Below are 54,999 nucleotides of genomic sequence, written 5' to 3'. Positions count from 1 at the left end.
GATGGCGGCATTCCGTGGTCCGAAGGTTCCGAAGGTGTGGCTGTGGCGATGGCGGCGCAATCCGCTGCGGCGTCGCAGCGACACCCTGGAGGCCTGCATCGTGCTCGGTGCCTGGGTGCTCACCGTCCTCGGCGGGGTGCTCGCCGGTCTGCTGGCGACGCAGTCCGTGGAGGACGGCCTGGCACGGGAGCGGGCCGAGTGGCACTCCGTCCTCGCGTTGCTCACCGAGGACGTGTCGGGGGCGACCGAGCCGGCGACCGGCGCCGACATGGTGTGGGCGAAGGTTCACTGGACCGCGGCGGACGGCACACCGCACGCGGGTCAGGCGCGGGTGCCCGTCGGAAGCTCCGCGGGCACCTCGGTCAGTGTGTGGACGGACCTCGACGGTCGGCTCGTCACCAAGCCCGCCACCCCGTCCCAGGCCCGGATGAGGGCCTTACTGGTGGGAACCCTGATGGGCGTGAGTGTCGCGGCCGTGCCCTTCGTCGGCGGGCGGCTCGTGCGCGGACGTCTGGAACGGCGGCGCATGGACCGATGGGACGAGGAGTGGCAGCGGATCGGGCCCCTGTGGGGGCGGAAAACGGGCTGAGCGGAGGAGGAGGCCCCGGCAGTGCCGGGGCCGCGCGTCCGTGGCCGCGAACGCGCAGGTGCGTCTGCGCCCGCTGGTCACTCAGCTCGGCGGACGCGCGAGGCGGATCGGTCCGCCGGGGTGGTCGCTGTCGCCGGTCAGGCCGGGGCGTGGCTCCTTTCCGGAGTCACCACCGGTGCGGTGGTCCGGGCAGCCGCTGCTCCATGCGGACCGCCGTGTCCTGGATCTCCCGCTTGCCGCGCCCGCTGAGATTGCCGTACCCGACCGTCTCCATCGCCGCCGGCGGCGAACGCACCTGTGGGCTGAACCCCTTCCCGGCACGGGTGAGTTCGCCCTCACTGTCGGCCTTGTCCCACAGCTGGAGGATCAGATCCCCGTCCTCCCCGCCGGTCGCCGTGCGCGAACCGTGCCGGGACACGTTCTGTGTGAACACCGGGACGAATCCCTTGGCCGAGACGGGACTTGTCGGTCGACCTCGATCGGTCGGTCGACGCGGTTGACGAGGCGCGCATGCCCCGCCGGACCCCCCGAAACTTAATGCATATGATATGCAGGTGCATAGCTACAGCATCAGATCGGCCACCCCTGACGACCTGGACGGCGCGCGTGCCGTGATGCTCGACACCGTCTACCGCGACTTCGGTACGGGATACGTCCCGCGCTGGCACGGCGACATCATCGACCCGTGCGCCGCCTACCTCGACCCCGCGCGGCATACGCTGCTCGTCGCGGTCGACGGACGCGACGGCGCGATCGTGGCGACGGCCGCGCTGGACTCGCGTGGCCCGGCGCATCCGCCCAACCCGCGCCACCTGGCCGCACGTTACCCATCGGGGGAGACCGCGCAACTGCGCCGCGTGTACGTCCGCCCCGAGCATCGGCGACGCGGCCTGGCCCGGCGGCTGGTCCATGAACTGCTCGGCTTCGCGGCCGCGGACGGCGGCTATCACGCGGTGTATCTGCATACGGATCCGACGGTGGCGGGCGCCGAGGGGTTCTGGCGGTCGCTGGGCAAGGTCGTGTGCGATGAGCGGGAGGGGTCGGGTGGCGGCCAGGCGATCGTCCATTTCGAGGTCTCGCTCCCTTCGTGAAAATGATTGTCATGTAGTCTTCTGTTGTCCCCCGCCTGTGACATCACCCGAAGAACGAGGCCCATGCGCCCTGTCCACCGCCGACGACTCGCCGCCGGTCTGCTGCTCGCCCCGCTTCTCTCCGGCTGCTTCGCCTCCAACGGCGACGAGTCGTCATCTCCCTCCGCGGACGGCGCCCGGCTGCGGGTGGCGCTGGCCTTCCCGCCGGCCGAGAACTTCTCCCCGTACGGCAGCGATGCCACCCTCCTCAGCCGCCTCGGCGTGACCGAAGGGCTCACCGGTCTTGACGCGAACGGCGCCGCGGCGCCCGCGCTCGCGGAGTCCTGGACCCGCGAGAGCAGCCGCAGTTGGCTGTTCATCCTGCGCGAGGCGACCTTCCAGGACGGCACCGACGTCACGCCGTCCGCCGTCGCGGCCGCCCTCACCCATGCCGCCGGAGCGAAGGTCGCGCCCGCCGCCCTGTCCGGGGTCGACCTCACGGCGAAGGCCGCGGGCAGCCATCGGGTACGGATCACCACCGCCGACCCCGACCCCGCACTGCCACTGCGCCTGTCCAGCCCCGGCCTCGCCGTGCTCGCGGCGAAGGCGTACGGGAAGGCAGGCGCCGTCGACCCGGTCGGCACCGCCACCGGTCCCTTCGCGCTCACCCGGACCACCGGCACCACCGCGGCCACGCTCGACCGCTTCGACGACTACTGGGGCGGTCGCGCCCAAGCCTCCGGCATCGACGCCAAGTTCATAGCCGACGGCACGGCCCGCACCAACGCCCTGCGGACCGGCGAGGTGGACATCGTGGAAGCCGTTCCGGTCTCCCAGGCCGCCTCCCTCGCCAAGGGCACGGCGCGCGAGACCGCCACCACGCGCACCACAGGCCTGTACCTCAACACCGAGTCGGGCCCCTTCGAGGACGCGGGGCTGCGGGCGGCGGTGCGGGCGGCCGTCGACACCTCGGCGCTGGCCAAGGGGGTGTACGAGGGACACGCCGACCCCGGCGTCGGAGTCTTCGGACCCGCTGTGACCTGGGCTCAGAGCAAGCGCGTGCAGCCGGACGGCCGCGCCCGGGCCGCAGATCCCGATGGCACCTCGGTCACCCTCGCCACGTACGACAACCGGCCCGAACTGCCCGAGGCGGCCCAGGTCCTCAAGCAGCAACTGGAACAGGCCGGTTTCAAGGTGAAGCTGGTGGTGCGTGAGTATTCACGGATCGAAAGCGACGTCCTGGCCGGGAAGTTCGACGGGTTCGTCTCCGCCCGCAACACCCTGCTCGACACCGGTGACCCCGTCTCCATCCTCGCCAGCGACTTCACCTGCGACGGCGGTTACAACCTCGCGCTGCTGTGCGACAAGTCCGTCGACCGGGCCGTCGACCGGGCCGAGGGCGTGAGCGACGTCGAGCGGCGGCGGGACGCGACGATGACGGCCGAGGCCGCGATCCTCGGCACCGACGCGCTCGTCCCGCTCGTCCACCAGCGGATCGTCACCGGCGTCACCACCTCCGTACGGGGCGTGCTCCTCGACCCGTACGAGCGTGCCCTCGTCGGCACCGGCACCCGGCGTTGAGCGCCGCGACACCATGAAAATAGGCAAGGCCCTCGCCCGGGGCGGCGGCCCCACCCTGCTCTGGCGCGCCGTCCTCACCGCACTCCTCCTCTGCGGGATCGGCCTGCTGCCCTGGCTGTCGCGCACCGACCCCGCACTCACCGTGCTCAAGGCACGGTCGGCGGAACGTGCCCCGAGTCCGGAGGTGTTGGCGGCAGTGCGGGACGAACTCGCATTGGACGCCGGTCCGTTGGGGTTGCTGGGTCAGTGGTTCGGCGGGCTGCTGCACGGTGACGCGGGCCGCTCGTGGATCTCCGGCGCCGAGGTCGCGCCGTCCGTCACCGAGGCCTTGGGCGTCTCGCTGCTGCTGATGGCCGGGGCGTTGACGGTGGCCGTCGCCACGGCCGGTTCGGTGTGCGCACGCACGCTGCGGCGGGGAGCGGGGCGCCGTCTCGCCGGCCGTCGCCGCGGTGGCGACGGCGCCGCGCTGCTGGCCTCGCTGCCCGAGTTCCTGACGGCGTCGGTGCTGGCCACCGTCGTGGGTGTGCAACTCGGCTGGCTGCCCGCGCTCGGCTGGTACGGGCCGCGGTGGACGCTGCTGCCCGCGCTCGCGCTCGGCCTGCCCGCCGGGGCGCTGCTCGGGCGGATGCTCGACGACCTGCTGCCCAGTGCCTTCGCCGAGCCCTGGGCCCTCGCCGCGGCCGCACGTGGTGTGTCCGGCCGGAGCATCGCGCGTCAGTCGGTGCGCCGCTGTGTTCCCGGACTGCTGCCGAATCTGGGGCTGTTCGTGGTCGGTCTGACCGGCGGCGCCGTCGCCGTGGAGCAGATCTTCGACATCCCCGGCCTCGGCCGGACCACCCTCCAGGCAGCCCTCGCCCAGGACCTTCCCGTCCTCCAGGCCGGCACCCTGGCCCTCGTCCTGCTCGCCGCGGTCGCCGGGGGAGTCGTCCGCCTCACCGCCCGACTCCTGATCGGCCCCGCCCTGCGCGACGGTTCCCTCCAGTCCTTGCACCGCCCGGCGCCGACCGCACCCAGGACCGCGCCGCTGCTGTACGGCGCCGCGCTGCTCGGCGTGATGGCGCTCGGTCTGCCGCGCGACCCGCTCGCCCTGGACACGACCCTGCGTCTCCAACCTCCGTCCTGGGCCCACCCGTTCGGCACCGACGCGCTGGGCCGTGACGTACTCGCCCGGATCGCCCACGGCGCCTTGGACACCCTCGCCCTCGCCCTCGCGATCAGCGCCGCCGCCCTGCTGACGGGACTGCTGCTGGGCCTCGTACCCCGCTTCTCGGGACCTCTCGTCGACACCGTCAACGCCCTGCCCCCGGTACTCGCCGCGCTCCTCGTCACGGCGGTCACCGGCAGCGGCCCGGAGACGCCCGCGCTGGCCGTGGCCGCCGTCGCCTGGGCCCCACTGGCCGCGCACACCGCGGCGCTGCTGCGACAGGAGCGCGCCACCACGCACTTGCTCGCCACCCGCGCCCTGGGCGCGGGCCCTTTCCACCTCCTGCGCCACGAACTGCTCCCCGCCGTCGTGCCGCCCGTCACCCGCCACGCCCTGCTCCGGCTGCCCGGCATCGCCCTGGCTCTGGCCGCCCTCGGCTTCCTCGGTCTCGGCGCCCAGCCCCCGTCCCCCGAATGGGGCCTGCTCCTCGCCGAGAACCAGCCCTACGTGGAGCGCGCCCCCTGGGCCGTCCTGGCCCCGGCCGCCGTACTCGCCCTGCTCGGCGCGTTGGCGGTGACCGCGGCGGACGGCGTACGCCGACCGTCGCCCATCGGGCGCCGGTGGGCATCCCGCCGTACGGCACTCCCCTCGGACGGTGGTCGGGAAGCACCATGACCGTGATGGTCACAGCGACGTGGCGGTCGCGCGGAGGGCCGATGACTACCGAATCGTCGTTGCCGGCGCGAGCGCCGGTGTATGCCTCGTGCGGTGGGCACCGTATTACGGCAGATGCCAAACTACGAGAGGTCTCGTACGATGAAGCTCGTAACGACTCGATGGTTGGAGCCGCCGTGACGACCGCAGCCCCCGCAGGCGGCAGCCGTGTTCTTCCGCACCCCCCGCGCGCGGAGATCCGTCTGGAGAGTGTGCTGCACGCGTTGTCCGACCCGGTGCGGCTGCGGATCGTGCGAGAGCTCGCCGCCGACGGCGACGAGCTGACCTGTTCGCGCTTCGACCTGCCGGTCACCAAATCCACCACCACGCACCACTTCCGGGTGCTCCGCGAGAGCGGGGTGATCCGGCAGGTCTACCGGGGCACGGCCAAGATGAACGCCCTGCGCAAGGGCGACCTAGACCACGTCTTCCCGGGGCTTCTCGACAGCGTGCTCGCCGCCGCCGGCCGACAGGCCGACCGCCTCGGCTGAACCCGCCTTCCCCGGCAGGTGGTTGAAGAGCAGGTTCAATACGATCGCCGTCAGGCACCCCGCGCTGATCCCGCTGTTCATCACTGTCTGGAACCAGTCCGGGAACTTCTCGTACACCGTCGGCACCCCGACCGGCAGTATGCCCACGGCCACCGAAACGGCCACGACGGTCAGGTTGTGGTTGTCCTCGAAGTCCACCTGGGCCAGCGTCCGCAGCCCGCTCGCGGCGACCGTTCCGAACATCACCAGGCCCGCGCCGCCCAGCACCGGCGCCGGTATCGCCGCGACCACCGCGCCCAGCTTGGGCAGCAGGCCGAGCAGGACGAGGATGCCGCCCGCGGCGGCGACGACCCAGCGGCTGCGGACGCGGGTCATGCCGACGAGGCCCACGTTCTGCGCGTACGCCGTGTAGGGGAAGGTGTTGAACACCCCGCCGAGGACGGTCGAGAGGCCGTCGGCCCGCAGGCCGTCGGAGAGCGTGCGCGGCTCGATCTTCCGGTCGGTCATCTCGCCGACCGCGATGAGGTCACCCGTGGTCTCGGTCATCGTCACCAGCGCCACGACCAGCATCGAGATGATCGCCGAGGCATGGAAGGTGGGCGCCCCGAAGTGGAACGGCGTGCTGATGCCCACCCAGTCGGAGTCCCCGACCCCGCCGAAGTCCGTGAACCCGAACGGCACCGCGACCGCGAGGCCCACCGCGATGCCGATCAGCACCGCGATCCGGCTCAGGAAGGCCGGGGCGAACCGCTGCACGCCCAGCACCACGGCGAGGACGAAGCCCGCGAGCGCCAGGTTCTTCGGCTCGCCGAAGTCCTCCGCGCCCGCGCCGCCGGCCGCCCAGTTGCCCGCCACCGGCAGCAGCGACACTCCGATGATCAGGATGACGGTGCCCGTGACCAGCGGCGGGAAGAAGCGCAGCAGCCTGCCGAATACCGGCGCCAGCAACACGATCGCGAGGCCCGCGACGATCACCGACCCGTAGATCGCGGGCAGTCCGCCGCCGGTCGTCCCGATGAGCACCATGGGCGAGACCGCGGCGAAGGTGCAGCCCTGCATGATCGGCAGTCGTACACCAAAGCGCCAGAATCCCACGCACTGGATGAGCGTCGCGATACCGCAGACCAGGAGGTCCGCGGTGATCAGATACGCCAGATCGGCGGGCGACAGCTTCATCGCCCCGCCCACGATCAGCGGAACGGCCACCGCGCCCGCGTACATCGCGAGCACGTGCTGCAGCCCGAAGGCGGCCAGTTGGCGTACGGGTGGGACCTCGTCGACGGGATGCACGGGTGCGGCGGTTGCCATGGACGCTCCAGGGGCGGCGGGCGGGGGCGGGGGGTGGTTCAACAGGACGAGACCGTAAGGGGCTTGAACAGTTTGTTGATTTCCGGCCTGTTGCCGATATGTGTCATGCCCATCGACTTATGCCGCACCCGCAGACGCGAACACAACCTCGCGAACACAACCTCGCGAACGCGACGTCGCCCACCCGACGTCGCCCACCCGACGTCGCCCACCCGACGTCGCCCACCGGACGCCGCTAAGAAGTCCTCGCTGTTTGCGCCGCCGCCACCAGCGACGTCCAGTCGGGCAGCTTGACCACACTCCGCCCGAGCGAGGCCCCGAGCTCCGCCTCCGCGCGCTCGATCGCCTGCCATCCGGCCCACTCGACCGGCGCCGACCCGGCGGCCCGAAGCGCCGCGAGCGGATCCTCGGGCACTTCCCGTCGTACGAGCTCGCGGGCGTCCTCGAGCAGCGAGGTCACCGTCTCCTTGGCGCACGGCCGGTTGGTGCCGATGACGCCTGTCGGACCGCGCTTGATCCAGCCCGCCACATACTCCCCCGGCGCGATCGCCCCGTCCCGCAGCACACGGCCCGCGAGATGCGGCACCGTGCCGTGCTCCGGGTCGAACGGCAGCCCCTCGAGCGGCACTCCGCGATAACCGACCGAGCGCAGCACCAACTGCGCCTCGATGTCCTCGTACCGCCCCGTTCCCGTCACCCCGCCGCGCCCGTCCGGAGCCGTACGCTCGAAGCGCACCGCGCCCACGCGCTCACCGCCACCGCCGTCGGCCAGCAGTTCCACGGGGCGCAGGAAGAAACGCAGCCGGATCCGGCGGGCCCGGTCCCGCGGCGTCGGCGTCGCCGCCCACCCCCGCAGCACCTCCACATTGCGGCGCTGCGCGGCGGGCAGGGCCGACGGGTCGACGTACTCCGGATCGAGCGCCAACTCCTCGGGGTCCACCACGACTTCGGTGTCCGGCAGAGCGCCGAGCTCGCGCAGCTCCTTGGTGGTGAAGCGGGCCTGCGACGGACCGCGCCGCCCCACCATGCTGATGTCCGTGACCTTGCTCGAGGCCAGCGCGGTGAGCGCCGCCTGCGGGATGTCGGTGGGGCTCAGCTCGGCCGAGCCGCGGGCCAGCATCCGGGTCACGTCGACGGCGACGTTCCCGACGCCGATGACCACGGCCGAGCGTGCGCCGAGCACGAATCCGTCGGCGGCGGAATCCGGGTGCGCGCTGTACCAGGACACGAACTCGGTCGCCGACCAGCTGCCGCGCAGCTCCTCGCCCGGCACCCCGAGACGGCGGTCGGTGGCGGCGCCCACGCAGTAGACGACCGCGTGGTAGAGCTCCCGCAGTCGCGCCGGGGACAGCCCGCCGGGGCCGACCTGGACGCCGCCCAGGAACCGCACCCGTTCGTCCTCCAGGACCGCCCGCAGATTGTTCTGCAGGGATTTGATCTTCTCGTGGTCGGGCGCCACGCCGTAGCGCACCAGGCCGTACGGGCACGGCAGTCGATCGAGGACGTCCACCCTGATCCCGGGCAGCCCGCTCTGCACGAGGCTCTGGGCGGTGTAGACCCCGCTGGGCCCCGAGCCGACGACGGCGACATGCAGCACGCGGAACTCCTTACCCGAAACCCGAACAGCCCGAGGAGGTCGCTGATGGCTCCAGGATCGCACCACCGGTGCTCCGCTGACAGGGTTCGGCGCGCGGCACATCCGTGCGTGTCCGTACATGTTCGTGCGTGTCCGTACGTGTGGAAAGTGATGATGTGGTTACGGTCCGTCTGTGCTGGAAGCATCCTTTCTTCATCTTTCCGGTCGCTGCCGTCCGGACGGTGCGGTGTCGGTGTGGCCCGCGTGGGTGGTGCGGGAGGGCGGGAGCGCCACGTCGTGGTTCCACGTCCGGCTGGCCTTCACCGACGGCGCTCGGGTCGACCTCCTCGCGGTCGCGTCCGAGGCGGGCGTGTCGATCGAGGACGTCCGGGCCCAGCCGCCGCTCTCCCTCGACGATCTCGCGCTGCTCGCCGACTGGATCCAGGAACCGCTCTTCGAGACGTGCGGCCTGCGGACCACGCCGTGGTGCGAGCCGGCGGAAGGGCCCTCGAGCCGGGCCAGGCCCGCGTGGCCGCGTGGTGTCGAAGGACGCCGACTCGTCGCCGAGAAGTACCTCGCGGCCCGTGACGAGGGCTTCGACCCGGTGCTCGCGGTGATGTGCGCGACCGGGCACAGCCGCCGCAGGTCGCTCAGGCTGATCGCCGGCGCGCGCGACGCAGGCTTCCTGGCACCTCGTCACGCCCGCCGATAGGCCTCGTCATGCCCACCGGACGGGTTCGTCACGCTCAGCGGAACGGTTTGTCACGCTCATCCGAACGGTTCGTCACGCTCATCGGGACGGTCGTCACGCCATCCCGCGCATCCTGTTGATCTCGCTCGTCTGCTGGGCGATCACGTCGTCGGCCATCTCCTCGATCTGGAGGTTGTTGCCCTGGGCCTTCACATCCGTGGCCATTGAGATCGCTCCGTCGTGATGCGTGATCATCAGCTTCAGGAAGAGTTCGTCGAACGCCTTGCCCCGCGCCGCGCGCAACGTCCGCAGCTGAGCCTCGGTCGCCATGCCGGGCATCGTCTTGTGTTGGTGCGTCGTGGGGTGCTTCTCGCCGTCGTGCGTCTTGAGCCAGCCCTCCATCGTGGTGATCTCCGGAGCCTGCGCGGCCGTGATCCGGGCGGCGAGCTGCTTCACCGGGCCCGACTTGGCCTGTTCCGGGGCAAGTTCGGTCATCTTCAGCGCCTGCGTGTGATGCTCGATCATCATCCGCGCGTACGCGAAGTCGGCCGAGTTGGGGGAGTCGTCCTCGGCGCGTTGCCGGACGGCGTCCTCGGCGGAGAGCGTCTCGGCCGCTTCGCCGGGCTTGCCGGGCGCGATCACCGAAGGCCCACTCGCTTTGGCGGACTTGGCCGGGTCGTCCGAGTCGCAGCCCGCGAGCGTGAGTACGGCGACCGCCAGCGATGCCGCGACCAGGGGCGCACGGGACGTACGGCGGGAAAGCACATCGACCTCCTGGGGCACACGAACTGACTGAAATCTCACGGGTGTTCATGACCGCTCCGGCGTGCTCACGAACGTTACTGATCAAAAACTTTCATTACGAGTGCGTTGCCACCTGTTGATCAAAGCATGGGTCGGACGATACTGCGGGGGTCCGTGATCCGTTCAACTGCGAACGGCTACAAGGGAGGACGCAGTGACCCTGTCGAAAGATCCCCGAACGCGGCGCAGACGTATGGGAGTTGCCGCCGCGGCGGCCGGACTCCTGGCCGCGCTGCTCACGGCCGGCCCGGCGGCCGCGACACCCGACCCCGGGGACAGCCCCGCCGCGCAGGAGAAGATCTCCCAGAGCGACGCCGCCGAGACGAAGGCCGCGCTGGCGAGCGGCGAGATACCCGGAGTGGACGAGATCGTCCACTCCGACAACATAGAACACCTCGCCAACATCCCCAAGGACGCCCTGCCCGGCACCAATTCGGACCTCGCCTTCCAGGGCAAGTACGCCTTCGCCGGAAACTACGACGGCTTCCGCATCTTCGACATCAGCAACCCGAAGGCGCCCAAGACCGTCGCGCAGGTGCTCTGCCCGGGCTCGCAGAACGACATCTCCGTCTCCGGCAACCTGCTCTTCCTGTCCACCGACTCCTCGCGCAGCGACAACTCCTGCAACAGCACCACGCAGCCCGCGACCGAGAAGTCCTCGTGGGAGGGTATGAAGGTCTTCGACATCAGCGACAAGGCGAACCCGAAGTACGTCGCCGCCGTCGAGACCGCCTGCGGCTCGCACACCCACACGCTGGTGCCCGAGCGCAAGAACGTCTACGTGTACGTCTCCTCGTACTCGCCGAGCGCCACCTTCCCCGACTGCCAGCCGCCGCACGACGGCATCACGGTCATCAAGGTGCCGCGCAGCGCCCCCGAGAAGGCGGCCGTGGTGAGTTTCCCCGTGCTCTTCCCCGGTGAGGGGCCGGACGGCGGCGGCAACCCGGGCTCGCCCACCAACCCGGGTGTCTCCAAGACCACCGGCTGCCACGACATCACGGTCCTGCCGTCGAAGGACCTGGCCGCCGGTGCCTGCATGGGCGACGGCATCCTGTTCTCCATCAAGGACCCGGAGCAACCGAAGGTCATCGACCAGGTCCAGGACAACGTGAACTTCGCGTTCTGGCACTCCGCGACCTTCAACCAGAAGGCCAACAAGGTCGTGTTCACCGATGAGTTGGGCGGCGGAGGCGCGGCCACCTGCAACGCGGTCATCGGCCCGAACCGCGGTGCCGACGGCATCTACGACATTGTCGGCAAGGGCGACCACCGCAAGCTCGTCTTCAAGAGCTACTACAAGATCCCCCGCTACCAGGCCGACACCGAGAACTGCGTGGCCCACAACGGCTCGGTGATCCCGGTCAAGGGCAAGGACATCATGGTCCAGGCCTGGTACCAGGGTGGCCTCTCCGTCTGGGACTTCACCGACTCCGCCAACCCGAAGGAGATCGCCTACTTCGAGCGCGGCCCGCTCAGCGCCGACACGCTCCGCGGCGGCGGCTCGTGGTCGGCGTACTACTACAACGGCTACATCTACTCGAACGACATGGTGAAGGGCTTCGACGTACTGAAGCTCAGCGACCGGCGCACCGACCCCGCGAAGCGGGTCCACCTGCGCGAGCTCAACGTCCAGACCCAGCCGGACTACTTCGACTGACGGACTGGTTCGACTGACGGACTAGTTCGACTGATCGTCCGGCCGCTGGTCGGTCGCGAAGAAGCGGGACAGATCCGTCTCGCACGTTCCGCCGGGCACCCTGGTGTCCGGCGGAACACCCATGTCCCAGTCCAGCCCGTACCGCTGGAACAACTCGGCCCGCATCGTCGGGATCGCCATCGGCACCCCCGGCACCAGGGCCGCGTACACCGAGCCCATCAGCAGCGCGCGCAGCATCGGATAGTCCGTCGCGGCGTCCGGCGAGCCGTGCCGGGTGACGGTCTCCCGCAGGAGCTGCGCCAGCCGCTGCTGCTCCGGGCACTGCAGGAACCCCTCGACCTGCAGGATTCCGGCCATGTGCTGACGCATCAGCACGGGCCGATCCCGGGCCAGGCCCAGAATCGCGTCGATGGCCCGCGCCATCCGCTCCCGGCCGTCCTCGGTACGCGGCTCGCGCTCCAGCCCCTCCTTCAGAGTGCGGTACATCAGCCGGTGCACGGCGGACTGCACGAGCTGGCGTTTGCCGGGGAAGTAGTAAGACACCAGTCCGCGCGCCGATCCGGCACGATCCGCAATGTCCCCGAGTGTCGTCGCCTCGAAGCCGCGCTCGCTCACCAGCTCCACCGCGGCCTGCAGCAGCCGCTCCCGGGAACGCCGCCGCAACTCTTCATTGACCGACGGGCTGCGCGGGGACATGCTGTAACTCCTGCGTTGACTGGCTATCAGCCAACTATACTCAGCGCGTCGGGGCCGGGCCCTTCACGGGCCCCTCTCCGGCCTGCCGTCTGCCTCGGGTGGCGCGGGGGAACATCCGAGGCAGACGCGGGCCGCCCCGAGCGAGTCGCAGAGCCGCCGGGGCCTCCCTAAAGTGGGTTGGAGGCCGAGGAGGCGGGTGGACATGGATCAGGAGCAGATCCTGGCCAGGATCACGGCAATGGTGGACGACGAGCGGCGCCTGCGCGAGGCCCTCGCGTCCGGGCAGATCGACAAATCCACGGAACAGCAACGGCTCGGACAGCTGGAGCGCGAGCTCGCCCAGTGCTGGGACCTGCTGCGCCAGCAGCGCGCCAAGGCTGAGTACGGGGAGAATCCGGGCGACGCGCGCGTCCGGCCGTCTTCGCAGGTCGAGGGCTATCAGAGCTGACGGAGCCCGCCCCGGACTCGAACCCGAACCGGCTCCGGGCCCGCTCAGGGCTCGCGAGTCAGTCGACGACCAGGTCCAGCACCGGCCGCAGCCCGTCCGGCCGACGCGTCACCGGCAGATGGTCCACGAAGTGCACCGCGCAGCCCAGAGCCGCCGCCCCACCGTCCGCGCGGCGGTCGTCCCCGACCATCAGCGCGTCCTCAGGTGCGACGCCGAGCGCGTCGCAGGCGGTTGCGAACAGCCTCGTATCCGGCTTCTGAACGCCGTGCTCGTACGACAGGACGTACGTGCCCACATACGGATCGAGGCCGTGCTCACGGAAGACGGGCCGCAGGTCCCAGCCGATGTTGCTGACCACACCGACGGCAACCCCACGCTCGCGCAGCGCGCCGAGCACGTCGTCGGCATCGGGATAGGGGTCCCAGGCGTCCGGGACCATATGCCGGTCGTACAGCGCGTCGTGCAGCCGGGGATCGGGCAGTGGCACCTGGCGGGAGATCGCGGTGTAGGCGGCCCGGTGCAACTCGGCACTCCTGTCACGCGTGCGCACCAAGTTCTCCATGCCCTCGGGAATGCGGGGCGCGATGCCCCCGCCGGGCATCGCGCCCACGGCATCCAGGGCGTCCGCCGCCTCGATCAACTCCGCTTCCGGCAGGGCGATGTCGGCCTCGCGGAGCACGGCGCGCAGCCAGGACTCGGTTGCTTCGGCACGGAAGAGGGTTCCTGAGAAGTCGAAGAGAACGGCTTTGATCGTCATGAGAGAGATCCTTCGGGGCGCGGCCCCCGTCGGTCAAGCACGCCCCGAGCCGAACCACCGCTCGTACGAGGCCACCGCCAGCGCCACCATCAGCACACCGAGCAACCAGCCGCCCAGGACGTCGGAGGGCCAGTGGACGCCCAGCCAGACCCGGGTCAGTCCGACACCCACGACGGAGACCGCGGCCAGCAGCAGAGCCGTACGCGGCAGGGCGCGTCCGGCGCCGTACAGATGCAGCAGCCACAGCAACAGCCCGCACACCACCGTCGCCGTCATGGCGTGGCCCGAGGGGAAGGCCGCGTAGTGGGCCGAGTCCACGGGGTCGGGCCAGACGGGCCGCTCGCGGCCGATCGCCGCCTTCAGGCCCTGCTGCACCACGGTGCCCAGCGCACAGGTGGCCGCCAGCCACAGGGCAAGCACCCAGGCCGAGTGCCGCCACACCAGCCAGACCACCGTGACCGCGCACACCGCGCGCATCGTCCAGGGGTCCCACACCCAGTCCGTCAGCACGCGGAACACCTGGGTGAGGCCGGGCTGATCGACCGCCCAGCGGTGGGTGGTGCGTGCGATGTCGCCGTCGAGGGCGAGCAGCGGACGCCAGGAGAACGCGACCAGCAGCAGAAGCAGTACGGAGGGCACGGCGAGGGCGGCCGCGGTGAGAGCCGCGGTCCGTGGGGCCGGTGGGCGGGGCGGCGAGTCGACGGGCGGGGAGTGCATACGGTGATCCTCGCCGACGGACGGGGCCGGAGGCGAACCTGAGCCCACCGGTGCCGGGCGAGGGGGTGCCGTTCGGATCACCTCGGATCAGGCAGCGGCGCATGATGCCGGTGCATCGCAAGGTGGAGCATGACCCGCGTACCGGGCGTACTCGGTTGATGCGACTACACGGCGAAGTGCGTGCCAGACGCCGCGTACCCCGGGGTGATCCAAACGACACTCCTAGCCGAGCGCACTTAAGCCCGGCACCAACGCCACCAGCAGCGGGATCGCCGGCACCAGCGTGGCGGCCGCCGTCAGCCGCAGCCGCCGCGCCGCCGTGAGCCGCTCCGGCGGGGTCAGCAGCCGGTGCACCCGCTCCCGGACCTGGGCCGCCGGTGTCGGGCCGGGCCCGAAGACGCCCCGGTCCTCGTTCAGTTCCACCAGCGCGAGGGCGAAGGTGAGGCGGCCGAAGCGGCGGGACGCCATGTCGTCGGCGGCCAGTTCGACCAGGCGATGCATCTCGTCGCGGAACGCGGCGAACACGGGCACCTGCGGAAAGCCGACGGCCAGCGCGGCCGAACAGTGCAGCAGCCAGTCGTGCCGGGCCCGCGCGTGCCCCTGCTCGTGGGCGAGCACGGCGTCCAGCCGGCGACCCTCGAGCCGACGCAACGCGGCCGTGGTGATGACGAGCCGAGGCGCCGCGCCGGGCAGCCACCAGGCGTCCGGACGCTCCCCCTCCAGCACGACCAGCCGGTCGCTGCCCGGCTCCTCACCGGGCAACAGCGGTGCGCGTACGAGGAGTTCGGCACGGCTGCGGCGATGCCGCGCCCGGGCTCTCAGCACCTCGCGGACCAGCATGGCCGCGGTCCAGGCGGCGCCGCAGGCGAGCGCCACGGCGGTGGTCGCGGCCCAGGGGCTGCCCGTGCTCAGCGCGTAGGCATCCACGACCGAGTGCGGCGCGGGAGCGAACACATGGCCACGCACCGCCACCCAGGCGGCGGCCGCGCTGAGCGTCATCGACAGCGCACAGCACAGCAGAACGGCCGCCACCACGCACTGCCACGCCCACAGGGCGACCACCGGCTCACGGTCCGGCCAGTCCGCCCGGGCGAGCAGTCGTGGAGCGACCACGGCGGCCAGGGCGCCGAGCAGCAACAGTGCCGCGGGGACCATCATGAGTGAACCCTATGAGCGGAGCGTCGCCGGAGGATACGGGACGCAACAGCAAAGTGACGTACGCCACGGTTTCGTACAGTCGGGACGGGGGGCGGGTTTCAGAGCGTGACCAGCATGGCCAGCATCGCGATCGCCATGGACAGTCGGCACGCCCGCGACAGCTCGGGACGATCCCCCCAACCGAGGGTGCGGGTGCCGCCGACCGAGGTCCGGGTGTCACCTGCCGAGGTTCGGGTGCCCCCGGCCATCGCCGCGACCGGGAGCAGCCGGGCCCCGGACCGCAGTACATACCCGGCGAAGTAGAGCAGGAAGATTCCGGTCACCGGCGGGACCCCGGAACCGACGTGCCCGTGCTGCCCCGGAGCGGTCGCCATCACGCTCGCCATGTAGACCATCGCGAAGGCCCCGACCAGGTGGTGCAGATGGTGCGGGCTTCTGCGGGCCGCCCACAGCTCGCGTATCGCGGCCGCGCCGAACACCGCGGCATACGCGATCCAGGCCCAGCGTGGCGGCGTGGCCACCGCCGCGGGCACGGCCATCGCCGCCATGCCGAATCCCATGAGCGCCTCGCCGCCCGCGCTGCGGCGCTGCTCCTCGACGGCGCTGCGCATCCGCAGCAGGCAGTAGGCCCCGGTCGCCGCGCACAGCACGACGAGCAGCCAGCCGGGCGAGACCGGTCCGTGCACCGCGTACCTCCGCTCGACGGAGTCGGACATAGGGCAGCCGGTGATGGCGGACATTCGGTCGAAGCATGCCCGCGTCCCGAGGGGTGCATGCGGGAGGGGGTATGTTTCACGAGTAAAATACCTGCTAACATTAAACGTATGAGTAGTGCGCCCTCCCCGTCCCCCCGTGTACGTCGCCTCCCGCTGGCCGGTGCGCTGCGCCTCGGGCGGCCCTCCGACATCTGGTTCAAGCCCGCGCTGAGCTCGGTCGCCTCGATCGCCCCACCGAATCTCACGCTCCTGGCGCTCGGCCGGCTGGACCTGGCGATGTACACCATGGCCGGGTCGCTCTGCGCGCTCTACGCCCACAACCGTCCGTACGCCGCCCGGGCCCGCGCACTGGCCTGGGTGGTGCTCGGCATGCTCGGCGGCCTCGCCGTCGCGCTGATCGCCGCGTCGCTCACGACGAACGCCGTCGTGCTGGTCACGGTCGGCGCGCTGCTGGCCGCCGTACAGAAGGCGGTGTGCGACGTCACGCGCATCGGGCCGCCCGGCCATGTCGTCCTCGCCTTCATCAGCTCCGCCTCGCTGTTCGCACCACAGACCCTCAGCCAGGTCCCCGGCCATCTCGCGCTGGGCGCCGCCGCGGGCGCCTGGGCCTGGATCGTCGGCATGGCACCCGGGCTCGTCCGTCCGCACGGCCCGGAGCGCCGCGCGACGGCCCACGCCCTGAACGCCGCGGCCGCGTACGCCGAGACGCTGGGCAGCGGTGACGCGGCCGCCCGGACCCGCGCCGCCGCGGCCGCGGCCGTCCACGGTGCCTGGCAGTCGCTGCTGTCGACCGGCGCCCGCTCCGCGCCCCGGCGCGCCCTCGAACGGCTCGTCGTGCGGGCGGAGGTCGCACTCGCCGCGCCCGCCGACACGGACGCCGAGCGGCTGCGTGACTGGGCACGCGCACTGCGCGGCACCGGGCCGGTGCCGTATCCCGACGACCTCGGGGACGCCGCCGATGAACTCCTCGGCGTGGAGGCCGAACTCGCCGTCGGCCAACGGACGTTGCTCGAACGCCTCGGCCCGCTGGGCCCCATCGTCCTGCGCACCGCGCTCGGCTGCGCCCTGGCCGGCTACGTCTCGCTCGCGCTCGGCGTCGGCCGCCCCTACTGGGCGCTCGTCACCGCCGCCTCGCTCTACCAGGCCAACGTCACCCTGACCTGGAGCCGGGGAGTACAGCGCGTCGTCGGCAATCTCGTCGGCGTCCTCGTCTTCGCGGCGATCGCCCCGCTCGCTCACCTGAGCCAGGTGGCCCTCGTCCTGTTCTGTCTCGCCTTCAACTTCGGCGCCGAGGCACTGATCGGCCGCAACTACTGGCTCGGCAGCATCTGCGTGACCCCCATGGCCCTGCTCATCACCGAGTTCGCCCGCTCCCAGCAGCCCGGCGAGCTGATGACCGACCGCGTCGTGGACACCCTCGTGGGCGCGCTGGTCGGTTTCGTCGCGGCGATCGCCGTCACCAACCGGCGGGCCGGTGACCGTATCGAGCACGCCCTGCGGGCGACGGAGCGAGCCCGGGACCACGCCGTCACGATCCTGGCCGAAGAGCGTCCCGAGGCCGGCGACCTGGAGTCCGCCCGCCGCGGGCTGGCCGCCGCCGTCGTCGAACTGCGCGCCACCGCCGACGCCGCGGCCGGCGAATGGTGGCAGCGCGCCCTGCCGGAGGAACGGGTGATGCGGGCCGAGCAGGCCGGACACCGTACGCTCGCGGCGACGGTACGACGGCAGGGACTGCACTCCTTGGAGGGCGCACAGGCATGACGGAAGCGAACGGGCGTGCGGCGAGCGAGGGCGCCGCGGTCGGTCGGGGCAGGACTCCGGCGACATCGGAGTCTCCGGCGACGCCGGAGTCTGCCGCGGTATCGGAGTCTGCGGCGAGATCGGAGTCTGCGGCGGTATCGGAGGCTGCGGCCGTTTCGGCGGCAGCGGCGGATGCCACTGCCGCGCGGGCGGACGGCGCGGCCGGACCGACGCCACCGATGGACACCACGGCCGGACCGATCGCACCCATGGACATGATGGCCGCCGTGGTGCGGCAGTGGCAGGCCGTGCACCCCGACCTCGACACCGGCCCGATGGAGATCATCGGCCGGATCAACCGCTCGGCCGCACTCCTCCAGCAGGCCGAGGACGCCCCGCTGCGCCGGGCCGGGCTCACCCGGCCGGAGTTCGACGTCCTCGGGACCCTGCGGCGCACCGGCCACGAGCTGACCCCCAGCGAGATCGCCCGGGAGACGTTCTCCTCCGGGGCCGCCGTCACCAAGCGCCTCAAGCAACTGGCCGAGCGCGGCCTGGTGGAGCGCCGTGGTGACACCCGCGACCGCCGGGTGGCGCACGTCCGGCTGACCGACGCGGGGCGCGACCTCGTCGACGGCCTCCTGCCCCGGCAGCTCGCGTACGAGGCGATGGCCCTGTCCGGCATCGACCTCGCCCGGCAGCGTGAACTCTCGGCATTGTTGGGTGAGTTGCTCGGTCAGCTGGAAGGTCGTCTCGGGGTGCCCCGCGGCTGAGCCGCCGCCGGGCGCGTCGGGGATTTCGCGGCCACCCGCCCGTTGACAGGAGAAGTGCGCCACTTCTACGTTCGAGCAGCCGGTTCGACGGTCCGGCTGTCGTGCGAAATATCGAACGACTGGGGTTCACCGGGAGGCGCGCGGAGTGGCTGCACACACAGAGACGCTGACCATCGACCTCGGTGCCGACACGGGCGCCTTCCACGGAGGGGCGAGCGGCACGCTCTACGGCCTGTACGGCGATGGAGTGCCCAGCCGCAACGTGGTCGAGGGCATGTACGTCCGCACGGTGTCCACCAAGGCCCAGGACGGGACACAGCACCCGGGTGCCGACGCCCTCGACATCCTGCCGTCCTTCGTGGACTGTGGTGGCGAGGACGTCTACCTCTACATGACCGACATCTACCGGGGCTTCCCCTACCAGTGGCCCGGCGCCACGGGTGAGGAACGGCTCGCTGACTTCAGGGCCAGGGTGGCGAAGCAGGTCGGGCAGGTGCTGACGATGGGCCCGTACAAGTCCCATGTCGTGTACGTGCCGTTCAACGAGCCCGAAGGGAACATGTTCGGCACGGGGGAGTGGAGCTACGACGGAATCTCCTGGCGTACCGACCCGCGGCACTACTTCGCCGCGTGGAAGGACATCCACCGCCTGATCAAGGGCCTGGACCCGGACGCGCGTATCGCGGGCCCCAACACCAGCATCCTGTACGACGAGGTGCGAGGCTTCCTCGAGTTCGCCAAGGCGCACGACGTGCTGCCGGACGTGATCACCTGGCACGAGCTGTCGACGCCCGCCGCGATCCGCACCAACGTCGCCAAGTACCGCCGTATGGAACAGGACTTGGGGATCGACCCGCTTCCCATCAACATCAACGAGTACGCGCACAACTACCACTTGTCGGTGCCCGGGCAGATGATCCAGTGGATCTCCGCCATCGAGGAGTCGAAGATCGACGCCGACATGGCGTACTGGAACATCGACGGCAACCTCAACGACTCGGCGGTCGAGGCGAACAAGGGCAACGGCCAGTGGTGGCTGTTCCACGCCTACGGCCGGATGACGGGCCACACGGTCCGGGTGACCGCGCCCCACCCCAACGTCCAGTACACCCTGCAGGGCATCGCCACGCTCGACCGGGACAAGAGGCAGGCGCGGGTGCTGTTCGGCGGCGGGAGCGGCGACGCGGACCTCGTCTTCGAGGGCGTTGCGGCCGAGATCTTCGGCAGCACGGTGCACGCCCGGTTGCACGAGATCCCCTGGACCGGCCAGGTCGGCTCGTCCGCACAACCGTTGAGACTCCAGGACCTCGAACTGCCGGTCAAGGAAGGCAGGGTGACCCTGTCGCGGACCGGTCTCAACGAGATGTCCGCGTACGAGATCGTCCTTTCGCCGGGCGGCATCGGCGCGGTCCTCGTACCCCCGTCGGTGGGCTGGCGGCGGACGTACGAGGCCGAGAACGCGACGTACACGGGCGCCGGTTACTCCAGGAACGGGCCCGAGGGGTCACCCTCCGACGTCGACAGGTTCGCGACCTCGGGCACCTACCACATCGGCGGTCTGCGCACCGGTTCCGACGGCGTCCTCGCCTTCGCTGTCGAGGTCCCGCAGGACGGGACGTACGACCTGAGTGTCTACGCCAACTCCCACAACCTCCACGACCTGGTGCAGGAACAGGGCCCCACCAATGTCTTTCTGCGCGTCGACGGCGAGGTCCCGCAGGAACTGCGGCTGCCGCTCGGCTACAAGTCGGTGGTCTGGGGGCACACCGACACCCAGGTGCGGCTGACGGCGGGCGCGCACACCATCACGCTGTCGGCGCGGGACCCCGACCTCGGCGTCACCCGGGGCGACGCGATCATCGACAGGATCGACCTCGCGCTACGGGACGAGCACGTCACCGCGCCCGCGCTGTACGAGGCCGAGTACGCGGATCTCGACGCCGGAGCGCACGTCACCTATGAGTACCGCGGAGCCTCCGGTCCGGGCGCCGCCGTGCTGCCCCGTGGCGGCACGGCCACGTTCTGGGTGTACGCGGCCACCGACGGCGAGGCGACCGTCACCGTCGATCAACTGGGCGCTGGAGAAGGCGAGCTGATGGTCAACGGAGAGGATCTGGGCTCCCTTGGCCGCGATCCCGCACCGCTCTTCCTGGCCGGTGGCATCAACAAGGTCACGGTGCTGGCCACTTCGGCCCGCCTCGTCGTCGACCGGCTGCGGGTGGGACCGGGAGGCGGACACCTCATGACCACCGTGTACGCCGCCGAAGAGGGGACCTTGACGGGCGGGGCGAAGGTGACCGGCGCGTACCCGTTCGCCACCGGCGGGAAGGCCGTAGAGGGGATCGGCAAGGGCCGGGAGAACGCCCTCGCGCTGACCGTCACGGCCGCACGGGGCGGGCGCCACGCCCTGACCATCCGCTACTCCAACGGCGAGCAGCCCCCCGCCACCCACTACAACCCCGACCCGGTCTGCCGCCACGCGGACATCGTCGTCAACGCGGGGCCGCCACGCCGGGTGCTCTTCCCCACCACCTTCCACTTCAACAACTTCTGGCAGCTCACCGTCCCCGTCACCCTGAAGGAAGGCACCAACACCCTCACCTTCACTGCCGAGGAACTGCCCGACTTCGACGGCGACACCTCCAACCGGTACCGGCAGCGTTCCGCGTACGCTCCGGTCATCGACCAGGTGGCGGTGACACCGCTGGGCTGACGGCCGGACAGGCCCTAACGCTCATCGCCCGCCAGATAGATCCCGAACAGCGCCCCCTGCGGGTCCCGCAGCACGGCGATCCGGGGCCCCTCCGGCACGGATGTGGGCTCCATGAGCATGCTGCCGCCCGCCCCGACGGTGGCGGCCGCCGTGTCATCCACGTCCTCGACGGCGAAGTAGGGCAGCCAGTGCGCCGGCACCTCGTGCGGGAAGTGTTCGCCCATCGTCACCATGCCGCCGAAGTCGGCTCCGGCGATGCCCCACTGCGGATAGTCCTCCGAGGCGCTCAGGCTCCAGCCGAAGACCGTCGTGTAGAACTCGGTGGCCCGGTCCGGGGCGCGCGTCATCAGCTCCACCCAGCCGAGAGCGCCCGGCGCGTTGAAGAGCGCCGCGCCGGGGAAACTGCGGGCCTGCCACAACTGAAAGGCCGCACCGGTCGGGTCGAACACCACCGCGAACCGGCCGAGGTCGAACACATCCATCGGCCCGAGGACGACCGTGCCGCCCGCGTCCTGCAGGGCGTCCACGGTGGCGTCCGCGTCGGCCACGGCGAAGGACACGTTCCAGGCGACGGGCTGCGACTCCTGATACAGCGGGGAGATCGCCGCGACCGCCGCGTCGCCGAGGTACGCGACCGTGTAGCCGCCCGCCTCCTTGTCAGGGTCCGTCTCCGGGCGCCAGCCGAACAGGTCGGCGTAGAAGCCCTTGGCCGCCTCCAGGTCACTGGTCCCCAGCTCGGTCCAGCAGGGTCCGCCGGGCACCGGCTTGTCGAGCTTCATGACGCTCCTTCCACCGGGAACCCCCTCCAGCACGCTATGCCCGTGCCCCGGCCCCGGCCATCCGAAGCGGGTGCCCGCGATGTCGTCAGATCCCGGGGCGGTAGCGCAGCGGATGATCCGCCGGGATCTCCACGAGCACGATGTCGACACCGTCCGGGTCCGTGATCCACATCTCGATCAGCCCCCACGGCTCCTTCAGCGGAGGACGCTGTACCTCGACCCCGGCGGCCGACAGCTCCTCGAACGCGGCGTTCGCGTCGGCCACCTGGAGCCACAGCTTGAGCGCGGGCGAGGGCGGGGTGTCGGAGCGGCCCGAGACCTCCAGGAAGCCGCCGCCCAGGAAGTAGACGGTGCCGCGCTCGGGGCCCGTGCCGAACTCGCGGTGGACGGCCAGGCCCAGCTGTTCGCCGTAGAAGGCACGGGTGCGCTCCGGGTCGGTGGGGCGCAGGAGGGTTCGGCTGCTCAGTACATGCACCATGCACCCGGAGCCTAGCGGGGGCGTTACGCTCATCGGTGCCCGAGCCGCGCCAGAGATTCGGAGAATCGCTCCATGGACACCGCCGCCACCGGACTCACCTTCCGTGATGCCACCGACGCCGATGTGGACGCCCTCGTGACGCTGATCGAGTCGGCGTACCGCGGGGACTCCAGCCGGACCGGCTGGACCACGGAAGCGGACATCCTCGACGGGCAGCGGACCGACACCGAGGGCGTGCTCGCCGTCATCAAGTCCGCCGAGAGCCGACTGCTGACCGTCGAGCGGGACGGCAGCGTCGTCGCCTGCTGCCAGCTCGAACACCGGGGCGACCACGCCTACTTCGGTATGTTCGCGGTCAGCCCGGCACTCCAGGGCGGTGGCCTCGGCAAGGTGATCATCGCCGAGGCGGAGCGGCACGCCCGGGAGACCTGGGGCGCCGCGGAGATGCACATGACCGTGATCTCCGTACGCGACGACCTCATCGCCTGGTACGAGCGGCGCGGCTACAGCCGTACGGGAAGGATGACGCCCTTCCCGTACGGCGACGAGCGCTTCGGCATTCCGCAGCGCGACGACCTGCAGTTCGAGCTGCTGGTCAAGCCGCTCGCATAATCGTTACGCCGTGAAGCGGCCGGTGCGTTTGATCTCGGGGTAGTCGGTGGTCGCGCCGTCCAGCCCCAGGGCGCGCACCAGCCGCAGCTGGTCCTGGGTGTTCACCACCCAGCCGATGATCCTGAGGTCGGCCTTGCGGGCGTACTCGACGACCTCCAGGGTCAGCCTGCGGAGGTTGAGGCAGACGGTCGCGGCGCCCACTTCCAGGGCGCGGTCCACGACATCGACGCCGTACCGGCTCGCGATGAGCGCGGTGCGGACGCCCGGTACGAGCCGGCTGATCTCGGCGATCGCCTCGTCGTGGAACGACGACACCTCGACCCGCCCCACCACATCGCGCCGGTGCAACACCTCGGCCAGTGCCCGCGCCGCCGCCAGGTCCTTGATCTCGGCCTGGAGCGGAGCCCGGACGGCGTCCAGGACCTCCTCGAAGACGGGCACGCGCTCACCGCGCCCCGCGTCCAGGGTGCGCAGCTCGGCGAGTGTCTGCTCGGCGATCGGCCCCGAACCGTCGGTCGTACGGTCCACGTCCGCGTCGTGCATGACGACGAGCGCGCCGTCCTTGCTCAGATGCAGATCGAGTTCGATCAGGTCGAGGCCCGCGTGCTGGGCGGCGACGAAGGAACGCAGGGTGTTCTCGGGTTCCACACCCATCACTCCGCGATGACCGATGGTGAGGAAGTTCAAGGTTCGACTCGCTTCCGTCGACGGCGGCTCGGCTCGCGCGTGGAGATTCCGACGGGGCATCCACGCGGCAAGGCCGCAGCCTAATCGCCCGGCCCCGCGATGTACCCGCTCGTACGGCGGGCAATGGGTGTGCCCCGCACGGGCGGAACCGTGCCGTGTCGCCGGGGCGCGTCACCCGGGGGTGGGCGAGTCTCCCGGCGGTTGACCAAGGCCCGCCGCATGGAGCGGGAGTACCCGCCCCATGTAGCGGAAGTAGTCGCCTGCACGGTGTCACACAGGAAAAAGAGCGGTGAAGGCGGGGGTGGTGCAGGATAATCTATCGATATTCCTCTTGCGGGAAGGAACCTCGTATACATACGGTGTCTATACGCGAGGTTCTTCAGTGGAGGATGGGGCATGACGGAAATTCTTGTGCGGGTGGGTGCGGAGGGGCAGGTTCCTCCCGTGGTCAGGGTGGTGGAGCACCCGGCTTGGCCCGTGCTCAAGGATGCCGTGGAGGAGATTCGGCCCTGGCAGTCCAAGGACGGGTCGATCGACTTCGAGGCCGAGGGCGCCCCGGACGCCTCCGACGCCGATCTGGCGGTACGCCGCGCCATCGACGCGATAGAGCAACTGGCGCCCCTGCTGCCGCACGACGCCGGCTACCACGAGGCGCTGGTGAAGGACCTGCGCCGTTGGGCCGACGCGGGCTTCCAGGTGCCCGACTTCCTTGACTCGCTGCTGGCCTTCCAGCCCGCCGCGCACCGTGAGGACGGCCTGCAGCACCTGGTCGTCTTCCCGATGTACACCCAGAACGGCAACCCGGACCGCAATCTCGAGGCCGTCGTGCTGCGCATGGTCTGGCCGGAGTGGCTGGCCGAGCTGGAGCGCACCCGCTACGACAACCCGCTGTTCTGCGGTATCACCTTCGAGGACTTCACCGCGGGCTACGACACCAACTCGGCCGTTCTCTTCCCCGAGACCATCGCGGTCCGCGAGGCGCCCGAGCGCTTCAGCTGGGGCGGCATCTTCTGCGACCGCGAGGCCGCCCGCTTCCGTGCCGTCACCGACGCCGCCGTGGACATTCTCGGCCTGGAGCTGCCCGAGGACATCGCCGCGATGGTCCACGACCAGGAGCGGTGCGAGCAGGCCTTCGTGCTCTGGGACATGGTCCACGACCGCACGCACAGCCATGGCGACCTGCCCTTCGACCCGTTCATGATCAAGCAGCGTCAGCCGTTCTGGATGTACGGCCTGGAGGAGCTGCGCTGCGACCTCACCGCCTTCAAGGAGGCCGTGAAGCTGGCGGGCGACGGCTTCCCGCAGGGCCGTGACGTGCAGTACGCGGTGCTCTTCGACCGGATGTTCCGCTTCCCCGTCACCGGCGACCGGGTGCGCAACTACGACGGTCTCGGCGGCCAGCTGCTCTTCGCCTACCTGCACCAGCACGACGTCGTCCGCTGGACCGACAACAAGCTGCACATCGACTGGCAGCGCGCCCCGCAGGTCACCAACCAGCTGTGCGCCGAGATCGAGGACCTCTACCGGGCCGGCATCGACCGCCCCAAGCTGGTCCACTGGTTCAAGGCGTACGAGCTGGTCTCCACGTACCTCGCCCCGCACCCGGGCTCCCGCTGGGCCAAGGGCCCGGACGCCCTGGATCTGACCCAGACCCCGCGCAAGCTCGTGGACGACGTGCTTCCGGACGAGTTTCCGTTGAGCATGTTCTATGAGGCGCTTTCCAAGAAGCTCAAGAACGTGATCGCCTCCACCAAGGGGATTCGCGCGGCGAGCGCCGAGCGGGTCGCCGCGTGAGCGACCGCGAACAGAACACTGCTCAGGAGGCGAGGATCATGGGGAACGGGGCTCTCAGTGGAGCGGTGATCGCGGTGGCCGGCGCGGGCGGACCCGCCGGCCGGGCGACGCTTGTCCGGCTCGCCGAGGCGGGGGCGACCGTCATCGGCTCGGACAACGACCCCGAGCGGCTCGCCGAGGCCGTGGACGCGGCCAGCTACGGGCACGGCGGCGCCGCCGTCGTCGGCGACACGGTCGACCTGCTCGACCTGGATTCGACCCGTGACTGGGCCATCCGTATCGAGAAGGACTTCGGCCGCGTCGACGGCCTCGTCCACCTCGTCGGCGGCTGGCGCGGCAGTGAGACCTTCACCAGGACGAGCCTCGACGACTGGGACTTCCTGGAGTTGCTGCTCATTCGCACGGTGCAACACACCACCCTCGCCTTCCACGAGGCGTTGCAGCGCAGCGACCGCGGCCGGTACATCCTGATCAGCGCCGCGGGCGCGAGCAAGCCCACCGCGGGCAACGCCGCCTACGCCGCCGCCAAGGCCGCCGCCGAGGCCTGGACGCTTTCGATGGCCGACTTCTTCCGCAAAGCGGGGGGCGAGCAGGGCCCGACCTCCGCGGCTGCCATCCTGGTGGTCAAGGCACTGGTGCACGACGCGATGCGCGCCGAGCGCCCGAACGCGAAGTTCGCGGGCTTCACGGACGTCAAGAACCTGGCCGAGGAGATCGTCGGCGTCTGGGCGAAGTCCGCCGCAGAAGTGAACGGAAACCGCCTGTGGCTCACCGAGCAGCCGTGAACCCTCCGAAGACCGACGCCCGCCGGCACCACGACCCGGACGTCCGCGGCTTCGCCAGCGACAACTACGCCGGGGCCCACCCGGAGGTGCTCGCCGCCTTGGCCCTGGCCAACGGCGGGCACCAGATCGCGTACGGCGAGGACGTCTACACCGAGAACCTCCAGCGGATCATCCGCAGCCACTTCGGTGCCTCGGCCGAGGCCTTCCCGGTCTTCAACGGCACCGGCGCGAACGTCGTCGCGCTCCAGGCGGTCACCGACCGCTGGGGCGCGGTGATCTGCGCGGAGAGCGCGCACATCAACGTCGACGAGGGCGGCGCCCCCGAGCGCATGGGCGGCCTCAAGCTGCTCACCGTGCCCACACCCGACGGCAAGCTCACCCCCGAGCTGATCGATCGGCAGGCGTACGGCTGGGACGACGAGCACCGTGCGATGCCGCAGGTCGTCTCGATCACCCAGAACACCGAACTCGGCACCGTCTACACGCCCGACGAGATCCGCGCCATCTGTGATCATGCCCACGCGCGCGGCATGAAGGTGCACCTGGACGGGTCCCGCATATCCAACGCGGCCGCCTCCCTGAACGTCCCGATGCGGACGTTCACCAACGCGGTGGGCGTGGACATCCTGAGCCTGGGCGGGACGAAGAACGGCGCGTTGTTCGGCGAGGCCGTCGTCGTCCTCAACCAGGACGCCGTCAGCCATATGAAGCATCTGCGCAAGCTGTCGATGCAGCTCGCCTCCAAGATGCGCTTCGTCTCCGTGCAGTTGGAGGCGCTGCTCGCCAAGGATCTGTGGCTGCGCAACGCCCGCCACGCCAACGAGATGGCCCAGCGGCTCGCCGAGGGCGTGCGCGCGGTGCACGGGGTGGAGATCCTCCACCCGGTAGAGGCCAACGCGGTCTTCGCGCGCCTTCCGCACGACGTGAGCGAGCGGCTGCAGAAGCGCTACCGCTTCTACTTCTGGGACGAGGCGGCGGGCGACGTCCGCTGGATGTGCGCTTTCGACACGACCGAGGACGACGTCGACGGGTTCGTGGCGGCGCTCAAGGAGGAGATGGCCCACCAGTAGCCGTAAGAAGCGATCGTGCATAGATATGCGGTCACCTGAAAAGTCATTGACTCTCGGGTGATCGTATTCCTATGCTCTGCGGCTATGGAGCTGATCCAGAACACCACCGATCTGTCCGCTTACTTGGCTGCCGACGAGGCCGTCGACCATCATCATCCACTCGTACGGGAGACGGCCGCGCGCCTCGCCAAGGGGGCCGACGACTCGTATGCCTATGCGCGGGCGGCATTCGAATTCGTGCGTGACGCCATCCCGCATTCGCAGGACTCCAGTGATCTGCGCGTCACCTGGCGCGCCTCCGACGTCCTGGAGCGGCGCACCGGCATCTGCTACGCCAAGGCCCATGCCCTGGCCGCACTGCTGCGGGTCGAGGACATTCCGACGGCGTTCTGCTATCAGAAGTTCGACGTGGTGCACGGGCTGGTCGCCGTACGGTTCAACGGCGCGTGGCATCGGCAGGATCCCCGCGGCAACAAGCCGGGCGTGGACGCCCAGTTCTCCCTCGACGGCGAGCGGCTGGCCTTCGCGCCCGACCCGGAGTTCAATGAGTTGGACTATCCAGTCTTGTATGCTGAACCTCACCCGGTCGTACTGAGCGTCCTCAAGGCCGCCCCCGACCGACCGCACCTCTGGAAGACGCTCCCCACCGCACTCTGAGGCAGGCCATGACTCCCACGCTCACCGTGTCCGACGAGGTGCGCGCCCTCGCGCCCGCTTTCCGCCACGTCGCCGTCGAGGCCCACGGACTTCTCAACGGGCCCAGCACCGAGGGAACCTCGGCGCTGCTCGACGACGCGGCCCGCCGTCTGGCCGTACGACTGGACGGTCGCGCTCCGCACGAGGACCCGCACATGGCGGCCTGGCGGGAGGTGTACACGGCGTTCGGCTCGAAGCCGTCGCGGACGCGCAACTCCGCGGAGGCGCTCGCCAAGCGGGCCCTCTCCGGCGCCGGACTGCCCCGGATCAACGTGCTCGTCGATGTCTACAACGCGATCAGCGTCGCCCATCTGATCCCGGTCGGCGGCGAGGACATCGAGCACGTCCGGGGCGGGATGCGACTTGTGCGCGCCACCGGCGAGGAGGACTTCGTGACCGTCGCGGGCGGCGCGGAGGTCGTCGAGCACCCGGATGCAGGCGAGGTGGTGTGGTGCGACGAGGTGGGCGTGACCTGCCGGCGCTGGAACTGGCGCCAGGGCCCGCGCACCCGGCTCACGGAGGACTCGACGTCCGCGATCTTCCTGCTGGAGAGCCTGGCACCGACGCCGGCAGTGGAACAGGCCGGTGCCGAACTCGCCGAACTGCTCGAGAAGTTCAGCCCCGGGGCGCGGATCACAGTCCACGCCCCGGCGTGACGGTTCAGACCGACCGGCACATGGGGGGGTGGGCGAAGGAGCGGGGCTGGGTGCGTGCAGCTGCAAGGCGGAGGAGGGAGGCAACGCGGAGCGATGGGGGTCCCTCCCCGCTCGAGCGAAGCCGAGAGCTTGGGGGAGACTGACGACAACGCCGCAGATGTGCGCACCCAGCCCCGCGACGCCGCCCCCCCATTTGCCCGTCGGTCTCAGCGCGCTTCGGCCGCGCGCACCTCTTCGGGGGTCGGCGCCGTGCCGCCGAGGTGCGCCGGCATCCACCATGTGTCGTCCGCGCCGTTGGGCCGGACGGGATAGGCGCGCTGCGCGGACTCCAGGAGCTCCTGACAGCGCTCGCGCAGCCGCCGGGTGATCGCGCCCGCGTACTGGTCCTGCGGGGCCTCCATCGGCTCGCCGACCCGGATCGTGACCGGGGTGTGGCTGCGCTTGAAGTTGCGTGCGTGGCCCTTGGTCCACAGTCGCTGGGTGCCCCACAGCGCCATCGGGATGAGCGGGACGCCGGCTTCCTGGGCCAGCCGCGCGGCACCCGACTTGAAGCTCTTCAGGGTGAAGGACTGCGAGATGGTCGCCTCGGGGAAGACGCCGACGATCTCACCGGAACGCAGCGAGTTGAGCGCGTGCTGGTACGCGTTCTCCCCCTGCTTGCGGTCCACCGGGATGTGCTTCATGCTCCGCATCAGCGGGCCGGAGATCTTGTGCCGGAACACCGACTCCTTCGCCATGAAGCGCACCAGGCGCCTCTGCGGCAGCGCGGCCAGACCGTCGAAGATGAAGTCCAGATAGCTGATGTGGTTACTGACCAGCACGGCGCCGCCCGAGCGCGGAATGTTCTCCGACCCCTTGCAGTCGATCTTGAGGTCCCACACCTTGAACAACGTTTGGGCGAGACCGACGACGGGACGGTAGACAAGCTCTGCCATGGACGGGGTGGACCCTTCTCTCTGCTCGGGAAGGGGGGCTCCCGGCGGGAAAGTTACGCAGCCGTAGGTTTACGGCATTGCGCAGATCGTGCCCCAAGAACGGACGGGTGGCCAGTCCTGGTGCCGGAGAACGGCGAGATCCTCGTCACGTCCACCACTTGATCCACCTCGGCCTTTTAACCTGCCTTTACTCTGCGCGTACCGCCATCCGACGCACGATCAGGTACATCTCGCATCCCAAGCAATACCCGAACGCCGCATTGAGAAAGGCTGCCGCCAGCGCACAACCGGTCGCCGCGAGGCCGAGCCACTCGGGCCCCGCTGTGAACCCGATCAGCCCCACGACCGTGAACACCAGCCCGATGGCCTGCGCGAACTGCGGCGGCTGCGGCGCCTCGAACTCCGTGGGCGGCCCCAGCCGGGGTCGTACGGCCTTCTTGTACAGCCAGCCGTACGGGGAGCGTGGCATGCCTCCCGACGCGCCCAGCGCGAACGCCAGCACCTGCCAGGCCAGTAGCCAGGCGCTGCCGGTGATCAGCGCGACCGCCAGTACGACGGCCGTCACGGCCGCACCGAACCGCGGTCCTCTTGCGTCAATGTCCATGAACCAAGCATTCCGCACCGGTGGCGATGCATGGACCCGGGAATCTTTGCGGTCGTGTGAATGCTTGTGCAGGTGATGACCGGACTTGTGGTGTGCGTGGTGGTGCTCGCGGCGGCGAGCGCGTACGGAGTGCTGCATCGGCGGCGGAGCGGGAGGGTGAGAGTGCGCGGGCGGGACGGCGGAAAGCGGCTGGGCGCGGCCGAGTTGGGGGAGGGGCTCGGTGAGCGGGCCACGCTGGTCCAGTTCTCCAGCGCGTTCTGCGCACCCTGCCGGGCGACCCGGCGTGTGCTGGCCGAGGTGGCCGAGATGGTCCCGGGCGTGTCCCATGTGGAGGTCGACGCCGAGGATCGCCTGGAGCTCGTCCGTGAACTCGACATCCTCAAGACCCCGACCGTACTTGTGCTCGACGCGGACGGACGGATCGTGCGGCGGGCAACGGGGCAGCCGCGCAAGGCGGATGTGATCGCCGCCCTGGGCGAGGCCGTCTGAGTGGCGGTGATCCCGGTGAGCCAGGTGATGCAGGTCGCGGCGGTGCAGGTCCCAGTGGTCCAGGTGAGGCATCTCCCAGATGCCGGAACGCACTTGACTGCACGCGCCATCTATCGTCAACCTGACCGTATGCCCCCGGAACTCCTTCTCTTCGAGCGTGTCCACGTGGACCTGGCCCGCACCGCGAGTGCGCGCTGTCCGCGCTGCTGAGCAGCCACGGATCCCTCGTCACCCCTCGCAGAAGGACAACTCCATGACGGCCACGCCCGACCTCGGCACTCCTCAGCTTGCCGCTCCCGACCTGCTGCGCTCCGTCTTCCGGCGGCATGCGGCCGGTGTCGCCGTGATCACTGCTCCCGGTGGCGGGGGCCCCGTCGGCTTCACCGCCACCTCGCTCACCTCGGTCTCCGCCGAGCCTCCGATCGTCTCCTTCGGTATCGGCGTCGGCGCGTCCAGTTGGCCCGCGATCTCCGAGTCCGACCATGTCGGCGTCCACATACTCGGCGAACACCAGCACGAACTGGCCGCCACCTTCGCCAGGAGCGGGGCCGACCGCTTTGGCGCGCCCACCCGCTGGCGCCAGGGTCCCGAGGGTGTTCCCGTCCTTGACGACGTTCTGGCCTGGCTGGTGTGCCGCGTCGTTGCGCGCGTGCCCGCGGGGGATCATCACGTCGTCCTTGCCGAGGCCGTCCGCGGTGACCCGTCGGGCGCCGGCCGCCCGCTCCTGTACCACCAGGGGCGCTTCAACGGCCTGCGCGACTGAAAGCTACCGTCTGACCTACTCGTCGGTCCTACTCGCCAGTCCTACTCGTCGGTTACGCAGCGTTGCCAAGGTCACAGTTCAAAGCGCTTGCTCAGTGGGCAGGAACTGGGTGTACTGGCGAGTAATATTTCGTTCGGAGCGCGGGCCGCCCCGACCGGGATCGGCCGCTTCAGGCGCCTATGCTGCCTGAAAGAAGGCAGCCCAGAAGAGACGATGCAGTAGGAGAGCCGGCGTGAGCTTGAGGATCGTTGTCACTGTGAAGTACGTGCCCGACGCCACTGGCGACCGGCACTTCGCCGATGACCTGACCGTCGACCGTGACGACGTGGACGGCCTGCTGTCCGAGCTCGACGAGTACGCGGTCGAGCAGGCGCTGCAGATCGCCGACGAGGCCGACGACGCGGAGATCACGGTGCTGACCGTGGGCCCCGAGGACGCCAAGGACGCGCTGCGCAAGGCGCTTTCGATGGGCGCCGACAAGGCGATCCACGTCGAGGACGACGACCTGCACGGCACCGACATCATCGGTACGTCGCTGGTGCTGGCGAAGGCGATCGAGAAGGCCGGCTTCGACCTGGTCATCTCGGGCATGGCCTCCACCGACGGCACCGCCGGTGTGGTCCCCGCCCTGCTGGCCGAGCGTCTGGGCGTCCCGCAGGTCACGCTGCTGTCCGAGGTCTCCGTCGAGGGTGGCCCAACTGGCACGGTCAAGGGCCGCCGTGACGGCGACTCCGCCTCCGAGCAGCTGGAGGCTTCGCTGCCGGCGGTCGTGTCGGTCACCGACCAGTCGGGTGAGGCGCGTTATCCGTCCTTCAAGGGCATCATGGCCGCCAAGAAGAAGCCGGTGGAGTCCTGGGACCTGGAGGACCTGGAGATCGAGGCGGACGAGGTCGGTCTCGAGGGTGCTTGGACCAAGGTCGACTCCGCGTCCGAGCGCCCGGCGCGCACCGCCGGCACGATCGTCAAGGACGAGGGCGAGGGCGGCAAGCAGCTCGCCGAGTTCCTCGCGGGCCAGAAGTTCATCTAAAGGCCCCGTCGAGGCTCGCTGAACCCCCATTCGCTGACCGCCCCTCATCTTTCGTAAGCAGGAGAGAAGAAGTCCCATGGCTGAAGTTCTCGTCTACGTCGACCACGTGGACGGTGCCGTCCGCAAGCCCACCCTGGAGCTGCTGACGCTGGCCCGTCGCATCGGTGAGCCCGTTGCCGTCGCCCTCGGCTCCGGTGCCGAGGCCACCGCCGCCACGCTCGCCGAGCACGGCGCGGTGAAGGTCCTCACGCATGACGCCGCCGAGTACGCCGACTACCTGGTCGTTCCGAAGGTGGACGCTCTGCAGGCCGCCTACGAGGCCGTCTCCCCGGCCGCCGTGCTCGTCCCGTCCTCCGTCGAGGGCAAGGAGATCGCGGCCCGCCTCGCGGTCCGCATCGGCTCGGGCATCATCACCGACGCCGTCGACCTGGAGGCCGGCGACGAGGGTCCGGTGGCTACGCAGTCCGCGTTCGCCGCCTCCTTCTCCACCAAGTCCCGTGTCTCGAAGGGCACCCCGGTCATCACGGTCAAGCCGAACTCGGCTCCCGTGGAGGCTGCCCCGGCCGCCGGCGCCGTCGAGGCCCTCGCCGTGTCCTTCTCGGAGAAGGCCACCGGCACCAAGGTCACCGCTCGCACCCCGCGCGAGTCCACCGGCCGCCCCGAGCTGACCGAGGCCGCGATCGTGGTCTCCGGCGGCCGTGGAGTCAACGGCGCCGAGAACTTCTCCCTCATCGAGGCGCTCGCCGACTCCCTCGGTGCCGCCGTGGGCGCCTCGCGCGCCGCGGTCGACGCCGGCTGGTACCCGCACACCAACCAGGTGGGCCAGACCGGCAAGTCCGTGTCGCCGCAGCTGTACATCGCCTCCGGCATCTCCGGCGCGATCCAGCACCGCGCCGGTATGCAGACCTCGAAGACGATCGTGGCGATCAACAAGGACGCCGAGGCCCCGATCTTCGACCTGGTCGACTACGGCGTGGTCGGCGACCTCTTCGAGGTCGTCCCGCAGCTCACCGAGGAGATCAACACCCGCAAGGGCTGAGCGTCAGTGAAGTACGAGGCCCCTGTGACCGTCGCGGTCACAGGGGCCTCGGCGCATGCTCATCCCAGGGTCAGCGTGGCCTGCACGGGCAGATGGTCGCTCGGGAACTGACCGTTCAGGGCGAACGTGTTGATCGACGCGCGATGCGCGGTCACCCCGGGGGTGGCGAGGATCCAGTCGATGCGGTCGCCGTCCGGCGTCAGCGGCTGGTACCCGTGGAACGTGGCGTACAACGCGCTTCGCTCCGCCGCGGTGTCCCAGGTGTCGACGAGACCGGTGCCCAGCATCGTGTCGTAGACCGGGCTCTTGTGGGCCGCGACATTGAAGTCGCCGGTCACGATCAGCGGCAGGGAACGGTCGAGCCCCGAGGTCCGTTGACCGATCAGGGCGGCGGCACGCGCGCGTGCACTCTGACTCGAGTTGTCCAGATGCGTGTTGAGGAAGTAGAACTCCCGCCCGTTGTCGCCGAGGTCGCGGAAGCGCACCCAGGTGACCATGCGGATGGAGCCACCGCCCCAGGTGTTCGACCCGATCACGTCGGGGGTGTCCGAGAGCCAGAAGTGGTCGTACTCGACGGGTGCCAGTCGGCGGGTGTCGTACAAGATCGCCATGAACTCGTCCCGGCTGCCGCCCGCGCGGCCGGTGCCGACCCAGTCGTGGTGGGGGCCCAGGTCCGCCTCGATGTCGCGGATCTGCTGGTAGAGACCCTCCTGGGTGCCGATGACATGCGGCCGTTCCCGGCGCAGCAACGCTCGCATCGCGGGTCGGCGCACGGCCCAACTGTCGGGTTCCGTGGTGCTCGCGAAACGAAGGTTGAAGGTCATGACCTTCAGACGGGGATCGGGTGCCTCCTCCGCCGGGGCGGGAGGAGCCTGGGCGGGAGAAGCCGAAGCGGCAGAATCGGGCAGTGCTGTACTGGAGAGGGGCAGGGCGACCGCCGCGGCCAACGCGGCCTGCAGACCCAGGCGGCGCGTGACTCGTCTGATGTTCGGCACATGGGCTCCTTCGGTGGGGCTGCCGGGCGAGTCGTGGCTACGGGAGTGTGATACCACCGTGAGACATGGGCGTGAACATGCGGAAAGCCCGGAGTGGCCCCGTCAGGAAGTGGTGTTGACCACCCGGAAGATCCCCGGATAACTTCGTTCAACGGATTGTTGAATCCGTGGGACGGAAAACAGGAGGCTGTCGGATGGGTCAGGGCCAGCAGGAACAGGTGGCGACGAGCCTCGCGGGCGCCGTCAGCGAGGAGATCAGCGCCTCCCTCGCCCCGGTCGACGCCGAACTGGAGCGTCGTTATCCGGGAGACCCCGGCACCCGGCAGCCCGTCCACACCGTGTACGTCCCCGGTGATGTGTTCGCCGCCGACACCGTCCGCTCGTGGGGCGAGAGGGCTCTCGCGTCCCTCGACGAGCACGCCCCGGACGCCGCCTCCTTCGCCGCGGTCCTCGGCCTCGCCGACGACCTCGCCGAGCCGGTGTACGACCGCGTGCGGGCCAAGTTGGAGCGCGAGCCCATCGAGGACCTGCGGGTCGACTTCGAGGACGGCTACGGCCCGCGCCCGGACGCCGAGGAGGACGAGGCTGCGGCGCGCGCGGCCCGGCTGATCGCGGAGGCGTACGAGAACGGCACGGCAGCCCCGTACATGGGCATCCGCATGAAGTGCATGGAGGCCCCGGTGCGCGACCGAGGGATCCGCACCCTCGACATCTTCCTCACCGGCCTGATGGAGGCCGGCGGGCTGCCCGACGGGCTCGTCCTGACGCTGCCGAAGGTGACGTACGCCGAGCAAGTCACCGCGATGGTCCGGCTCCTGGAGGAGTTCGAGAAGGCGCGCGGTCTGGAGCCCGGCCGGATCGGCTTCGAGATCCAGATCGAGACCAGCCAGTCGATCCTGGCGACCGACGGCACCGCGACGGTCGCCCGCATGATCCAGGCCGCCGAGGGTCGCGCCACCGGTCTGCACTACGGCACCTTCGACTACAGCGCCTGCCTCGGGGTCAGTGCCGCCTACCAGGCCGGCGACCACCCTGCCGCCGATCACGCCAAGGCGATCATGCAGGTCGCGGCCGCGGGCACCGGCGTACGCGTCTCGGACGGCTCCACGAACGTTCTGCCGATCGGCCCGACCGAGAAGGTCCATGACGCCTGGCGGCTGCACTACGGCCTCACCCGTCGTGCCCTGGCCCGCGCCTACTACCAGGGCTGGGACATGCACCCCGGCCACATCCCGACCCGCTACGCGGCCGTCTTCGCCTTCTACCGCGAGGGCTTCGAGCAGGCCGCGGCCCGCCTCGCCCGCTATGCCAACCGCGCGGGCGGCGACGTGATGGACGAGCCCGCCACCGCCAAGGCCCTCAGCGGCTACCTGCTGCGCGGCCTGGACTGCGGCGCCCTCGACATCGCGGAGGTGGCACGGGTGACGGGTCTGACGCGGGCGGACCTGGAGAGTTTCGCGGTGCCGAGGCGGGGAGACCTGACGATCTCGGCAAAGTAGCGCGCCCCGCTTTCAAGGGCGTGGGGCTCTGACATCGTGCAGCTCCGCCGCGTGGCGCTACCGGCTACGAACAACCCGCACCGCGACGACGGACCCGTCTGACGGACCCGCCTATACGTACCCTTCCAGACCGGACGCGATGGTCAGCCCTTCCTCGGCCAACAGCCCGGTTCCCCGCACGCACAGCTCCGCATCGAAGCGGGCCCGGGCGCAGAACTCCTCCGGCGTGTTCCCGAACAGCTTCCGCAGGCGTGGTGAGCCGGCCAGGAGCGAGGTGAGCAGCGGGCGCTCGCCGGGGTGCGCGCGGGGGACCCCGGAGCCGTTGTGGAGGACCCCGCGACGGTTGACGTAGATGTAGGCGCCGGGCAGGAGTTCACCGGAGTCCAGCTCGATACGGATATCGGAGGAGGGAAGCCACGCCCGGTCGTACGCGCCGGTCGGCACCGGGACGCTCTCGCTCGCGTCGACCACCGCGAGCTGGGCCGCGTCGAGCCAGGTGAGGAACAACGCGCCGACCGCGCCCGGGGCGTGGAACGGCGACGCGGACACGTACCCCATCGGACTCACATGGGCCGAGACACCGACGCCGATGCCACGGACCCGCGCCAGCACCATCGGGATCGTGCCGGACACCTCGTACTCCGCCATCTTGTGCCGGAGTTGGGCGGGGCAGGCGTTGGAGCCGACCGCGAGGACCGGGACGCGGTCCTCGTACACCCGGCGGGTCAGCGGCAACAGGCGGTCCCCGGCGAGGAGTACGGACTCCGTGGGCCAGGCGCCCGGGTATCTCAGCGGGTGGTCGCGGGGTGCCACGGCGAGGCCGAGGGCTGCGAGGGTGCGGGGGTCCTGGACGACCACGGTTCAGTCCGCGGGCGGGAGTTCGCCCGAGCCGCGGGTGATCAGACGGGTCGGGAGTTCGATGCGCTCCGGCGTGACGAGGGCGCCGTCGAGCTGGCGGAAGAGGCGCTCGGCGGCGGTGCGGCCGAGGGTGGCGGCGTCCTGGGCGACGACGGTGACGCCGGGCTGGAGGAGGTCGGCGAGCTCGATGTCGTCGAAGCCGACGAGGGCGACCGGGCGGCTGCGCTCGGCGATCACACGGATCACCGTGACCGTCACACGGTTGTTGCCCGCGAAGATCGCGGTCACGGGGGAGGGGCCCGAGAGCATCGCCTCGGCCGCCCGGCGCACCCGCACGGGATCGGTGACACCCAGGGACATCCAGCCGTCCTCGACCGGTATGCCCGCGTCCTCCATCGCCGCGCGATAACCGCGCAGCCGCTCGGCGGCGGTGTGGATGCGGGGCATGTCGCCGATGAAGCCGATCCGGCGGTGACCGTGGGCGATCAGGTGGGCGACGCCGTCGCGGGCTCCGCCGAAACTGTCCGACAGGACGACGTCGGCGTCGATCTGCCCCGCCGGGCGGTCCACGAACACCGTGGCGACGCCCGCCTTTATCTCGGGCTCGAGGTAGCGGTGGTCGTCACCGGCCGGGATGATGACGAGCCCGTCCACGCGGCGCGCGCACAGGGCGAGGACGAGTTCCTGCTCGCGATCCGGGTCCTCGGCGCTGGAACCGTTGATGAGTAGCGCGCCGTGGGCGCGGGCCACTTCCTCGACCGCGCGGCTGAGGGGGCCGTAGAACGGGTCGGCGAGATCCTCCAGGACGAGGCCGATGCTCGCGGTGCGGCCCTTGCGCAGCACCCGCGCGCTGTCGTTGCGGCGGAAGCCCAGTGCGTCGATAGCCTCCTGGACCCGGCGCTCGGTGTCCGGGGTGACTCCGGGCTCGCCGTTGACCACACGCGAGACCGTCTTGAGACCGACACCGGCACGGGCCGCCACGTCCTTCATGGTCGGACGGTTGCCGTAGCGGGTCTCGGATCGGCGGGCGGTCTCGGCCACGATGCGCTGTCCTGTCCTGTCGTCCACGGTTCCGGTGGGCCACGGTTCCCGCGGTCCACGGTTCCTGTGGTCCACGGGGATGTGCCGGTCCATGGGGTTGTATGAGGATGTGGCGTCGAGCATAGAGCCTGGACAACGTTGTCAGATGCGAGGGACACTGTCCACCGCATTCTCCGGCCTGCGCCCCACCGCGAGACCGGTCTGCCCTTTTATCAAGGTTCACCGGGAGAACTGACACTCATGCACACCGACCTCGTGGCAGCGCTCGACATCGGCGGCACCAAGATCGCCGGAGCGCTGGTGGACGGCAGTGGCCGGATCCTGCTGCGCGCGCAGCGCGCGACGCCCGCGCAGGAGGACGGCGACACCGTCATGGGGGCCGTGGACGCCGTGATCGGCGAGTTGACCGGCTCCTCACTGTGGAGCAGGGCGGGGGCGGTCGGTATCGGCAGCGCGGGCCCCGTGGATGCCTCCGCGGGCACGGTGAGCCCCGTGAACGTGCCGGGTTGGCGTGACTACGCGCTGGTCGAGCGGGTCCGGGCGGCCACGGGCGGGCTGCCCGTCGAGCTGATCGGTGACGGCGTGGCCATCACGGCGGCCGAGCACTGGCAGGGCGCCGCCCGCGGCCACGACAACGCGCTGTGCATGGTGGTGTCGACCGGCGTAGGTGGCGGGCTCGTCCTGAACGGCCGGCTGCACGCGGGCCCCACCGGCAACGCGGGCCACATCGGGCACATCAGCGTGGACCTGGACGGCGACCTCTGCCCGTGCGGCTCCCGCGGCTGCGTCGAGCGCATCGCGAGCGGCCCGAACATCGCGCGGCGGGCCCTGGAGGCCGGATGGCGGCCCGGGCCGGACGGTGACACCTCGGCGGCCGCGGTGGCCGCCGCCGCACGCCAGGGCGACCCGGTGGCCGTGGCCTCCTTCGAACGCGCGGCGCGGGCGCTCGCGGCGGGCATCGCGGCGACCGCGACCCTTGTCGAGATCGACATCGCCGTCATCGGCGGGGGAGTGGGCAAGGCGGGGGACGTGCTCTTCGATCCCCTGCGCAAGGCGCTCGGTGACTACGCGACGCTGTCGTTCGTACGGCGGCTGACCGTGGCGCCCGCGCTGATGGGCACGGACGCCGGACTGGTCGGTGCGGCCGCGGCCGCGCTCACCCGGTGGGCGAACCCGACCGCGGCCGGGGTCTGACGCCGCCGACCGAGGGCGACCGAGCCCGGCATGGCGCCCGGTACACCTGGCCCGAGTCGGGGCCAGAACCGTGCCACAGACCCGGTTCCGCGGGCTGCCGGGCGTCGACGTGCTGGTGGCCGAGGTCCCACGCTGTCGCACGTCCGGCCCGGCGCCGACGAAGCCCCCCGCGCCGCCCCTGCTTGCCGTCTACGCCGCGCTGTGCCCGTACGAGGAGAGGGCGCAGAACGGCTGGTTCACCTTCTCGAAGGGGCAGTCCTTCAGGTTCTACCGCCGGGCCTACAGCGAATCGGGCATGGGCAGGTACGTCACTCGCAGCCGATGCCGTCCCCGTCGCGGTCGAGGTGGCGGCCGTAACCGGCGTCACCCACCTGTACGGGCGCGGCGCCCGCCGCGCGGGCGGCGGCGCAGTTCTCGTAGTAGACGGCGCTCCCGTCACTGCTGTCGTCGGTGTCGCCGCCGTCCGCGGCGGCGGGCTGGGCCGTGACGGTCTCCCGCACGGTCTCCGTCGTCCGTACCGTCACGGTGGCGGACGGCGCCACCGTGGCCGTCTCCGTCGCTGTCGTGGCGGCGGTGGTGGTGGCTGTGGCGGTGACGGTGGCCGTCGGGCGGGGCTTCGCCGCGACGGACTCGGTGGTGTTCCCGTCGCCGTTGCCGTTGCCGATACCGACGCCGGTGAACAGGGCTATGACGAGCGCGGGCACGACGTAGCGTTTGCGGGCCCAGCCCGGGGCGGTGCGGGTGGGCATGGTGGGTGGTGTGTTGTACGCGTTGGCCATCTCGTCCCCCTTGGGGTGTTTCGGGTGGGATGACGGTAGTGCCGCGGATGTGTCCGATGAGGAGGAGTCGGACTTGCGTGACCCACCCGTGACTCGTCGTCGGATTCGTAGTTGAACCGGGCATGAAGAAGCGAAGCATGCTCGCCGTTGCCTCCCTCGCCGCCGGGTTCGTCGTGGCGGCCATCACCCCGTCCCACTCGCTCGGCAGCGACGCCCTCGGCGACCGGAACGTCAACGACACGCTCAGCACCGTCGACCACACCACCAACAGCGACAGCCTGGCCGTGGACGAAGGCGCGCCGGGGCAGAACGGCTGAGGGGGAAGGTTCGTCTGCGCGGCGCCGGTGCCCCTGGGACAGGGGACCGGCGCCGCGTCGTCGGCTCCCTCATCAGGGCCTGGTTTCCGTGGCAGGGTGGAGCGGGCAAGCCTCAGGGGGCCAAGAGAAGAGGGGGAACCGTGATCGTCTGGATCAACGGTGCGTTCGGTGCGGGGAAGACCACCACCGCACGGGAACTGATCGAACTGATCCCGAACAGCACGCTCTTCGACCCCGAGGTCATCGGCGGCGGACTCACGAACCTGCTGCCGCCCAAACGCCTCGCCGAGGTCGGCGACTTCCAGGACCTGCCGATCTGGCGGCGCCTGGTGGTCGACACCGCAGCCGCCATGCTCGCGGAGCTGGGCGGCGTCCTCGTGATCCCCATGACCCTGCTGCGCCAGGAGTACCGCGACGAGATCTTCGGCGGCCTCGCCTCGCGCCGGATCGAGGTGCGCCATGTCCTCCTCGCCCCGGCGGAAACGATCCTGCGCGAACGCATAGCCGACCGTGAGATACCCGAGGACCTGCCCGACGGCGAGATACGCGTGCGCCAGTGGTCCTACGACCACATCGAGCCCTACCGCGCGGCGCTCGCCTCCTGGCTCACCACCGACGCCCACCCGGTCGACACGAGCGCGCTCACCCCGTACGACGCCGCGCTGCGCATCGCCGAAGCCGTGCGCAACGGTGACGTGCCCGTGTGCGACATCGTGCAGACCCCCGAACCCACCGCCGAGACCATTGCCGCCGGGGTACTCCTCTTCGACGAGCAGGACCGGGTTCTGCTCGTCGACCCGACGTACAAGGCCGGTTGGGAGTTCCCCGGAGGCGTCGTCGAACCCGGTGAGGCTCCCGCTCGCGCGGGCATGCGCGAGGTCGCCGAGGAGACCGGCATACGACTCGACGACGTACCCGGTCTGCTGGTCGTCGACTGGGAGCCGCCCGCACCGCCGGGCTACGGGGGTCTGCGCCTCCTCTTCGACGGCGGCCGACTCGACTCCGCCGAGGCCCGCCGACTACTGCTCCCCGGACCCGAACTGCGCGCCTGGCGCTTCGTCACCGAGCGGGAGGCGGCGGACTTGCTCCCACCGGTGCGCTACGAACGGCTGCGATGGGCGCTGCGGGCGCGGGAGCGTGGGGCGGCACTCTATCTGGAGGCGGGCATCCCGCTCGGCTGACCGCGTTCGGCGTACGGTGCGGGTGGTCGGCGCCCGTTTCGGCGTGCGGGCCGACCGTCGCCACCCGCGCCCGCCCACCGGGCCGGCGGGAAGACGGTCGCCCGTCACCGCACGGGGACGGGTGGGCTGCTCCGGCCGAGTCGGCGCAGTTCGTCGCCCGGGTACGGCGTCCGTCTGCTCTCCTGCTGGAGCCTGCGGTTGAAGTCCGCCATCACGGCGGCGAGGGGTGCGTGGCGGGTGAGGATCGCGGCGGCCGACCGGGGGACGCCAACGGGCCGCTCGCCCTCGGCGTATGCGCGCACGCATGCCTCCCGGTCCTCCCGCCCGTACCCATAGAGGGCGGTGACCAGCCAGTTCACCAGGTAGGTCACCGTGTAGGCCCGGTCGTAGTTCTCGTGGCGGTCGAAGAACTCACGTTCCTCCCGGGCCAGTTCGAAGCGGGAGGAGAGGGCGAGGCCGTAGTCGGCGAAGTAGAGGCGACGGCCGTCGGTGAGGATGTTCTCGAAGTGCGCGTCGAAGTGCAGGAGTCCGCGCGCGTTCATGAAGGAGACACCGGCCTCCAGTTCCCGCTCCACCAGGGAGAGCGCCCGGTCGTCGGCCGGTACCCGCGCGTGCAGCCAGTCGTGGAGATGGTGCGGGATGTACTCCAGAAACAGCGTGACGCTCGCCGAGGCGTGGCGCAGTGCCTCGATCCGGCGGCGCACCTGCGCGGAACCGCCCCAGTAGGCCACGGCCCGCTCCACATCCGCCAGTTCCTCGGGCAGGGGCTGCACCTCGTCCGGCAGCACCCGCCAGTGGTACATCAGGGGGAAGCCCCCGAACCGGTCGGCGAGCACCCAGTTCGTGGTCATCGTGTGCACAGCCAGCTCACGCCAGGCCCCGAAGTCCGGCCCGCCGATGCCGTACTGGCAGAAGGTCGGCAGGCCGAAGACGTTCGCCGTGGAGCGGACGTTCTCCGGCAGCCGCTCCGGAGCGGTGAGGGGCACCCGCTTCACGAAGACAGGGGATCCGGCGACCTCCATCAGCAGCGATCTGCCGCCGATGCCGGAACCGAGAGGCGTCGCGTCGGCGACGAGTTCCGCCAGCTCGCGATCGCCGCACAGGGCCAGCGAGGTGGAGACGTCGCCGTACGCCTCGACGCGCCGCACGTGGTCCGGGTCGGAGCTGTTCATCCAGCCAAGCTACGCCCTGTCGTGCCAGCACCTTCGACGCCCGCCGATCGCCGGATCGCCGTGGCCGAAACAGGCCACTTCCGCGTCGAACTCCGCGTGACCCTTGTGGAAGTGGGGCAGCGCGATGCGCCGTACATCGTGCGGGCGTCGCTCGGACGACGTACGGAGCATCGTGCTGATCTGGCGCGATCGGCGTCAACTCGTCGCCGTCGCACCACAGATGGGCCTGGCCCACGGGGAAACGCAGTAGCTGGCGCGAGCGCCCGCTGTTGCGGACAGAGCGCTCAGATCGCCGCGTATTTCTGCAGGAACAACGCCTCGGCGACCGAGAGTTGCTCCAGCTCCCGCGGCGAGACACTCTCGTTCACCGCGTGGATCTGCGCCTCCGGCTCGCTCAGGCCGATGAGCAGGATCTCCGCCTGTGGATACAGCGAGGCGAGGGTGTTGCACAGCGGGATGGAGCCGCCCTGGCCCGCGGCCTGCATCTCCTGGCCCGGGTAGGCGACCGCCATCGCTTCGGCCATCGCCGCGTACGCGGGACTGGAGGTGTCGGCGCTGAACGGCTGCCCCTGGCCGATCTGCTCGGTGCTCACCCGCGCGCCCCATGGCGTGTGCGCCTCCAGATGAGCCCGCAGCAGCTTGGTCGCCTCGCCCGCGTCCACGCCCGGCGGCACACGCAGGCTGACCAGCGCGCGGGCGCCCGCCTGCACGGACGGCGTCGCACCGACGACAGGCGGGCAGTCGATGCCGAGGACGGTGACGGCCGGACGCGCCCAGATACGGTCGGCAACCGTGCCGGAACCGATCAGCTCGACCCCGTCGAGCACCTTGGCGTCCTGGCGGAACGATTCCTCGTCGTACTGCACCCCGTCCCACGGCGCGCCGCCGGTCAGCCCGTCGACCGTCGTCGAACCGTCCTTGGCGCGCAGCGAGTCCAGTACGCGGATCAGCGCGCCCAGCGCGTCGGGCGCCGCGCCGCCGAACTGACCCGAGTGCAGATTGCCTTCCAGAGTGTCGATCTGGACGCGTACGAGGGTCATGCCGCGCAGGGTCGACGTGACGGTCGGCAGACCGAGCCGGAAGTTGCCGGCGTCGCCGATGACGATGGCGTCAGCGGTCAGCAGCTCCGGGTGCGCCTCGGCGTACCGCTCCAGACCACCCGTACCCTGCTCCTCCGAACCCTCGACGATCACCTTGACGCCCACCGGAACGCCGCCGTTCGCCTTCAGCGCGCGCAGCGCGAGCAGGTGCATGATGAAGCCGCCCTTGCAGTCGGCGCTGCCGCGTCCGTACCAGCGGCCGTCGCGCTCCGTCAGCTCGAACGGCGGGGTGGTCCAGGCCGCCTCGTCCAGTGGCGGCTGCACGTCGTAGTGCGCGTACAGGAGAACGGTCCTGGCGCCCTCGGGTCCGGGCAGGAAGCCGTACACCGACTGCGTGCCGTCCGGGGTGTCGAGCAGCGCCACGTCCTGGAAGCCCTCGGCACGCAGCGCGTCGGCGACCCAGTTCGCCGCGCCTTCGCTCTCGCTGCGGGGATACTGGTCGAAGTCCGCCACCGACGTGAAGGCCACCAGTTCGGTGAGCTCGGCCTTCGCCCTGGGCATGAGCGAGGCGACGGTCTCGGCGACCGAATTCGACGACATGGGCACGCTCCTTGTGGGTGCGACGTTGTACTTCTGTGTACAGATGATCGTGCGGTGCGTAGGTGCCTACTGCTGTGCAGGGCGCATACGCTGCCGATACTCCCACAGTGGCCTGCGGCGATGCCCGCCGTAGGATGCGGGAGATACGTGCGGCAGACGGCTGGACTGGGAGCAGTAGACCATCGTGAGCAGCGAGAACTCTTCGGCGGACGACGAACAGCGGGTGTGGGACGTCGTCGTGGTCGGCGCGGGGCCGGCGGGTGCCTCGGCCGCCTATGCGGCAGCGGTCGCGGGACGCAGCGTCCTGCTGCTGGAGAAGGCGGAGCTGCCCCGCTACAAGACGTGCGGCGGCGGCATCATCGGCCCCTCGCGCGACGCGCTGCCGCCCGGCTTCGAACTGCCGTTCAGGGACCGGGTGCACGCGGTCACGTTCTCGCTGGACGGCAGGTTCACCCGTACCCGGCGCTCCAAGCAGATGCTGTTCGGGCTGATCAACCGGCCCGAGTTCGACCAGCAGCTCGTCGAGCACGCGCAGAAGGCGGGCGCCGAGCTGCGTACGGGCGTCACGGTCTCCCGGGTCGAACAGCACGGTTCCGCTGTGCCGGACCGGCGCACCGTCGCCGTCGTCCTGCAGGGCGGTGAGGCCGTGCTGGCGCGGGCGGTCGTCGGCGCCGACGGAAGCGCCAGCCGGATAGGGGCACACGTCGGGGTGAAGCTCGACCAGGTCGATCTCGGCCTGGAGGCGGAGATCCCCGTGCCGGAGACCGTCGCCGAGGACTGGCGGGGGCGGGTTTTGCTCGACTGGGGTCCCATGCCGGGCAGTTACGGCTGGGTGTTCCCCAAGGGGGACACGCTCACCGTCGGTGTGATCTCCGCACGCGGTGAAGGCGCCGCCACCAAGCGGTACTTGGAGGACTTCATCGCCCGGCTCGGGCTCGCCGGTTTCGAGCCGAGCATCTCCTCGGGGCATCTGACGCGGTGCCGCGCCGACGACTCCCCGTTGTCACGGGGACGGGTGCTGGTGTGCGGGGACGCGGCGGGACTCCTTGAGCCCTGGACCCGAGAGGGCATCTCCTTCGCACTGCGCTCCGGCCGGCTCGCGGGGGAGTGGGCGGTGCGGATCGCCGAGGCGCACGACGCGGTGGACACACGGCGCCAGGCGCTCAACTACGCCTTCGCGATCAAGGCGGGGCTCGGCGTCGAGATGAGCGTCGGCAAAAGCCTGCTCGCCCTCTTCGAGCGCCGTCCGGGCATGCTCCACGCGGCCATCACCAGCTTCAGGCCCGCCTGGAAGGCGTTTGCGGGGATCACACGCGGTTCGACCACGCTGGGCGAGCTGGTGCGCTCCCGCCCGATCGCCGGGCGCGCCCTGGCAGCGCTCGACAAGGGAGCGGGGCCGACGGGCGGCAGCGATCGGCGAGCGGCGGCAGCGGTCGACGAGTGACGGCGATCGAGGAGTGACCGGGGCCGGAATGGACAGCCGGCCGGGGCGAGAAACGGCCGGGGGCGACAAGTGATCGGCACTTGACCGCCCTGCCGGAGGGCTGGGCTCAGCTCTTGACCGTGATCCGGAAGACCGGGTGGTCGGGGGCGATGCGCCGCAGCTCGTCGTGGGACGAGTCGGGGCCGACCCCCTTGAAGAAGACACCGACCTCGGCCTTCCAGCGCTTGAGGTAGGCGCGCAGCAGTGGGACCTTGTCGTCGTCGGCGATCTCGGTCGCGGTGAACACGTCCACGTTCTTGCCGAGGCGCAACTCACCGCCTCCGGCGGCCCGCATGTTGTGCGTCCACTGGACGTGGCCGCGCGGGGCGACCAGGTACTGCTGCCCGTCCACGGTGAGCAGATTGACCGGGGTGGTGCGCCACTCACCGCTCTTGCGGCCGCGGACGGCCAGGACCCGGGAGCCCCAGACGCTGAGGCCGCGGCCCGTCATCCACGCCACGGCGCGATTGAAGACGTTCACGGTGAACCAACCGGGCTTCTGGACGTGTGCGGACATGGTGACCCCCATTGATTGAGAGAGCGCCGTTTCCTTTTGTGAGCACCGCTCTCGGTTGAGAACAGTCTGCAGGAGATCGGTGATCCATGGCAAGAGCAGTGCTCTCGTTTCTGTGCGGTGCTCTCGCTTGCGTGCGGTGCTCTCGATTTGGAGCACTGTGTGCGCTGGGGTGCACCGCTCTAATTCCGGAGCGCCGCTCGACTTTCAGAGCACCGCTCCGCTTTGTGTGCACTGCTCCAAAAACATGGCACACTGCCCCGCATGACTACCGCACGAGGGGCACGTGCCCGAGCCAGGATCGAGGTCACCGCGGCCATCAAGGACGAGGCGCGCAGACAGCTCGCCGCCGAGGGCGCAGCCAAGCTCTCGCTGCGAGCCGTCGCCCGTGAGCTCGGCATGGTCTCCTCTGCGCTCTACCGCTACTTCCCCAGCCGTGACGACCTGCTGACCGCGCTCATCATCGACGCCTACGACTCTCTTGGCGAGAGCGCGGAGGCGGCACACGCCGAAGTCGCGGCCGCCGGGCCGCGTGAGCGCTGGACGTCGGTGTGTGTGGCGGCGCGTCACTGGGCGCTGGAGCACCCGCACGAGTACGCGCTCATCTACGGTTCGCCCGTGCCCGGGTATTCGGCACCGGACACGACCGTCCCGGCCGCGTCCCGCGTGGGGTTGCTCCTGATCGACATCGTGCGCGACGCGTATCGGGGCAAGGGCGTGGCCCGTACCCCGCTGCCCGCCGAACTGAAGGCCGAGGCGCAGCGGATGGCCGCCGACCTCGCCCCCGACCTGCCGCCCGAGGCGGTCGCGGCGCTGGTGGCCGCCTGGGCACAGCTCTACGGACTGATCGGCTTCGAGCTTTTCGGACAGTTCAACCGCGTCGTGGAGGATCGCGAGACCTTCTTCCGGCACGCGGCGGACCAACTCGCGCACGGCGTGGGCCTGGTGTTCCCCGAGCCCACCGCAACCTTGGGCAAGCGAAGCGGCACGGCTGGATCCTGAGGCCCTTGTCGTCCCTGACGATCTTGCCAAGGAGATCGCGCGGCGACTTGTCGTCAGCCCGCTCACGGCCAAGACCCACGTCGGTCGGACCATGGTGACGCTCGGCGCTCGTGATCGGGCCCAATTGGTGGTGCTGGCCTATGAGTCGGGGTTGGTGCGGCCGGGGTGGCTGGGCCGAGCCGCACTCTCGCGGCCGAATCGGACCAGTACGGTGACCACGCGCAGTGGGAAGAGAAGAGCTGCCAGGAAGAGACCCGACGCCAGCAGCACCTTGTCGACCGTCCCCGGCAGATCGAAGAGCAGGGCCGGCCCGTACACGGTGCCGAACACGACGGCCGCCGCGAACGCCGCGCTGAACAGCGCGTACCCGATCTCGACGGTCATCGCGTCCCGCTGCGCCTGTGTACGTGTCGTCGCCATCCGCCGAGTGTCATGGCTGCGCGCCCGGCGGGCAAGGAACTGCCCGCCGGGCGCGTCGAGTTGAAGCTTCGGATCAACAGGATCGGTCCGTATGTAAAGGATCGGGTTCGGATGAACAGGATCGGTTCGGATGAACCGGATCAGTCGCGGACCGCCACCCGCTCCTTCTCGGCCTCCCGCGCGGACTTGGTGACCACGATCGACTCCTGCGGGCGCCGCGTCCGCAGCCCCGGCAGCGTGATCAGCAGCCCGATGAGGGCGATGCCTGTCACCACGACCAGACCGGTCCGGTAGCTGTCGAGAACGGCCTGCGGCGAGGAGCCCGCGGAGGAATCCGCGGTCACGACCGCCGTCACGACAGCGAGGAAGAGGGCGCCGCCCACCTGGACCGAGGTGTTGAGCAGACCCGAGACCATGCCCTGCTCGTGGTCGTCGACGCCGTTCGTGGCCTGGATGTTGAGAGAGGGGAAGATCAGCGCGCAGGCCGCGCCGATCAGCAGCATCGTCGGCAGAATGACGGCCGCGTAGACCGGGTCGAGGTTGACGCGCAGGAACAGCGCGTAGCCGACGACCATCAGGGCGAAGCCCACCGCGATGAGCCGCGGGGTGCCGAAGCGGTCGACGACGGCCCCCACCTTGGTGGAGGACAGTGCGACCAGCGCCCCGGCGGGCAGGAAGGCCAGCGCGGTGTGCAGCGCCGACCAGCCGAGCAGCGACTGCATGTACAGCGTCACCAGGAACTGGAATCCGACGTACGAGCCGAAGAACGCCATGGCGCCGAGCTGGGCGCGGATCTGGCTGCCGGAGCGCAGTACCCCGAGCCGGATGAGCGGTCCCGCCGAGCGCCGCTCGACGCGGACGAAGACGGTGAGCAGGACGGCGACGGCGAGGAAGGACAGGAGCGTACGGGCGGAGGCCCAGCCGACCTCGGGAGCCTGTACGACGGTGAACACCAGCAACAGCATCGAGGCCGTGCCGAGGATGGCGCCCGGGATGTCGTAGCCGTTGTGGTCCTTCTCGCGTTCGCTGCGCGGGAGGAGCTTCAGGCCGGCGAACAGCGCGACGAGCGCGATGGGCGCGGGCAGCAGCATGGTCAGGCGCCAGCTGGCCTCGGTGAGAAGGCCGGACAGCACGAGGCCCATCGAGAAGCCGGTGGCCGCGCAGGTGGTGTAGATCGAGAGGGCGCGGTTGCGCAGGGGTCCCTCGGCGAAGGTCGTGGTGATGATGGACAGGCCCGCCGGTGCGGTGAACGCCGCGCTCAGGCCCTTGATGAAGCGGCTGGCGATCAGCAGCGGGCCCGAGTCGACGAGTCCGCCGAGCAGCGAGGCCAGTGCGAAGACTCCCAGGGCCACCAGGAAGACCTGGCGGCGGCCCAGCAGGTCGGCGGTGCGTCCGCCGAGGAGGAGCAGTCCGCCGTATCCCAGGATGTAGCCGCTGACGATCCATTGGAGCGTCGAGGTGGAGAGATCGAGTTCGGAGCCGATGGACGGCAGGGCGACGCCGACCATCGACACGTCCAGCGCGTCCAGGAACATCGCGGCGCAGAGCACCAGCAGGGTGCCCCACAGCCGTGGGGTCCAGCGTCCCTCGGACGCGGGGGTGGTGAGCGGAGAGGTCATGCGGAAGACAGTACATGCATACGCATTCAATGCAAGCGCATTTAATTCCGATGCAACAAAGTCGATTCTTTGCTACGGTGCGCCCATGGCGGCGAAGAAGGCCGAGCAAGTGCTCGTGAACCAGTGGCGCGACATCCTCGCGGTGCACGCGCGGACCCTGTGCGAGCTGGACCGCGCGTTGCATCGACATGGCCTGGGTGCCAGCGACTTCGAGGTGCTCGATGTGCTGGCCGAGGGCGTCGCGTCCGACGGCGGCTGCACCTACCGCGTTCAGGAGATCTCCGACCGCGTGCATCTCAGCCAGAGCGCCCTGTCCCGGCTGATCGCCCGTCTGGAGAAGGACGGTTTCGTGACGCGCGGTATGTGCGAGGAGGATCGCAGGGGTGTGCGCGTCTCCCTCACCCCGAAGGGGCGCGAACTGCACGGCGAGGTGCTGCCGGTGCAGCGGGCGGTGCTGACGCGCATGCTTTCGGCGGGCCCGGTCGACACCGACTGAACGGCTCGTCCGGCTGGACTGTGACTGACCGGGCTCGGCCCACCTCAGCTCCAGGTGACCCCGGACTTCTCCCGCCACAGCGCGGCGAGCGCGGCGTCACCGCTCATGCTCGGGAACGGCAGCCGGTTCCACAGCGCCAGGTAGAGCCGTGCGGCCGGCCCGGCCACCTCGCAGTCGGCGTCCCCGCTCGCATGCTCGCGCCGCTCGCTCACGGGTGGTTGCGCCGACAGTCGTACGGTCCACACCGCGTCCGCGTCCGTCGCCCGCACCCGCAGCACGCGGGGCGCCGCCGAACGGACCTGGCTCCTCGCCCGTCCGTGAAAGCCGCGCAGCAACTCGTCGATGCCGTCCACCGCGAAGCCGGTAGCGATGGTGCCCGGCGTTCTGCCGAGCGCCGACTGCGCGTCGACCCGGTGCACGGTCGTCTCGTGCGCCTGCCGCCGGGCCCAGAAGGCGAGCGGAGAGGGGGCGGGCAGGAAGCTCCAGCACGCCACGTCGGGCGGAGCGGAGGCGAGCGTGTCGACGAGGCGGCGATGGCCTTCCCGGAACCAGCCCAGGAGTTCAGCGCCGTCGAGTCCTGGCAGGCCGCCGTCCGGGTGGTAGACGGTGTACCCCTCGGCGACGAACGCCGCGGCCCACCGGTGCACCATGCCCGTGTGCCGCACCAGGTCCCGCACCTGCCAGTCCGGACAGGTCGCCACTTTGGCGCCGAACCCCGCCGCCTCGGCCGCCGCGGCCAGCGACCGTCCCTCCTCGTCCAGTGTTGCCACGAACTCAGGGATCTCCATGCGGCGAGTGTGCCGGATGAGGGTGTTCCGGCGTGCTGAAAAGTAACCAATGGGCGGTGGTATGCCGTCAGTCGGCCGCCACGCGGCGCGTCGTGAACCCGATGAGGGCGGCCAGCGCGGCCAGCGTCGCGACGCTGGTGAGGGCGGCGGGCAGGGAGAACCAGTCCGCCATGAACCCGATCGCGGGCGGTCCCAGGAGCATGCCGCCATAGCCGAGCGTGGACGCGATCGCGACACCGTTGGGGCCCGCGAGGGCTCCGGCCCGTTCGACGGCGACCGGGAAGATGTTGGCGAGCCCCAGCCCCGTGACCGCGAAGCCGAGCAGCGCCGCCCCTACCGAGGGAGCGAGGGCGCCGAGCAGCATGCCCGCTGCGGCCGTGGCGCCGCCCGCCACCAGAGTCGGGGTCCGCCCGAGCCTTTCGAGGAGCGTCGTCCCACCGGCGCGGCCGATCGTCATGGCGAGCGCGAAACAGGAGTAGCCGACGGCCGCGACACCCGGGTGGGCGTCCAGATCCTGCTCCAGGTGCAGGGCACCCCAGTCGGCGAGCGCGCCCTCGCCGTACGCGGTGCACAGGGCGATCAGGCCGAAGACCATGACCAGCCTGCGGGTGCGAGCGTCGAGGCGGACCGGGTCTTGGTCCTCCCGTGGCCTGCGCTCCGGTGGTGCCGGGGGTTCGTGGCGCAGCAGTGAGCGCCCTGCGACGGCGGTCACCAGCAGGGCGATCAAGGCGAGGCCGAGCAGATGACGGGTGGGGGACAGGGATCCCGCGACCAGCGCACCGAGCCCCGCTCCGGTCATGCCGCCGAGGCTGAAAGCGGCGTGGAAGCTCGGCATCACAGGCCGCCGCAGCGCGGCCACCAGATCGACGGCGGCGCTGTTCATGGCGACGTTGATACCGCCGTATGCCATGCCGAACACGAAGAGGACGGCGGTGAGTGCGGGTGCGGAGTGGGTGAGGGGAGGGAGGGCGACGCTGAGGGAGAGCAGGACGGCGCAGCCGACGATGACCGGATGGCTGCCGTAGCGGCGGCAGAAGCGTCCGGTGAGGGTCATGGTGATGACCGCTCCGGCAGAGACCCCGAGCAGCGCGAGCCCCAGCGCGCTCGCGGAGGCGTCGGTCTGGTGCTTGATGGCGGGGATGCGGACGACCCATCCGGCGAAGACAAAGCCGTCGAGCGCGAAGAAGACGGTGATGACTACCCGGAGTCGGGTGAGTGCGGTGTCGGGTGGGGCGATGCGTGTTCGGGCTTTGTTTATTAGCGGCACAAAGTCAGGCTAGATGGGCCTGAGGGGGAGGGCAAGGAAGTCGGTCGGGTTCGCGGGCCAGGACTTTTGCGTCTGTATGTGCCCGCGTGCGACGGGACCTTCAGTCGGGGTGCGTCGGCGAACTCAAGCCATGCCTCGGCGTAGTCGATGCGGGCCTGCTGCATCGCGGCTTCCCAGCGCAGTCTCTGCTGTCTGGCCGCTTCCAGGTCTGCCGGTCGCTTGCGTTCGGCGGCTTCTTCGCGGAGAGCCACTTCCTGTGCGATCTCTGTGAGTTGGTTTTCGATGAAGCTTCTCCTTGATCGCGGACACCTGGAGACTGGGATGTGTGAGCTCAGAGGAAGCAGTGCCAGGTGGGAAGCAAGTACACGAAGCGGTACTCGGAGGAGTTCAAGCGGGACGCGATCGCGCTGGTGGCGTCTGCGGGCCGGACGGTGACCGAGGTCGCCCGGGAACTGGGTATCAGCTCGGAGAGTCTGCGGGGCTCGGTGAGGAAGGCGAACGGCACCGGGCAGGCCGGCGCGGGGGCGTCGACGGCCGCCGGTAGCGGGCTGGACGCGGCCGAGCGGGAGGAACTCAAGCGGCTGCGTAAGCTCGCCGCCGACCAGGGCAAGACGATCGAGATCCTGAAAAAGGGTGTGCCACGAACACGGGAGTTCGCTATGGGTAGTTGAGCGACGGAACGTGATGCTGCACGAGTGATGAAGGTAGGCCCTTCGGAGCCGCCCTGCGGGGGGAGGCTACAAACCGCCACATGCTGCGGAAGTGGTGACGCGACCGTGGTGAGCGATGTGGAAAAGGCGTCCAAGAGGCGTCAGGTGGGGATCAGGAAGACGGAGCGCGAATCCCGTTCATGGGGCCGCTGTTGACGCGTCGTTAAGGATTAAGCGGCATCAAAACCGGGGGTTACTTTTTGCCCCGGGATGAGCCTGGCGGATACCCGATCTACTGGCCAGGTGGTGCCCGGCGTAGAGGCGACGTGATCCTGGTCTGCGGCGCTCGTGCGGAACGTGGGAAGGCACGGTTTGATGCTGCGGCAGCCCGATTGGATGACGCCGCGTAAGGGAGAACCTCAAGCGGGGAACCCGCGAGAGGCTGAGTACCGATGCAAGCCGTGTCGGCGGACCGGTTCGTAGTAGTGATGAAGCTCTTGCTCGGCGCGGTGAGGGTGGAGCGAAGGGGCCGGATTATCCGTGGTTCGTTTGTTTGGTCAACCGGGTTCTGCCCGGGAGGAGCTGCGTGAGCGAGCTGAAGTCGACAGGGAAGCCGTTTGATATCTCGAAAGGAGAGGTCTGGGAGGCGTATCTGAAGGTGAAGGCGAATCAGGGTGCTGCGGGGGTGGATGGCTGCACGATCGAGGAATTTGAGAAGGATCTGAGGGGGAACCTCTACAAGATCTGGAATCGTATGTCCTCGGGAAGTTACTTTCCGCCCCCGGTGAAAGGTGTAGGAATTCCCAAGTCGCATGGCGACGAGGTCCGTTTGCTCGGAGTTCCGACAGTTTCGGACAGGATCGCCCAGACGGTGGTGGCCAAGCATCTGGAGAAACGGGTGGAGCCATTGTTCCATGCGGACTCCTTCGGCTACCGTCCCGGACGGTCGGCACTGGACGCGGTGTCGGCGTGTCGGCAAAGGTGCTGGAAGAAGAAGTGGGCGATTGACCTTGATATCGCCAAGTTCTTCGACAGTGTCCGCTGGGATCTGGTCATGAAAGCGGTGGAATCCCATACTGACGCCGCTTGGGTAATTCTGTATGTGAAGCGGTGGCTTGCCGCTCCCGTACTGATGCCCAACGGCACCTTGCAGCAGAGAGACTGCGGAACCCCACAAGGCAATGCCACGTAGTTAGGAAACGGCGAGGATTTTGATGTTGGGCGGGTCAAGGTGGTGAGTGGTGGATTCGGTGGGTTGTTTCTTTCTGTAGGCGTGGACATGGACGCGTTTGACGGCTCGCGGGCTGGTGCGGTGGCGTCGGCGCGGGTTGGGCCTCTCGAGGATTTCTGCGCGGGCTAATTCAAGAGCTTTCACGAGACGATGAGGGGGAAAAGCCCGCCTGGTCAGTGATCTGACGGCGGATGACACGAAGTGATCTGATGAAGGACAGTCTGTCAGGGTCGACCTCGGCCTGGTCAGCCGCCTCGCACATCAGGTGCCGGACCGCATAATGTGTCAGCAACAGGGCCCAGATCTCCTGCTCGATCATGTCCGGAGACTTTGAGCGCAGAACACCGCCGCGGCCACGCTGGTGGGTCTTGATCTCGTCGAGGCTGGACTCGAATTCCCAGCGTTCGGCATAAGCAGCCGCAAGTTCAGCGGAACTGGCTTCATCCGGGTCCATGATCGTGGTGATCAGGCAGAAGATCTCTCCCTTGCCGTCACGGTTGGTCACTTCGTACTCGACAACCCGGACCGGGATGCCGGACGGTTCCTCGATGCGCGCCGAACCGCGGTGACGCTGAGTCGCGCGCCGGCCTCGCACCTTCGGGTCGAGCAGAAAAGACTCATACGACCCGTCCTTCAGCGGCCGGACCACCGGCAGATGAGGACCATCGGGCATCCGCCACAACAGATCCGCTCCCGTGGCGGCGGCCTCCTCCCACAGCCGGTACGCGTAAAACCCCCGGTCAGCGGTAACCAGCATGCCGGGCTCGAAATCAGCAACCAGGTCCCGGGCAAGAGTGCCTTCATCCGTCCGCCAGGGAGCCATCCGTGCGGCCACGATGGCATGCGTACCGCATTCGCCCAGCCCCACGATCTTCACCTGCGGAAACGGGGCAGGATTCCGTGTCCCGCCGGAACGCCCGAACTCCGCGTCATTCACAGGAGTATCAGGAACATCCAGCACAAAACCATCGATGGCCATCAGCCGCCACCGACCCAGCCACGCCCCCTGCGTACCCCGCTGGGCACACGGCAGCGCCACCCGCTCGAACAGCAGCTTCAACGGTTCTGGCCCCAGACGCCGACGTGCCTGGGAAATCGC

At 70.1% G+C, this 54,999-nt stretch carries 56 protein-coding genes and 1 pseudogene; 31 read left to right on the top strand and 26 right to left on the bottom strand.

The genetic code is table 11. The features are described 5' to 3' along the window. Window position 1 precedes the first annotated feature (1 nt). Window positions 2-589, top strand: a complete 588-nt coding sequence (locus AB0D57_RS15530) for a hypothetical protein (protein ID WP_362071933.1) — start codon at window positions 2-4, stop codon at window positions 587-589. Between the two features lie 166 nt (window positions 590-755). Here AB0D57_RS15530 and AB0D57_RS15525 read toward each other — a convergent pair whose 3' ends face one another. Continuing rightward, window positions 756-1,022 carry a hypothetical protein gene (locus tag AB0D57_RS15525; protein WP_362071931.1) on the bottom strand — a complete coding sequence of 89 codons (267 nt, stop codon included), beginning with the start codon at window positions 1,020-1,022 and terminating at the stop codon, window positions 756-758. A 115-nt stretch (window positions 1,023-1,137) separates the two neighbouring features. Between AB0D57_RS15525 and AB0D57_RS15520 the strand changes: the two genes are divergently transcribed. The 4 genes from AB0D57_RS15520 to AB0D57_RS15505 all read left to right on the top strand — a co-directional run bounded on the left by AB0D57_RS15520 (window position 1,138) and on the right by AB0D57_RS15505 (window position 5,589). Further along, window positions 1,138-1,680, top strand: a complete 543-nt coding sequence (locus tag AB0D57_RS15520; RefSeq protein ID WP_362071929.1) for a GNAT family N-acetyltransferase — start codon at window positions 1,138-1,140, stop codon at window positions 1,678-1,680. A gap of 63 nt (window positions 1,681-1,743) precedes the next feature. Then, entirely contained in the window at window positions 1,744-3,240 is a 1,497-nt protein-coding gene (locus AB0D57_RS15515; protein WP_362071927.1) for an ABC transporter substrate-binding protein, read from the top strand. A 13-nt stretch (window positions 3,241-3,253) separates the two neighbouring features. Further along, complete coding sequence (locus tag AB0D57_RS15510; RefSeq protein ID WP_362071925.1) at window positions 3,254-5,059, top strand: ABC transporter permease subunit; 1,806 nt, start codon at window positions 3,254-3,256, stop codon at window positions 5,057-5,059. A 161-nt stretch (window positions 5,060-5,220) separates the two neighbouring features. Further along, window positions 5,221-5,589: a helix-turn-helix transcriptional regulator gene (locus tag AB0D57_RS15505; RefSeq protein ID WP_362071923.1), complete on the top strand. Its 369-nt coding sequence runs from the start codon at window positions 5,221-5,223 to the stop codon at window positions 5,587-5,589. Here AB0D57_RS15505 and AB0D57_RS15500 read toward each other — a convergent pair. Together AB0D57_RS15500 and AB0D57_RS15495 are read right to left on the bottom strand one after the other, a co-directional pair. Next, on the bottom strand, window positions 5,515-6,897 hold the full coding sequence (locus AB0D57_RS15500; RefSeq protein ID WP_362071921.1) for a nucleobase:cation symporter-2 family protein: 1,383 nt from the start codon (window positions 6,895-6,897) through the stop codon (window positions 5,515-5,517). The genes AB0D57_RS15505 and AB0D57_RS15500 overlap by 75 nt on opposite strands. A gap of 235 nt (window positions 6,898-7,132) precedes the next feature. Continuing rightward, entirely contained in the window at window positions 7,133-8,494 is a 1,362-nt protein-coding gene (locus AB0D57_RS15495) for an FAD-dependent oxidoreductase (RefSeq protein WP_362071919.1), read from the bottom strand. Between the two features lie 226 nt (window positions 8,495-8,720). Between AB0D57_RS15495 and AB0D57_RS15490 the strand changes: the two genes are divergently transcribed. Continuing rightward, window positions 8,721-9,185, top strand: coding sequence for a DUF6214 family protein (locus AB0D57_RS15490; RefSeq protein WP_362071917.1), 465 nt, complete (start codon window positions 8,721-8,723; stop codon window positions 9,183-9,185). 93 nt (window positions 9,186-9,278) lie between these two features. Here AB0D57_RS15490 and AB0D57_RS15485 read toward each other — a convergent pair whose 3' ends face one another. Further along, a complete protein-coding gene (locus AB0D57_RS15485; protein ID WP_362071915.1) occupies window positions 9,279-9,929 on the bottom strand; it encodes a DUF305 domain-containing protein in 651 nt (216 codons plus the stop codon). A gap of 193 nt (window positions 9,930-10,122) precedes the next feature. Between AB0D57_RS15485 and AB0D57_RS15480 the strand changes: the two genes are divergently transcribed. Then, window positions 10,123-11,625 carry a hypothetical protein gene (locus AB0D57_RS15480; RefSeq protein ID WP_362071913.1) on the top strand — a complete coding sequence of 501 codons (1,503 nt, stop codon included), beginning with the start codon at window positions 10,123-10,125 and terminating at the stop codon, window positions 11,623-11,625. 21 nt (window positions 11,626-11,646) lie between these two features. Here AB0D57_RS15480 and AB0D57_RS15475 read toward each other — a convergent pair whose 3' ends face one another. After that, window positions 11,647-12,321, bottom strand: a complete 675-nt coding sequence (locus AB0D57_RS15475; RefSeq protein WP_362071911.1) for a helix-turn-helix domain-containing protein — start codon at window positions 12,319-12,321, stop codon at window positions 11,647-11,649. Window positions 12,322-12,523: 202 nt separating this feature from the next. Here AB0D57_RS15475 and AB0D57_RS15470 point away from each other — a divergent pair, with 202 nt between their 5' ends. Beyond that, window positions 12,524-12,769 carry a DUF2630 family protein gene (locus AB0D57_RS15470; protein WP_362071909.1) on the top strand — a complete coding sequence of 82 codons (246 nt, stop codon included), beginning with the start codon at window positions 12,524-12,526 and terminating at the stop codon, window positions 12,767-12,769. Window positions 12,770-12,827: 58 nt separating this feature from the next. Here AB0D57_RS15470 and AB0D57_RS15465 read toward each other — a convergent pair whose 3' ends face one another. The 4 genes from AB0D57_RS15465 to AB0D57_RS15450 all read right to left on the bottom strand — a co-directional run bounded on the left by AB0D57_RS15465 (window position 12,828) and on the right by AB0D57_RS15450 (window position 16,087). Further along, window positions 12,828-13,526, bottom strand: a complete 699-nt coding sequence (locus AB0D57_RS15465) for an HAD-IA family hydrolase (protein WP_362071907.1) — start codon at window positions 13,524-13,526, stop codon at window positions 12,828-12,830. Between the two features lie 33 nt (window positions 13,527-13,559). Next, on the bottom strand, window positions 13,560-14,243 hold the full coding sequence (locus AB0D57_RS15460) for a phosphatase PAP2 family protein (RefSeq protein ID WP_362071905.1): 684 nt from the start codon (window positions 14,241-14,243) through the stop codon (window positions 13,560-13,562). A 222-nt stretch (window positions 14,244-14,465) separates the two neighbouring features. Next, entirely contained in the window at window positions 14,466-15,401 is a 936-nt protein-coding gene (locus AB0D57_RS15455; protein WP_362071903.1) for a M56 family metallopeptidase, read from the bottom strand. Between the two features lie 98 nt (window positions 15,402-15,499). Continuing rightward, window positions 15,500-16,087: a DUF5134 domain-containing protein gene (locus AB0D57_RS15450; protein WP_362072013.1), complete on the bottom strand. Its 588-nt coding sequence runs from the start codon at window positions 16,085-16,087 to the stop codon at window positions 15,500-15,502. A 138-nt stretch (window positions 16,088-16,225) separates the two neighbouring features. Between AB0D57_RS15450 and AB0D57_RS15445 the strand changes: the two genes are divergently transcribed. The 3 genes from AB0D57_RS15445 (at window position 16,226) to AB0D57_RS15435 (ending at window position 21,340) form a co-directional block, all read left to right on the top strand. Then, the gene (locus tag AB0D57_RS15445) at window positions 16,226-17,878 is read left to right on the top strand and encodes an FUSC family protein (protein WP_362071901.1); all 1,653 of its coding nucleotides are present in this window, start codon (window positions 16,226-16,228) and stop codon (window positions 17,876-17,878) included. A gap of 218 nt (window positions 17,879-18,096) precedes the next feature. Continuing rightward, on the top strand, window positions 18,097-18,627 hold the full coding sequence (locus AB0D57_RS15440) for a MarR family transcriptional regulator (RefSeq protein WP_362071899.1): 531 nt from the start codon (window positions 18,097-18,099) through the stop codon (window positions 18,625-18,627). A 145-nt stretch (window positions 18,628-18,772) separates the two neighbouring features. Beyond that, window positions 18,773-21,340 carry a cellulosome protein gene (locus AB0D57_RS15435; RefSeq protein WP_362071897.1) on the top strand — a complete coding sequence of 856 codons (2,568 nt, stop codon included), beginning with the start codon at window positions 18,773-18,775 and terminating at the stop codon, window positions 21,338-21,340. A gap of 14 nt (window positions 21,341-21,354) precedes the next feature. Here AB0D57_RS15435 and AB0D57_RS15430 read toward each other — a convergent pair whose 3' ends face one another. Together AB0D57_RS15430 and AB0D57_RS15425 are read right to left on the bottom strand one after the other, a co-directional pair. Then, on the bottom strand, window positions 21,355-22,119 hold the full coding sequence (locus AB0D57_RS15430) for a VOC family protein (protein ID WP_362071895.1): 765 nt from the start codon (window positions 22,117-22,119) through the stop codon (window positions 21,355-21,357). Between the two features lie 85 nt (window positions 22,120-22,204). Continuing rightward, complete coding sequence (locus tag AB0D57_RS15425) at window positions 22,205-22,597, bottom strand: VOC family protein (protein ID WP_362071893.1); 393 nt, start codon at window positions 22,595-22,597, stop codon at window positions 22,205-22,207. 72 nt (window positions 22,598-22,669) lie between these two features. Between AB0D57_RS15425 and AB0D57_RS15420 the strand changes: the two genes are divergently transcribed. Next, window positions 22,670-23,209: a GNAT family N-acetyltransferase gene (locus AB0D57_RS15420; RefSeq protein ID WP_362071891.1), complete on the top strand. Its 540-nt coding sequence runs from the start codon at window positions 22,670-22,672 to the stop codon at window positions 23,207-23,209. Between the two features lie 3 nt (window positions 23,210-23,212). Here AB0D57_RS15420 and AB0D57_RS15415 read toward each other — a convergent pair whose 3' ends face one another. Continuing rightward, window positions 23,213-23,896 carry a glycerophosphodiester phosphodiesterase family protein gene (locus AB0D57_RS15415; RefSeq protein ID WP_362071889.1) on the bottom strand — a complete coding sequence of 228 codons (684 nt, stop codon included), beginning with the start codon at window positions 23,894-23,896 and terminating at the stop codon, window positions 23,213-23,215. A 396-nt stretch (window positions 23,897-24,292) separates the two neighbouring features. Between AB0D57_RS15415 and AB0D57_RS15410 the strand changes: the two genes are divergently transcribed. The 5 genes from AB0D57_RS15410 to AB0D57_RS15390 all read left to right on the top strand — a co-directional run bounded on the left by AB0D57_RS15410 (window position 24,293) and on the right by AB0D57_RS15390 (window position 28,897). Next, a complete protein-coding gene (locus tag AB0D57_RS15410) occupies window positions 24,293-25,690 on the top strand; it encodes a DUF6421 family protein (protein WP_362071887.1) in 1,398 nt (465 codons plus the stop codon). A 38-nt stretch (window positions 25,691-25,728) separates the two neighbouring features. Beyond that, a complete protein-coding gene (locus AB0D57_RS15405; protein ID WP_362071885.1) occupies window positions 25,729-26,475 on the top strand; it encodes an SDR family oxidoreductase in 747 nt (248 codons plus the stop codon). Further along, complete coding sequence (locus AB0D57_RS15400) at window positions 26,472-27,545, top strand: low specificity L-threonine aldolase (RefSeq protein ID WP_362071883.1); 1,074 nt, start codon at window positions 26,472-26,474, stop codon at window positions 27,543-27,545. Before AB0D57_RS15405 ends, AB0D57_RS15400 begins: the two co-directional genes overlap by 4 nt. An 84-nt stretch (window positions 27,546-27,629) precedes the next feature. Next, on the top strand, window positions 27,630-28,202 hold the full coding sequence (locus AB0D57_RS15395; protein ID WP_362071881.1) for a transglutaminase family protein: 573 nt from the start codon (window positions 27,630-27,632) through the stop codon (window positions 28,200-28,202). Between the two features lie 8 nt (window positions 28,203-28,210). Next, window positions 28,211-28,897 carry a phenylalanine--tRNA ligase beta subunit-related protein gene (locus AB0D57_RS15390; protein WP_362071879.1) on the top strand — a complete coding sequence of 229 codons (687 nt, stop codon included), beginning with the start codon at window positions 28,211-28,213 and terminating at the stop codon, window positions 28,895-28,897. Window positions 28,898-29,103: 206 nt separating this feature from the next. Here the strand turns inward: AB0D57_RS15390 and AB0D57_RS15385 are convergent, their stop codons facing one another. Then, window positions 29,104-29,832 (bottom strand): lysophospholipid acyltransferase family protein, encoded by a 729-nt coding sequence (locus AB0D57_RS15385; protein WP_362071877.1) that lies wholly within the window; start codon window positions 29,830-29,832, stop codon window positions 29,104-29,106. 187 nt (window positions 29,833-30,019) lie between these two features. Beyond that, window positions 30,020-30,436: a DUF4395 domain-containing protein gene (locus tag AB0D57_RS15380; RefSeq protein WP_362071875.1), complete on the bottom strand. Its 417-nt coding sequence runs from the start codon at window positions 30,434-30,436 to the stop codon at window positions 30,020-30,022. A gap of 75 nt (window positions 30,437-30,511) precedes the next feature. Between AB0D57_RS15380 and AB0D57_RS15375 the strand changes: the two genes are divergently transcribed. The 4 genes from AB0D57_RS15375 (at window position 30,512) to AB0D57_RS15360 (ending at window position 33,754) form a co-directional block, all read left to right on the top strand. Next, window positions 30,512-30,925, top strand: a complete 414-nt coding sequence (locus AB0D57_RS15375; protein WP_362072011.1) for a thioredoxin family protein — start codon at window positions 30,512-30,514, stop codon at window positions 30,923-30,925. 253 nt (window positions 30,926-31,178) lie between these two features. Next, window positions 31,179-31,688, top strand: coding sequence for a flavin reductase family protein (locus AB0D57_RS15370; RefSeq protein ID WP_362071873.1), 510 nt, complete (start codon window positions 31,179-31,181; stop codon window positions 31,686-31,688). Window positions 31,689-31,920: 232 nt separating this feature from the next. Further along, the gene (locus AB0D57_RS15365; protein ID WP_362071871.1) at window positions 31,921-32,715 is read left to right on the top strand and encodes an electron transfer flavoprotein subunit beta/FixA family protein; all 795 of its coding nucleotides are present in this window, start codon (window positions 31,921-31,923) and stop codon (window positions 32,713-32,715) included. Between the two features lie 76 nt (window positions 32,716-32,791). Beyond that, entirely contained in the window at window positions 32,792-33,754 is a 963-nt protein-coding gene (locus AB0D57_RS15360) for an electron transfer flavoprotein subunit alpha/FixB family protein (protein ID WP_362071869.1), read from the top strand. 59 nt (window positions 33,755-33,813) lie between these two features. Here AB0D57_RS15360 and AB0D57_RS15355 read toward each other — a convergent pair whose 3' ends face one another. Further along, window positions 33,814-34,749, bottom strand: coding sequence for an endonuclease/exonuclease/phosphatase family protein (locus AB0D57_RS15355; protein WP_362071867.1), 936 nt, complete (start codon window positions 34,747-34,749; stop codon window positions 33,814-33,816). 194 nt (window positions 34,750-34,943) lie between these two features. Between AB0D57_RS15355 and AB0D57_RS15350 the strand changes: the two genes are divergently transcribed. Continuing rightward, window positions 34,944-36,248 carry an aldolase/citrate lyase family protein gene (locus AB0D57_RS15350; RefSeq protein ID WP_362071865.1) on the top strand — a complete coding sequence of 435 codons (1,305 nt, stop codon included), beginning with the start codon at window positions 34,944-34,946 and terminating at the stop codon, window positions 36,246-36,248. Window positions 36,249-36,359: 111 nt separating this feature from the next. Here the strand turns inward: AB0D57_RS15350 and AB0D57_RS15345 are convergent, their stop codons facing one another. Together AB0D57_RS15345 and AB0D57_RS15340 are read right to left on the bottom strand one after the other, a co-directional pair. Further along, complete coding sequence (locus AB0D57_RS15345) at window positions 36,360-37,106, bottom strand: hypothetical protein (RefSeq protein WP_362071863.1); 747 nt, start codon at window positions 37,104-37,106, stop codon at window positions 36,360-36,362. Window positions 37,107-37,109: 3 nt separating this feature from the next. Continuing rightward, the gene (locus AB0D57_RS15340) at window positions 37,110-38,174 is read right to left on the bottom strand and encodes a LacI family DNA-binding transcriptional regulator (protein ID WP_362071861.1); all 1,065 of its coding nucleotides are present in this window, start codon (window positions 38,172-38,174) and stop codon (window positions 37,110-37,112) included. Window positions 38,175-38,387: 213 nt separating this feature from the next. Between AB0D57_RS15340 and AB0D57_RS15335 the strand changes: the two genes are divergently transcribed. Beyond that, window positions 38,388-39,341 (top strand): ROK family protein, encoded by a 954-nt coding sequence (locus tag AB0D57_RS15335; RefSeq protein ID WP_362071859.1) that lies wholly within the window; start codon window positions 38,388-38,390, stop codon window positions 39,339-39,341. 308 nt (window positions 39,342-39,649) lie between these two features. On the opposite strand, the gene AB0D57_RS15330 is transcribed toward AB0D57_RS15335, so the two are convergent. Beyond that, entirely contained in the window at window positions 39,650-40,120 is a 471-nt protein-coding gene (locus AB0D57_RS15330; protein WP_362071857.1) for an excalibur calcium-binding domain-containing protein, read from the bottom strand. 122 nt (window positions 40,121-40,242) lie between these two features. Between AB0D57_RS15330 and AB0D57_RS15325 the strand changes: the two genes are divergently transcribed. Both AB0D57_RS15325 and AB0D57_RS15320 read left to right on the top strand, forming a co-directional pair. Next, window positions 40,243-40,437 carry a hypothetical protein gene (locus tag AB0D57_RS15325; protein ID WP_362071855.1) on the top strand — a complete coding sequence of 65 codons (195 nt, stop codon included), beginning with the start codon at window positions 40,243-40,245 and terminating at the stop codon, window positions 40,435-40,437. A 140-nt stretch (window positions 40,438-40,577) separates the two neighbouring features. Beyond that, on the top strand, window positions 40,578-41,618 hold the full coding sequence (locus tag AB0D57_RS15320; RefSeq protein ID WP_362071853.1) for an NUDIX domain-containing protein: 1,041 nt from the start codon (window positions 40,578-40,580) through the stop codon (window positions 41,616-41,618). 104 nt (window positions 41,619-41,722) lie between these two features. On the opposite strand, the gene AB0D57_RS15315 is transcribed toward AB0D57_RS15320, so the two are convergent. Both AB0D57_RS15315 and AB0D57_RS15310 read right to left on the bottom strand, forming a co-directional pair. Further along, a complete protein-coding gene (locus AB0D57_RS15315) occupies window positions 41,723-42,790 on the bottom strand; it encodes a protein kinase family protein (RefSeq protein ID WP_362071851.1) in 1,068 nt (355 codons plus the stop codon). A 284-nt stretch (window positions 42,791-43,074) separates the two neighbouring features. Then, window positions 43,075-44,430 carry a dipeptidase gene (locus tag AB0D57_RS15310; protein WP_362071849.1) on the bottom strand — a complete coding sequence of 452 codons (1,356 nt, stop codon included), beginning with the start codon at window positions 44,428-44,430 and terminating at the stop codon, window positions 43,075-43,077. A gap of 184 nt (window positions 44,431-44,614) precedes the next feature. Here AB0D57_RS15310 and AB0D57_RS15305 point away from each other — a divergent pair, with 184 nt between their 5' ends. Then, window positions 44,615-45,874, top strand: coding sequence for a geranylgeranyl reductase family protein (locus AB0D57_RS15305; RefSeq protein ID WP_362071847.1), 1,260 nt, complete (start codon window positions 44,615-44,617; stop codon window positions 45,872-45,874). A gap of 106 nt (window positions 45,875-45,980) precedes the next feature. Here the strand turns inward: AB0D57_RS15305 and AB0D57_RS15300 are convergent, their stop codons facing one another. Next, a complete protein-coding gene (locus tag AB0D57_RS15300) occupies window positions 45,981-46,430 on the bottom strand; it encodes a nitroreductase family deazaflavin-dependent oxidoreductase (protein ID WP_362071845.1) in 450 nt (149 codons plus the stop codon). Window positions 46,431-46,691: 261 nt separating this feature from the next. Here AB0D57_RS15300 and AB0D57_RS15295 point away from each other — a divergent pair, with 261 nt between their 5' ends. Both AB0D57_RS15295 and AB0D57_RS15290 read left to right on the top strand, forming a co-directional pair. Further along, window positions 46,692-47,429 (top strand): TetR/AcrR family transcriptional regulator, encoded by a 738-nt coding sequence (locus AB0D57_RS15295; protein ID WP_362071843.1) that lies wholly within the window; start codon window positions 46,692-46,694, stop codon window positions 47,427-47,429. Window positions 47,430-47,457: 28 nt separating this feature from the next. Continuing rightward, a pseudogene (locus tag AB0D57_RS15290) lies at window positions 47,458-47,604 on the top strand (LuxR C-terminal-related transcriptional regulator); the annotation flags it as partial. Here AB0D57_RS15290 and AB0D57_RS15285 read toward each other — a convergent pair. Both AB0D57_RS15285 and AB0D57_RS15280 read right to left on the bottom strand, forming a co-directional pair. Further along, window positions 47,568-47,849, bottom strand: coding sequence for a DUF6332 family protein (locus AB0D57_RS15285; RefSeq protein WP_362071841.1), 282 nt, complete (start codon window positions 47,847-47,849; stop codon window positions 47,568-47,570). The pseudogene AB0D57_RS15290 and the gene AB0D57_RS15285 overlap by 37 nt on opposite strands. Before the next feature lie 140 nt (window positions 47,850-47,989). Next, entirely contained in the window at window positions 47,990-49,468 is a 1,479-nt protein-coding gene (locus tag AB0D57_RS15280) for an MFS transporter (protein ID WP_362071839.1), read from the bottom strand. 85 nt (window positions 49,469-49,553) lie between these two features. On the opposite strand from AB0D57_RS15280, the gene AB0D57_RS15275 reads away from it, so the two are divergent. Further along, entirely contained in the window at window positions 49,554-49,964 is a 411-nt protein-coding gene (locus tag AB0D57_RS15275) for a MarR family transcriptional regulator (RefSeq protein WP_362071837.1), read from the top strand. A 44-nt stretch (window positions 49,965-50,008) separates the two neighbouring features. Here AB0D57_RS15275 and AB0D57_RS15270 read toward each other — a convergent pair whose 3' ends face one another. Further along, window positions 50,009-50,752: a maleylpyruvate isomerase family mycothiol-dependent enzyme gene (locus AB0D57_RS15270; RefSeq protein ID WP_362071835.1), complete on the bottom strand. Its 744-nt coding sequence runs from the start codon at window positions 50,750-50,752 to the stop codon at window positions 50,009-50,011. Window positions 50,753-50,819: 67 nt separating this feature from the next. Further along, window positions 50,820-52,019, bottom strand: coding sequence for an MFS transporter (locus tag AB0D57_RS15265; RefSeq protein WP_362071833.1), 1,200 nt, complete (start codon window positions 52,017-52,019; stop codon window positions 50,820-50,822). A 350-nt stretch (window positions 52,020-52,369) separates the two neighbouring features. Here AB0D57_RS15265 and AB0D57_RS15260 point away from each other — a divergent pair, with 350 nt between their 5' ends. Both AB0D57_RS15260 and AB0D57_RS15255 read left to right on the top strand, forming a co-directional pair. Continuing rightward, the gene (locus AB0D57_RS15260) at window positions 52,370-52,690 is read left to right on the top strand and encodes a transposase (protein ID WP_362071831.1); all 321 of its coding nucleotides are present in this window, start codon (window positions 52,370-52,372) and stop codon (window positions 52,688-52,690) included. A 565-nt stretch (window positions 52,691-53,255) separates the two neighbouring features. Continuing rightward, window positions 53,256-53,861, top strand: a complete 606-nt coding sequence (locus AB0D57_RS15255) for a reverse transcriptase domain-containing protein (protein ID WP_362071829.1) — start codon at window positions 53,256-53,258, stop codon at window positions 53,859-53,861. 169 nt (window positions 53,862-54,030) lie between these two features. Here the strand turns inward: AB0D57_RS15255 and AB0D57_RS15250 are convergent. After that, on the bottom strand, window positions 54,031-54,999 hold a 969-nt coding region (locus AB0D57_RS15250), incomplete at its 5' end, for an IS4 family transposase (protein ID WP_362071827.1).

It is taken from the genome of Streptomyces sp. NPDC048275, assembly GCF_040652275.1.
Lineage (GTDB): Bacteria > Actinomycetota > Actinomycetes > Streptomycetales > Streptomycetaceae > Streptomyces.
Note: the sequence above shows the minus strand (reverse complement) of the source record. Positions and strands in the feature narration are given on the sequence as shown.

Bases quoted from the DNA above. Each gene is read 5' to 3' on its own strand.
- AB0D57_RS15395 (WP_362071881.1), top strand. From the start codon at position 27,630: ATGGAGCTGATCCAGAACACCACCGATCTGTCCGCTTACTTGGCTGCC.
- AB0D57_RS15285 (WP_362071841.1), bottom strand. From the start codon at position 47,849: ATGGCGACGACACGTACACAGGCGCAGCGGGACGCGATGACCGTCGAG.
- AB0D57_RS15510 (WP_362071925.1), top strand. From the start codon at position 3,254: ATGAAAATAGGCAAGGCCCTCGCCCGGGGCGGCGGCCCCACCCTGCTC.
- AB0D57_RS15515 (WP_362071927.1), top strand. From the start codon at position 1,744: ATGCGCCCTGTCCACCGCCGACGACTCGCCGCCGGTCTGCTGCTCGCC.
- AB0D57_RS15475 (WP_362071911.1), bottom strand. From the start codon at position 12,321: ATGTCCCCGCGCAGCCCGTCGGTCAATGAAGAGTTGCGGCGGCGTTCC.
- AB0D57_RS15375 (WP_362072011.1), top strand. From the start codon at position 30,512: ATGACCGGACTTGTGGTGTGCGTGGTGGTGCTCGCGGCGGCGAGCGCG.
- AB0D57_RS15425 (WP_362071893.1), bottom strand. From the start codon at position 22,597: ATGGTGCATGTACTGAGCAGCCGAACCCTCCTGCGCCCCACCGACCCG.
- AB0D57_RS15325 (WP_362071855.1), top strand. From the start codon at position 40,243: ATGAAGAAGCGAAGCATGCTCGCCGTTGCCTCCCTCGCCGCCGGGTTC.
- AB0D57_RS15385 (WP_362071877.1), bottom strand. From the start codon at position 29,832: ATGGCAGAGCTTGTCTACCGTCCCGTCGTCGGTCTCGCCCAAACGTTG.
- AB0D57_RS15530 (WP_362071933.1), top strand. From the start codon at position 2: ATGGCGGCATTCCGTGGTCCGAAGGTTCCGAAGGTGTGGCTGTGGCGA.
- AB0D57_RS15315 (WP_362071851.1), bottom strand. From the start codon at position 42,790: ATGAACAGCTCCGACCCGGACCACGTGCGGCGCGTCGAGGCGTACGGC.
- AB0D57_RS15440 (WP_362071899.1), top strand. From the start codon at position 18,097: ATGGACACCACGGCCGGACCGATCGCACCCATGGACATGATGGCCGCC.
- AB0D57_RS15445 (WP_362071901.1), top strand. From the start codon at position 16,226: ATGAGTAGTGCGCCCTCCCCGTCCCCCCGTGTACGTCGCCTCCCGCTG.
- AB0D57_RS15390 (WP_362071879.1), top strand. From the start codon at position 28,211: ATGACTCCCACGCTCACCGTGTCCGACGAGGTGCGCGCCCTCGCGCCC.
- AB0D57_RS15505 (WP_362071923.1), top strand. From the start codon at position 5,221: ATGGTTGGAGCCGCCGTGACGACCGCAGCCCCCGCAGGCGGCAGCCGT.
- AB0D57_RS15270 (WP_362071835.1), bottom strand. From the start codon at position 50,752: ATGGAGATCCCTGAGTTCGTGGCAACACTGGACGAGGAGGGACGGTCG.
- AB0D57_RS15405 (WP_362071885.1), top strand. From the start codon at position 25,729: ATGGGGAACGGGGCTCTCAGTGGAGCGGTGATCGCGGTGGCCGGCGCG.
- AB0D57_RS15335 (WP_362071859.1), top strand. From the start codon at position 38,388: ATGCACACCGACCTCGTGGCAGCGCTCGACATCGGCGGCACCAAGATC.
- AB0D57_RS15300 (WP_362071845.1), bottom strand. From the start codon at position 46,430: ATGTCCGCACACGTCCAGAAGCCCGGTTGGTTCACCGTGAACGTCTTC.
- AB0D57_RS15370 (WP_362071873.1), top strand. From the start codon at position 31,179: ATGACGGCCACGCCCGACCTCGGCACTCCTCAGCTTGCCGCTCCCGAC.
- AB0D57_RS15470 (WP_362071909.1), top strand. From the start codon at position 12,524: ATGGATCAGGAGCAGATCCTGGCCAGGATCACGGCAATGGTGGACGAC.
- AB0D57_RS15460 (WP_362071905.1), bottom strand. From the start codon at position 14,243: ATGCACTCCCCGCCCGTCGACTCGCCGCCCCGCCCACCGGCCCCACGG.
- AB0D57_RS15455 (WP_362071903.1), bottom strand. From the start codon at position 15,401: ATGATGGTCCCCGCGGCACTGTTGCTGCTCGGCGCCCTGGCCGCCGTG.
- AB0D57_RS15350 (WP_362071865.1), top strand. From the start codon at position 34,944: ATGGGTCAGGGCCAGCAGGAACAGGTGGCGACGAGCCTCGCGGGCGCC.
- AB0D57_RS15280 (WP_362071839.1), bottom strand. From the start codon at position 49,468: ATGACCTCTCCGCTCACCACCCCCGCGTCCGAGGGACGCTGGACCCCA.
- AB0D57_RS15295 (WP_362071843.1), top strand. From the start codon at position 46,692: ATGACTACCGCACGAGGGGCACGTGCCCGAGCCAGGATCGAGGTCACC.
- AB0D57_RS15520 (WP_362071929.1), top strand. From the start codon at position 1,138: ATGCAGGTGCATAGCTACAGCATCAGATCGGCCACCCCTGACGACCTG.
- AB0D57_RS15380 (WP_362071875.1), bottom strand. From the start codon at position 30,436: ATGGACATTGACGCAAGAGGACCGCGGTTCGGTGCGGCCGTGACGGCC.
- AB0D57_RS15275 (WP_362071837.1), top strand. From the start codon at position 49,554: ATGGCGGCGAAGAAGGCCGAGCAAGTGCTCGTGAACCAGTGGCGCGAC.
- AB0D57_RS15500 (WP_362071921.1), bottom strand. From the start codon at position 6,897: ATGGCAACCGCCGCACCCGTGCATCCCGTCGACGAGGTCCCACCCGTA.
- AB0D57_RS15330 (WP_362071857.1), bottom strand. From the start codon at position 40,120: ATGGCCAACGCGTACAACACACCACCCACCATGCCCACCCGCACCGCC.
- AB0D57_RS15410 (WP_362071887.1), top strand. From the start codon at position 24,293: ATGACGGAAATTCTTGTGCGGGTGGGTGCGGAGGGGCAGGTTCCTCCC.
- AB0D57_RS15360 (WP_362071869.1), top strand. From the start codon at position 32,792: ATGGCTGAAGTTCTCGTCTACGTCGACCACGTGGACGGTGCCGTCCGC.
- AB0D57_RS15310 (WP_362071849.1), bottom strand. From the start codon at position 44,430: ATGTCGTCGAATTCGGTCGCCGAGACCGTCGCCTCGCTCATGCCCAGG.
- AB0D57_RS15420 (WP_362071891.1), top strand. From the start codon at position 22,670: ATGGACACCGCCGCCACCGGACTCACCTTCCGTGATGCCACCGACGCC.
- AB0D57_RS15465 (WP_362071907.1), bottom strand. From the start codon at position 13,526: ATGACGATCAAAGCCGTTCTCTTCGACTTCTCAGGAACCCTCTTCCGT.
- AB0D57_RS15430 (WP_362071895.1), bottom strand. From the start codon at position 22,119: ATGAAGCTCGACAAGCCGGTGCCCGGCGGACCCTGCTGGACCGAGCTG.